This is a genomic window from Neisseria musculi, from assembly GCF_014297595.2.
GTDB classification, from domain to species: domain Bacteria; phylum Pseudomonadota; class Gammaproteobacteria; order Burkholderiales; family Neisseriaceae; genus Neisseria; species Neisseria musculi.
Window position 1 is genome coordinate 566971 of record NZ_CP060414.2, and the last position, 56869, is coordinate 623839.

At 52.8% G+C, this 56869-nt stretch carries 55 protein-coding genes (2 of these 55 running past the window's edge); 36 read left to right on the forward strand and 19 right to left on the reverse strand.

Annotated features, from left to right (window positions below; all coding sequences use genetic code 11):
* The 3 genes in view from H7A79_RS02885 to H7A79_RS02895 are tightly spaced (at most 21 nt apart) and all read left to right on the forward strand, a layout consistent with a single transcriptional unit that may run on beyond the window.
* Positions 1–484, forward strand: the 3' portion of a protein-coding gene (locus tag H7A79_RS02885) for a hypothetical protein (RefSeq protein WP_246407831.1). It extends 59 nt beyond the left edge of the window; 484 of the gene's 543 nt are visible here — the last part of the coding sequence; its start codon lies beyond the left edge, outside the window; its stop codon occupies positions 482–484.
* Between the two features lie 21 nt (positions 485–505).
* A complete protein-coding gene (locus tag H7A79_RS02890; RefSeq protein WP_187000250.1) occupies positions 506–835 on the forward strand; it encodes a helix-turn-helix domain-containing protein in 330 nt (109 codons plus the stop codon).
* Complete coding sequence (locus tag H7A79_RS02895; RefSeq protein ID WP_246408119.1) at positions 751–1713, forward strand: tyrosine-type recombinase/integrase; 963 nt, start codon at positions 751–753, stop codon at positions 1711–1713. The genes H7A79_RS02890 and H7A79_RS02895 overlap by 85 nt, the downstream gene beginning before the upstream one ends.
* Positions 1714–1837: 124 nt before the next feature.
* On the opposite strand, the gene H7A79_RS02900 is transcribed toward H7A79_RS02895, so the two are convergent.
* Positions 1838–2773 carry a serine hydrolase gene (locus H7A79_RS02900; RefSeq protein WP_187000999.1) on the reverse strand — a complete coding sequence of 312 codons (936 nt, stop codon included), beginning with the start codon at positions 2771–2773 and terminating at the stop codon, positions 1838–1840.
* Positions 2774–3150: 377 nt separating this feature from the next.
* On the opposite strand from H7A79_RS02900, the gene clpX reads away from it, so the two are divergent.
* The gene (clpX, locus tag H7A79_RS02905; RefSeq protein WP_135037123.1) at positions 3151–4407 is read left to right on the forward strand and encodes an ATP-dependent Clp protease ATP-binding subunit ClpX; all 1257 of its coding nucleotides are present in this window, start codon (positions 3151–3153) and stop codon (positions 4405–4407) included.
* A 123-nt stretch (positions 4408–4530) separates the two neighbouring features.
* On the opposite strand, the gene leuB is transcribed toward clpX, so the two are convergent.
* Positions 4531–5601: a 3-isopropylmalate dehydrogenase gene (gene leuB / locus H7A79_RS02910; RefSeq protein WP_187001000.1), complete on the reverse strand. Its 1071-nt coding sequence runs from the start codon at positions 5599–5601 to the stop codon at positions 4531–4533.
* 196 nt (positions 5602–5797) lie between these two features.
* On the opposite strand from leuB, the gene H7A79_RS02915 reads away from it, so the two are divergent.
* From H7A79_RS02915 to H7A79_RS02930, 4 genes are all read left to right on the forward strand, one after another.
* Positions 5798–6577, forward strand: a complete 780-nt coding sequence (locus H7A79_RS02915) for a TrmH family RNA methyltransferase (protein WP_187001603.1) — start codon at positions 5798–5800, stop codon at positions 6575–6577.
* Positions 6578–6673: 96 nt separating this feature from the next.
* Positions 6674–7327, forward strand: a complete 654-nt coding sequence (locus H7A79_RS02920) for a YecA family protein (protein ID WP_187001604.1) — start codon at positions 6674–6676, stop codon at positions 7325–7327.
* 185 nt (positions 7328–7512) lie between these two features.
* Complete coding sequence (gene pgeF, locus H7A79_RS02925; RefSeq protein ID WP_187001605.1) at positions 7513–8319, forward strand: peptidoglycan editing factor PgeF; 807 nt, start codon at positions 7513–7515, stop codon at positions 8317–8319.
* Positions 8320–8611: 292 nt separating this feature from the next.
* On the forward strand, positions 8612–10327 hold the full coding sequence (locus H7A79_RS02930; RefSeq protein ID WP_187001001.1) for a proline--tRNA ligase: 1716 nt from the start codon (positions 8612–8614) through the stop codon (positions 10325–10327).
* A 346-nt stretch (positions 10328–10673) separates the two neighbouring features.
* Here the strand turns inward: H7A79_RS02930 and H7A79_RS02935 are convergent, their stop codons facing one another.
* Positions 10674–11414, reverse strand: coding sequence for a toxin-antitoxin system YwqK family antitoxin (locus H7A79_RS02935; RefSeq protein ID WP_187001002.1), 741 nt, complete (start codon positions 11412–11414; stop codon positions 10674–10676).
* Position 11415: 1 nt separating this feature from the next.
* Complete coding sequence (locus tag H7A79_RS02940; protein ID WP_434968550.1) at positions 11416–12705, reverse strand: aldehyde dehydrogenase family protein; 1290 nt, start codon at positions 12703–12705, stop codon at positions 11416–11418.
* 469 nt (positions 12706–13174) lie between these two features.
* On the opposite strand from H7A79_RS02940, the gene H7A79_RS02945 reads away from it, so the two are divergent.
* The 5 genes from H7A79_RS02945 to H7A79_RS02965 all read left to right on the forward strand — a co-directional run bounded on the left by H7A79_RS02945 (position 13175) and on the right by H7A79_RS02965 (position 18210).
* Entirely contained in the window at positions 13175–14659 is a 1485-nt protein-coding gene (locus H7A79_RS02945) for a DegQ family serine endoprotease (protein ID WP_167743116.1), read from the forward strand.
* Positions 14660–14860: 201 nt separating this feature from the next.
* Positions 14861–15946, forward strand: coding sequence for a beta-N-acetylhexosaminidase (gene nagZ, locus H7A79_RS02950; protein ID WP_187001004.1), 1086 nt, complete (start codon positions 14861–14863; stop codon positions 15944–15946).
* 217 nt (positions 15947–16163) lie between these two features.
* A complete protein-coding gene (locus H7A79_RS02955; protein ID WP_187001005.1) occupies positions 16164–16955 on the forward strand; it encodes a polyamine aminopropyltransferase in 792 nt (263 codons plus the stop codon).
* Positions 16956–17164: 209 nt separating this feature from the next.
* Positions 17165–17497, forward strand: a complete 333-nt coding sequence (locus H7A79_RS02960; protein ID WP_135035660.1) for a (2Fe-2S) ferredoxin domain-containing protein — start codon at positions 17165–17167, stop codon at positions 17495–17497.
* Positions 17498–17550: 53 nt separating this feature from the next.
* Positions 17551–18210, forward strand: a complete 660-nt coding sequence (locus tag H7A79_RS02965; protein WP_135035657.1) for an alpha/beta hydrolase — start codon at positions 17551–17553, stop codon at positions 18208–18210.
* Between the two features lie 392 nt (positions 18211–18602).
* Here the strand turns inward: H7A79_RS02965 and H7A79_RS02970 are convergent, their stop codons facing one another.
* Entirely contained in the window at positions 18603–18953 is a 351-nt protein-coding gene (locus H7A79_RS02970; RefSeq protein WP_135035654.1) for an energy transducer TonB, read from the reverse strand.
* 576 nt (positions 18954–19529) lie between these two features.
* Between H7A79_RS02970 and dapF the strand changes: the two genes are divergently transcribed.
* The 6 genes from dapF (at position 19530) to H7A79_RS03000 (ending at position 23671) form a co-directional block, all read left to right on the forward strand.
* The gene (dapF, locus tag H7A79_RS02975) at positions 19530–20378 is read left to right on the forward strand and encodes a diaminopimelate epimerase (RefSeq protein ID WP_187001606.1); all 849 of its coding nucleotides are present in this window, start codon (positions 19530–19532) and stop codon (positions 20376–20378) included.
* The gene (locus tag H7A79_RS02980; protein ID WP_187001006.1) at positions 20378–21049 is read left to right on the forward strand and encodes a DUF484 family protein; all 672 of its coding nucleotides are present in this window, start codon (positions 20378–20380) and stop codon (positions 21047–21049) included. Before dapF ends, H7A79_RS02980 begins: the two co-directional genes overlap by 1 nt.
* Positions 21050–21652, forward strand: a complete 603-nt coding sequence (locus H7A79_RS02985) for a hypothetical protein (protein ID WP_187001007.1) — start codon at positions 21050–21052, stop codon at positions 21650–21652. It abuts the gene before it with no gap.
* A gap of 124 nt (positions 21653–21776) precedes the next feature.
* On the forward strand, positions 21777–22709 hold the full coding sequence (cysK, locus tag H7A79_RS02990) for a cysteine synthase A (RefSeq protein WP_135035645.1): 933 nt from the start codon (positions 21777–21779) through the stop codon (positions 22707–22709).
* A gap of 259 nt (positions 22710–22968) precedes the next feature.
* The gene (locus tag H7A79_RS02995; protein WP_353663639.1) at positions 22969–23037 is read left to right on the forward strand and encodes a lipoprotein; all 69 of its coding nucleotides are present in this window, start codon (positions 22969–22971) and stop codon (positions 23035–23037) included.
* 124 nt (positions 23038–23161) lie between these two features.
* Entirely contained in the window at positions 23162–23671 is a 510-nt protein-coding gene (locus H7A79_RS03000) for a prokaryotic membrane lipolipid attachment site family protein (RefSeq protein ID WP_167743114.1), read from the forward strand.
* Positions 23672–23728: 57 nt separating this feature from the next.
* Here the strand turns inward: H7A79_RS03000 and H7A79_RS03005 are convergent, their stop codons facing one another.
* Positions 23729–24094: a YkvA family protein gene (locus tag H7A79_RS03005; protein WP_135035639.1), complete on the reverse strand. Its 366-nt coding sequence runs from the start codon at positions 24092–24094 to the stop codon at positions 23729–23731.
* 429 nt (positions 24095–24523) lie between these two features.
* A complete protein-coding gene (locus H7A79_RS03010) occupies positions 24524–25504 on the reverse strand; it encodes a malate dehydrogenase (protein ID WP_187001008.1) in 981 nt (326 codons plus the stop codon).
* A 605-nt stretch (positions 25505–26109) separates the two neighbouring features.
* On the opposite strand from H7A79_RS03010, the gene sdhC reads away from it, so the two are divergent.
* The 10 genes from sdhC to lpdA all read left to right on the forward strand — a co-directional run bounded on the left by sdhC (position 26110) and on the right by lpdA (position 37168).
* On the forward strand, positions 26110–26487 hold the full coding sequence (gene sdhC / locus H7A79_RS03015) for a succinate dehydrogenase, cytochrome b556 subunit (RefSeq protein ID WP_135035633.1): 378 nt from the start codon (positions 26110–26112) through the stop codon (positions 26485–26487).
* On the forward strand, positions 26481–26828 hold the full coding sequence (sdhD, locus tag H7A79_RS03020) for a succinate dehydrogenase, hydrophobic membrane anchor protein (RefSeq protein ID WP_135035626.1): 348 nt from the start codon (positions 26481–26483) through the stop codon (positions 26826–26828). Before sdhC ends, sdhD begins: the two co-directional genes overlap by 7 nt.
* Positions 26825–28588 (forward strand): succinate dehydrogenase flavoprotein subunit, encoded by a 1764-nt coding sequence (sdhA, locus tag H7A79_RS03025; RefSeq protein ID WP_135035623.1) that lies wholly within the window; start codon positions 26825–26827, stop codon positions 28586–28588. The genes sdhD and sdhA overlap by 4 nt, the downstream gene beginning before the upstream one ends.
* 23 nt (positions 28589–28611) lie before the next feature.
* Positions 28612–29316 carry a succinate dehydrogenase iron-sulfur subunit gene (locus tag H7A79_RS03030; RefSeq protein WP_187001009.1) on the forward strand — a complete coding sequence of 235 codons (705 nt, stop codon included), beginning with the start codon at positions 28612–28614 and terminating at the stop codon, positions 29314–29316.
* Position 29317: 1 nt separating this feature from the next.
* Positions 29318–29584, forward strand: a complete 267-nt coding sequence (locus H7A79_RS03035) for an FAD assembly factor SdhE (protein ID WP_135035617.1) — start codon at positions 29318–29320, stop codon at positions 29582–29584.
* 74 nt (positions 29585–29658) lie between these two features.
* Complete coding sequence (gene gltA / locus H7A79_RS03040) at positions 29659–30942, forward strand: citrate synthase (protein ID WP_135035614.1); 1284 nt, start codon at positions 29659–29661, stop codon at positions 30940–30942.
* 207 nt (positions 30943–31149) lie between these two features.
* A complete protein-coding gene (locus tag H7A79_RS03045; RefSeq protein WP_187001010.1) occupies positions 31150–33984 on the forward strand; it encodes a 2-oxoglutarate dehydrogenase E1 component in 2835 nt (944 codons plus the stop codon).
* Between the two features lie 64 nt (positions 33985–34048).
* The gene (gene odhB, locus H7A79_RS03050) at positions 34049–35242 is read left to right on the forward strand and encodes a 2-oxoglutarate dehydrogenase complex dihydrolipoyllysine-residue succinyltransferase (protein WP_187001011.1); all 1194 of its coding nucleotides are present in this window, start codon (positions 34049–34051) and stop codon (positions 35240–35242) included.
* Entirely contained in the window at positions 35232–35585 is a 354-nt protein-coding gene (locus H7A79_RS03055; protein WP_187001012.1) for a hypothetical protein, read from the forward strand. Before odhB ends, H7A79_RS03055 begins: the two co-directional genes overlap by 11 nt.
* 152 nt (positions 35586–35737) lie before the next feature.
* A complete protein-coding gene (gene lpdA / locus H7A79_RS03060; RefSeq protein ID WP_135035602.1) occupies positions 35738–37168 on the forward strand; it encodes a dihydrolipoyl dehydrogenase in 1431 nt (476 codons plus the stop codon).
* A 391-nt stretch (positions 37169–37559) separates the two neighbouring features.
* Here the strand turns inward: lpdA and H7A79_RS03065 are convergent, their stop codons facing one another.
* A complete protein-coding gene (locus tag H7A79_RS03065) occupies positions 37560–37715 on the reverse strand; it encodes a hypothetical protein (RefSeq protein WP_187001013.1) in 156 nt (51 codons plus the stop codon).
* Between H7A79_RS03065 and H7A79_RS03070 the strand changes: the two genes are divergently transcribed.
* The 3 genes from H7A79_RS03070 (at position 37708) to H7A79_RS03080 (ending at position 39709) form a co-directional block, all read left to right on the forward strand.
* Positions 37708–38193 (forward strand): Fur family transcriptional regulator, encoded by a 486-nt coding sequence (locus H7A79_RS03070; protein WP_135035599.1) that lies wholly within the window; start codon positions 37708–37710, stop codon positions 38191–38193. The genes H7A79_RS03065 and H7A79_RS03070 overlap by 8 nt on opposite strands.
* A complete protein-coding gene (locus tag H7A79_RS03075) occupies positions 38163–39086 on the forward strand; it encodes a CobW family GTP-binding protein (RefSeq protein WP_187001014.1) in 924 nt (307 codons plus the stop codon). Before H7A79_RS03070 ends, H7A79_RS03075 begins: the two co-directional genes overlap by 31 nt.
* Before the next feature lie 296 nt (positions 39087–39382).
* Positions 39383–39709 (forward strand): YegP family protein, encoded by a 327-nt coding sequence (locus H7A79_RS03080; RefSeq protein ID WP_135035592.1) that lies wholly within the window; start codon positions 39383–39385, stop codon positions 39707–39709.
* A 901-nt stretch (positions 39710–40610) separates the two neighbouring features.
* Here the strand turns inward: H7A79_RS03080 and serB are convergent.
* Together serB and H7A79_RS03090 are read right to left on the reverse strand one after the other, a co-directional pair.
* Positions 40611–41447 (reverse strand): phosphoserine phosphatase SerB, encoded by an 837-nt coding sequence (gene serB / locus H7A79_RS03085; protein WP_187001608.1) that lies wholly within the window; start codon positions 41445–41447, stop codon positions 40611–40613.
* A gap of 104 nt (positions 41448–41551) precedes the next feature.
* Positions 41552–42271, reverse strand: a complete 720-nt coding sequence (locus H7A79_RS03090; protein ID WP_135036795.1) for an SDR family oxidoreductase — start codon at positions 42269–42271, stop codon at positions 41552–41554.
* Between H7A79_RS03090 and H7A79_RS03095 the strand changes: the two genes are divergently transcribed.
* Positions 42270–42458, forward strand: coding sequence for a hypothetical protein (locus tag H7A79_RS03095; protein WP_135036798.1), 189 nt, complete (start codon positions 42270–42272; stop codon positions 42456–42458). The two genes, H7A79_RS03090 and H7A79_RS03095, sit on opposite strands and share 2 nt — an antisense overlap.
* Here the strand turns inward: H7A79_RS03095 and hpnE are convergent.
* From hpnE to zwf, 8 genes are all read right to left on the reverse strand, one after another.
* Positions 42455–43783 carry a hydroxysqualene dehydroxylase HpnE gene (hpnE, locus tag H7A79_RS03100; RefSeq protein ID WP_187001015.1) on the reverse strand — a complete coding sequence of 443 codons (1329 nt, stop codon included), beginning with the start codon at positions 43781–43783 and terminating at the stop codon, positions 42455–42457. The genes H7A79_RS03095 and hpnE overlap by 4 nt on opposite strands.
* Positions 43780–44631 carry a presqualene diphosphate synthase HpnD gene (hpnD, locus tag H7A79_RS03105; RefSeq protein WP_187001016.1) on the reverse strand — a complete coding sequence of 284 codons (852 nt, stop codon included), beginning with the start codon at positions 44629–44631 and terminating at the stop codon, positions 43780–43782. Before hpnD ends, hpnE begins: the two co-directional genes overlap by 4 nt.
* Positions 44632–44794: 163 nt before the next feature.
* On the reverse strand, positions 44795–46015 hold the full coding sequence (locus tag H7A79_RS03110; RefSeq protein WP_187001017.1) for a sugar MFS transporter: 1221 nt from the start codon (positions 46013–46015) through the stop codon (positions 44795–44797).
* 183 nt (positions 46016–46198) lie between these two features.
* On the reverse strand, positions 46199–47860 hold the full coding sequence (gene pgi / locus H7A79_RS03115; protein WP_187001018.1) for a glucose-6-phosphate isomerase: 1662 nt from the start codon (positions 47858–47860) through the stop codon (positions 46199–46201).
* On the reverse strand, positions 47857–48720 hold the full coding sequence (locus H7A79_RS03120) for an SIS domain-containing protein (protein ID WP_135036814.1): 864 nt from the start codon (positions 48718–48720) through the stop codon (positions 47857–47859). The genes pgi and H7A79_RS03120 overlap by 4 nt, the downstream gene beginning before the upstream one ends.
* 158 nt (positions 48721–48878) lie before the next feature.
* Positions 48879–49937, reverse strand: a complete 1059-nt coding sequence (locus H7A79_RS03125; protein WP_187001019.1) for a glucokinase — start codon at positions 49935–49937, stop codon at positions 48879–48881.
* Positions 49918–50616 (reverse strand): 6-phosphogluconolactonase, encoded by a 699-nt coding sequence (pgl, locus tag H7A79_RS03130; RefSeq protein WP_187001020.1) that lies wholly within the window; start codon positions 50614–50616, stop codon positions 49918–49920. Before pgl ends, H7A79_RS03125 begins: the two co-directional genes overlap by 20 nt.
* 389 nt (positions 50617–51005) lie before the next feature.
* Positions 51006–52451: a glucose-6-phosphate dehydrogenase gene (zwf, locus tag H7A79_RS03135; RefSeq protein ID WP_187001021.1), complete on the reverse strand. Its 1446-nt coding sequence runs from the start codon at positions 52449–52451 to the stop codon at positions 51006–51008.
* A gap of 443 nt (positions 52452–52894) precedes the next feature.
* Here zwf and edd point away from each other — a divergent pair, with 443 nt between their 5' ends.
* Both edd and H7A79_RS03145 read left to right on the forward strand, forming a co-directional pair.
* Positions 52895–54724: a phosphogluconate dehydratase gene (gene edd, locus H7A79_RS03140; RefSeq protein ID WP_187001022.1), complete on the forward strand. Its 1830-nt coding sequence runs from the start codon at positions 52895–52897 to the stop codon at positions 54722–54724.
* A gap of 130 nt (positions 54725–54854) precedes the next feature.
* On the forward strand, positions 54855–55475 hold the full coding sequence (locus H7A79_RS03145; RefSeq protein WP_187001023.1) for a bifunctional 4-hydroxy-2-oxoglutarate aldolase/2-dehydro-3-deoxy-phosphogluconate aldolase: 621 nt from the start codon (positions 54855–54857) through the stop codon (positions 55473–55475).
* A 55-nt stretch (positions 55476–55530) separates the two neighbouring features.
* Here H7A79_RS03145 and H7A79_RS03150 read toward each other — a convergent pair whose 3' ends face one another.
* Positions 55531–55764, reverse strand: coding sequence for a transposase (locus H7A79_RS03150; RefSeq protein ID WP_135036826.1), 234 nt, complete (start codon positions 55762–55764; stop codon positions 55531–55533).
* 589 nt (positions 55765–56353) lie between these two features.
* Between H7A79_RS03150 and istA the strand changes: the two genes are divergently transcribed.
* Positions 56354–56869, forward strand: partial view of an IS21 family transposase gene (gene istA / locus H7A79_RS03155; RefSeq protein ID WP_187001024.1) — the 5' portion only. The gene runs 360 nt beyond the window's last position; only the first 516 of its 876 coding nucleotides appear in the window; the start codon lies at positions 56354–56356; the stop codon falls past the right edge of the window.

Genomic DNA, 56869 nt, shown 5'->3' on the forward strand with positions numbered 1-56869 from the left:
CGAAAAAGCAGCCGGTGAATCGTTGGCAGGCTTGGCGGCAATGCTGTTCTGTCTGTTTTCCTTTTCTTTTCAAATTGCCGCCGCAGTCTTTGCTTTTTCGCACCAAGCGTGGCGCCATGTTGCAGATTGCGAATGGCGCACCGCCGGTGCCTGTCTGATTGTTGGGTCATTATGTCGTGTTTTTTATGTGTTGGAGTATCAAAAAAGTGATAACGATAGGGAAAAACACGGGAGAAATCGGATGCTGATTGAAGCTGCCCCCGCCGTCCGCACCGTCAAAGTCTCTGCGGGATACACCCCGCCGCCAAACCGGCTACCCGCATTACCGGCTGTTACCGGTACAGACAGAAGCAGGCAGATTCCACTGCCTGCTTTTTTACGTTTCTGCCGCAGACTATCTGATAATCGAGCCGAAAATCAAACGGCATTTGGCGGTCAGAAAGCTGGCGGAGTTTCTGAAAACCGCCACCTACCCCGTGTATGAAACCGTATATGGAGCATCACTGTGAAAACCTACGATGTAACCGAAGCGGCGGCCTACTGCAAATGCCATCCCGAAACGATACGGGAGCATATCCGCGCAGGCCGTCTGAACGCCTCAAAGCCCGGGCGGAAATACTGCATTACCCAGCCTGCCCTTGACGCTTTTCTGCATGATTCGGAAAATGATGCCGTGCAGGCATCGCTCGGAAACAGGAGTGAAGAACAATGCCGATTTACAAACGCAACAACGGCATATGGTATGCCGATATCTATTCGCCGGACGGTAAGCGCATTAGATGCTCGACTGGAACAAAATGTGAAAAGGAGGCACAAGAGTATCACGATAAACTGAAATACGACCTGTGGCGGGTAAAGCACTTTGCCGAAAAGCCCAAAATACTGTGGGATGAAGCCTGCCTGCGCTGGCTTCAAGAACGGCGCGACAAAAAGAGCCTGATCGACGATGAAACCAAAATCCGCAGGCTTACTGCCTTCAGGGGGCTGTATCTGCACCAACTGAACAAAAGCCTGATTATGGCCGAAATCGCCAAGATTAAAGGCAGCAATGCCACCAAAAACCGCTATCTCTCGTTTGTCCAAGCATTGCTCAACAAATGCGTCAGAGATTGGGGTTATTTGGATTCCGCGCCAAAGTTGGCAAGATATAAAGAGAGCAAACGGCGCGTCCGCTGGCTCAGACCCGATGAAGCGGAAAAGCTGGTTGCGGCACTGCCCGACTATATCGCCGAGATGGCAGTATTCAGCCTGAACACGGGCTTGCGCAAATCCAACGTATTGAATCTCAAATGGAAGCAAATCGACCTGGAACGCAAAGTCGCATGGCTGCATCATGACGAAACCAAATCAGGCCATGCCTTAGGTGTGGCACTGAACGATGCGGCATTATCCGTTTTATTCAAACAACGCGGAAAACATCCCGACTATGTGTTTGTCAACAGGCGCGGGCAGCCGGTGCGCGACATACAGAAGCCGTGGAAAAAGGCGTTGGAAGCGGTCGGCATCGAAGATTTCCGCTGGCACGACCTGCGCCACACATGGGCAAGCTGGCTGGTGCAAAGCGGCGTATCCCTGTATGCCCTAAAGGAGATGGGCGGCTGGGAAAATATAGAGATGGTGCAAAAATATGCCCATCTTGCGCCCGAACACCTGCACAGACATGCCGGCCTGCTTGATGGTGTTTTAGACACAAAATGGACACAGCTCAATTAACGGAGGAATTGAGAGAAGGTTTAATATATTGTTTTTATAATGTTAAATCTATGTGTTTTAAATAATTTTAAGTAATAGCTATCTGAAAAAATTTCAGACGGCCTCTCTTGGTTGGTGGGGGGGCTTAAGAGCGGCGCTGCAGCATCCACGATTCGATTTTACGCGCATCGTTTACACGGCTGAGGGAAGAGGGCGCATTCAGCAAAACGATAGTAACAGGCTGGTTTTGCACATTCGCGCGTACTACCATTGAGCGGCCTGCTTCACGGATATAGCCTGTTTTCTGTAGCTCAATATTCCAACTGCCTTCACGTACCAGCGAATTACTGTTTTTATAGCTGGCTTGGCCGCGGTTGGTATAAACCGAACGGTGGTTAGATGTGCTGTTGCGGCGGATAACCGGATATTTGCTGGCGGCTTGAACCAGCTTGTTTAAATCGTTGGCTGTAGATACATTGCGGAAATCCAATCCGGTAGGTTCGTAAAAACGTGTGTCAACCATGCCCAAACTTTGAGCCTTGCGGTTCATGGCATTCACAAATGCGCTCATGCCGCCAGGGTAGCTGCGGCCAAGTGCATGGGTGGCACGGTTTTCGCTGCTCATCAGGCTCAGGTGTAGCATTTCTGCGCGGGTCAGCGTGGTACCGATGGTTAGGCGGCTGCCGGTGCCTTTGAGTCGGTCGATTTCGGCTTCGGTAATGGTGATGTGCTCACTCATGTTTTGATCGGCATCAAGCACTACAATTGCCGACATTAATTTGGAAATTGAGGCAATGGGCATTACGCGGTTGGGGTTTTTCTGAAACAGCACTTCGCCGGTTCTGTTGTTTACAATCAAAGCAGATTGCGAGGCGAGAAGCGGGCCGGCATAAGCGGCTTGGGCTTCCACTTGTTCGGCGGCATTCATGGAGGCAAAGGCGCCGATCGGGTCGCTGTCTATTGGAAAGTTTTGCTCTAAAAATTGGCCGAGAACATCTAAATCATTAGAGACTGCGGGCACTGAGAAGGCGGCCAGCCCGATGCTCAGGCAGACGGCGGCGATTTTTTTAGTGAAGTTCATTTTAGCGGGTTCCGTAAGTGTTTTGTGGACTCGAAAGCAAACGGTAATACCGTTCTTGGAAAATATATGCGGTGCAGATGGGGGTGGTTTTTTAATCAATCGGTGCTGTTTTGGAATGATTAACGGATTATCATGGAGTAAAGTGTGCTTGTAAAGTAAATAAGGTATATTTTTCATCAGTTTGCGTTATTTTTTACGTTTCCGTTGCATTTTTTATGTAAAAAAGCCGTCTGAAAGATTCAAAAGGCAAATTAAGCGGCGTAATTTGATAAACGGGCGGATAATATTTATACTAAGTTAAGTTACTTTGGGACAGCCTGCTCCGTGATGCTGTCCAATTCATATTTATATTATTATATTAGGCTGAAGAATAAAATATGTCTGAAGAAAAGCGCTATTGCTCGTTTTGCGGTAAGCCCGAGCATGAGGTAAAAAACCTGATTGAAGGCGAACACGCCTATATCTGCAACGAATGTGTGGAAACCTGCGGCATTATGCTGCAAAACCCTAATGATGATTCTATGCAGGAAACGGCAGGAACGGAAAACAAGCTGCCTACTCCTGCTGAGATTGTAGCCAACCTTAACGACCATGTTATCGGGCAGGAACAGGCGAAAAAAGCACTAGCCGTAGCAGTATATAATCATTATAAGCGTCTGCGGCAGCCCCAAAGCAATGGCAAGGTGGAATTGTCGAAAAGTAATATCCTGCTGATAGGCCCCACAGGCTCGGGAAAAACCCTGCTGGCGCAGTCGTTGGCGCGCAAGCTTGATGTACCGTTTGTGATGGCCGATGCCACCACACTTACCGAAGCGGGCTATGTTGGCGAGGATGTCGAGCAGATTATCACCAAGCTTTTGGGTAAGTGCGATTTCGATGTGGAAAAAGCACAGCGCGGCATTGTGTATATCGATGAAATCGACAAAATCTCACGCAAAAGCGACAACCCTTCGATTACCCGTGATGTGTCGGGTGAGGGCGTGCAGCAGGCATTGCTGAAACTGATTGAAGGCACAGTGGCCTCGGTGCCGCCGCAAGGCGGGCGCAAGCACCCGAATCAGGAGTTTATCAATGTCGATACCACCAATATCCTGTTTATCTGCGGCGGCGCGTTTGCCGGTTTGGAGAAAGTAATCCGTCAGCGCACCGAAAAAGGCGGTATCGGTTTCGGCGCGGTAGTGAACAGTAAAGACGAAAATGCTGATATTACAGCGTTGTTTGAAACCGTAGAACCCGAAGATTTAATCAAATTCGGCCTGATTCCCGAGTTAATCGGCCGTTTGCCTGTGATTGCCACGCTGGCAGAGCTGGATGAAGATGCCTTAATCAATATTCTCACCGAACCGAAAAATGCGCTGGTAAAACAATATCAGGCTTTATTTGCGATGGAAGGCGTGGAGTTGGAGATCTTGCCTTCCGCCCTGCGAAGCATTGCCAAGCAGGCAATGGAGCGTAAAACCGGTGCGCGCGGTCTGCGTTCGATTATCGAACGCTGCTTGCTCGACACCATGTATATGCTCCCCGATTTGCAAGATGTGAAAAAAGTGATGGTAAATGAAAATGTGGTTGAAAAAGGCGAAGGCCCCAAGTTATTGAAAGCAGACGGTAGAGAATATTTGGCAACCGCCGCGTAAACTGCAAAACAGTATGATGAAAGTTGGAATTATCTGCAACAGCTCAGGCCGTCTGAAAAATTTTCAGACGGCCTGAGCTGTTGCAAAGGATTGAAGCCTGATTGGGTGTAGGCTGCCGGATTATTATAGTGCTTCCAGCACGGCATTGCCCATTTCAGAGCAGGAAACCTGCCGTGTGCCTTCTTCGTGGATGTCGGCGGTGCGCAGGCCATGCTGCAACACTTTCTGCACGGCGGTTTCGATTTGCTGTGCGCGTGTTTCATCGTTGAGGCTGTAGCGCAGCAGCATGGCGAGCGACAGAATCGTGGCCAGCGGATTGGCTTTGTTTTGGCCGGCAATGTCGGGCGCGGAGCCGTGCGAGGGTTCGTAGAGGCCTTTGCCGGTTTCGTTGAGCGAGGCTGAGGGCAGCATGCCGATGGAGCCGGTGAGCATCGAGGCTTGGTCGGAAAGGATGTCGCCGAAAATATTGCCGGTGGCGATCACGTCAAACTGTTTGGGCGCGCGCACAAGCTGCATGGCAGCGTTATCGACATACATATGGGTGAGTGTTACATCGGGGTAATCTTTGGCGGTTTGGTTGAAAATTTCCCGCCATAGCTCGGTGGTTTCCAGCACGTTGGCTTTATCTACCGAACACAGTTTTCTGCTACGTTTTTGTGCGGCTTCAAAAGCAACTTTGGCAATGCGGCGGATTTCGCTTTCGCTGTATTTCATGGTGTTGAATCCTTCACGTTCGCCGTTTTCGAGCGTGCGGATGCCGCGCGGTTCGCCGAAATAGATGTCGCCGGTGAGTTCGCGCACAATCAGAATATCCAGCCCGGCTACGACTTCGGGTTTCAGGGTGGAAGCGTTGGCGAGCTCTTTGTAAAGCACGGCAGGGCGCAGGTTGGCAAACAGGTTTAAATCTTTGCGGACGGCCAACAGGCCGCGTTCGGGGCGCAGCGCGCGCTCGAGGTTGTCGTATTGCGGGCTGCCCACCGCGCCCAGCAGCACGGCATCGGCGGCACGGCACAGTTTTTGTGTGTATTTGGGGTAGGGGTGTCCGTATTCATCGTAGCCTGCACCGCCGATAGGGGCGTATTGATATTGCACATCGAGGCCGTCTGAAATCAGCCGGTCCAACACGCGCACGGCTTGGGCGGTGATTTCGGAGCCGATGCCGTCTCCGGGCAGAATAACGATTTGTTTGCTCATTTCGGGTTCCTTTGTTGATGATGGGTTGGCTGAACGGGCTTGATTGTACCGTTTTTAGTGGGAAAGATGTTGCCGCCGGCAAGGTTTTTCAGACCGCCGCCGTGCCGAATGCCGTTCAGGGGCGGAACTTCAACCGGGCGGTGCAGACGAGGGCGATAAACCCTCATGCCGTCTGAAAAATATTATAATGCCGCTTATGAAACTGATTACTTCCGCCCGTAACGAACAGCTCAAGCATGTGTCGAAACTGCTTTCACACGGCAAAGCCCGCCGTGCGCACGGCCAAACCGTGTTGGAGGGCGTGCATCTTTTGCAGGCCTGTCTGCAGGCGGGGGTGCGGCCGATTCAGGTTTATGTGCCCGAACACAAACGCTGCGCAGGCGAAGCGGGCGCGCTGCTGGCGAAATTGCCCGAACACTGTGTTACGCCGGTGGCGGCCGGGGTGCTCTCGAGAATCAGCGGGCTGGCCCAAGCCGAGGAAGTGCTGACGCTTATTGATATTCCCGCGCCGCCCGCGCGGCCGCGGCAGGGTGATTGCGTGGTGCTCGATTGTGTGCAGGATCCGGGCAATGTGGGCACCATCATGCGCAGCGCAGCGGCGGCGGGCGTGCAAAAGTTGGTGTTGGGTCAAGGTTGCGCCGATGCGTGGGCACCGAAAGTTTTGCGCGCGGGCATGGGGGCGCACTTTCTGCTCGATGTGTCTGAGTGCGTGGATTTGGCGCAATGGTGCGCGGGCTACGGCGGCAGTATTTGGGCAACTGCTTTATCGGCAACCAACGGGCGCAATCTTTATGATACCGATTTAACCCGCCCCGCCGCGTGGGTGTTCGGCAATGAAGGCGGCGGGGTGTCGGCAGGTTTGCTGGCGCGCGCAACCGGCTGTGTCAATATCCCGATGGCGGGGGCAACCGAATCGCTTAATGTGGCGATGGCGGCAACAATTTGTTTGTTTGAGCAAATGCGCCAGCGGCTTTAACGGTATGCTTTGGCGTCATTTTCAGAAACGGCATATTCAGACGGCCTGTTTTCCCGGCCGTCTGAACAAGCGAACCACCACAAGGAACACGAAACCATGTTTGACGAATCTTCCCGGCAGCGTCTCGCATATCTGCTGGATCACAAAGCGGAAACCGGCGCCACCATGCGCTGCGATGAGGTGCAGGCCTATATGCTGGCTCTGCTCACCGGCCCCGATGAACTGAAAACCGGCGAATGGCTGCCCGAAGTGATGGGCGGCGAGCACCGGTTTACCCCTGCCCAAGAGCAGCAAATCGAATCGCTGGTGTTGGAGATGGTGCTCGATATGCGCATGAAGCTCGACAACAAAATGTTGCCCGATTTATGGCTGTATGACGATGAAGCGGGCAACCCCGATTTCCACACCTGGTGCAACGCCTATCTGTATGCCCTCGATGTGGTGCCGACCGACTGGTTCGAGACTGCGAACGATGAAGAATTCGAAGATTTGTTTTACCCCATCATGGCTTTGGGCGGCATTTACGATGAAGACGAAAACGGCGAAATGGTGCTGCATCTCACCACCCGCGAGCTTACCCAGCTTGAATCCGAGCTGCCCCATGTGCTGCTGGATATTTATCACTACTGGCAGAGTATGAAAAACAAACCGCAAACCGTGCGCCGCGAAGGTGCCAAAACAGGCCGCAACGACCCCTGCCCCTGCGGCAGCGGCAAAAAATACAAAGCCTGCTGCGGCAAAGAGCAGTAAACATCATGCCGAAACTTTTGCAAAAACCGTTTTCATGCTGAATTTACTTATATTTCGTCATGCTTGAGCTTGGCCCAAGCATGACGCAAGCGTTTTTAAGGTGTCGAAAAGAATTTTGCAAAGGCCTCAGGCCGTCTGAAAACCTTTCAGACGGCCTCAACCCACCACCAAGCGGGCTTTCATTTATGAACCGATTCGATTTAAACGCCGCCATCGGCATCAACCACAGCGGTGCGCCGTTTTTCCAAGCCGACTGGCCTGCGCCCGCCAATGTCAAAACCCTGATCACCACCCGTAACGGCGGCGTGAGCGAAGGCGTGTACCGCAGCCTGAATGTGGGTGCGCATGTGGGCGATGCGCCCGAACACGTCCGGCAAAACCGCGAAATAGTCGGGCGGCAAACCGGCGTGCCGGTAGTGTATCTCAACCAAATCCACAGCACGGTGGTGGTAAATGCCGCCGAGCATACCGGCAGCAGCCCGCCCGACGCGGATGCCTCGTTCGACACCACCGGCACCGCAGCCTGCGCCAGCATGACGGCCGACTGCCTGCCCGTGTTGTTCTGCAACCGTGCGGGCACCGTGGTGGCCGCCGCCCACGCGGGTTGGCGCGGATTGGCGGGCGGAGTGCTGCAAAACACCGTTGCCGCCATGAATGTGCCGCCCGTTGAAATCATGGCCTATCTCGGCCCCGCCATCGGCCCCGAAGCCTTCGAGGTGGGGCAGGATGTTTACGATGCCTTCTGCACGCAAAACCCCGCAGCCGGGCAAGCTTTCGAGCCGATAGGCAGCGGCAAATATTTGGCCGACATCTACCGTCTTGCCCGCCAGGCTCTGCAAAACGAAGGCGTGGGTATGGTTTACGGCGGCAACCGCTGCACCGTGCTGGAGCGGGATACCTTTTTCTCTTACCGCCGCGAAGGCCGAACCGGCCGTATGGCCAGCATCATTTGGCTGGAACAACAGCCCGGGGCTCTTGCAAAAACACCGTAAGGCCGTCTGAAAAGGTTGGGCCGTCTGAAAAGGTTGGGCCGTCTGAAAAGGTTGGGCCGTCTGAAAAGGTTGAGGCCGTCTGAAAAGGTTGAGGCCGTCTGAAAAGGTTGGAGCCGTCCGAACAAGCTGAAAAACGGTTTCAGACGGCCTGAAGTTGCCGGCTGGCCGGAACGCTGCCGTGGCGTGCTCCACATCGGGCGGCGGTTCGACCGTCCGGCGTTAAACCACGCCTGCCGAAAACACAGGCATTGCGGTACAATGCCGCTTTTATCCAACCGACTGCCGAAACATTATGAAAGCCAGCCAATTTTTCATTTCCACCTTAAAAGAAGCCCCCGCCGAAGCCGTGCTGCCCAGCCACCGGCTGATGATACGCGCAGGCCTGATCAAAGCCGCTGCTTCGGGCTTGTATACTTGGATGCCGATGGGCTTGCGCGTTTTGCGCAAAGTGGAAAACATCGTGCGCGAAGAAATGAACCGCGCCGGCAGCGTAGAGTTGCTGATGCCCGTGGTGCAGCCTGCCGAATTGTGGCAGGAATCCGGCCGCTGGGAGTTTTACGGCAAAGAGCTTCTGCGCATCAAAGACCGCCACGGGCGCGATTTCTGCATGGGGCCGACCTGTGAAGAAGTGATTACCGATATTGCGCGCAAAGAAATCACCAGCTATAAGCAACTGCCGAAAAACTTCTACCACATTCAAACCAAATTCCGTGATGAAGTGCGCCCCCGTTTCGGCGTGATGCGTGCGCGCGAGTTTTTGATGAAAGATGCTTATTCGTTTCACGCCGATTACGAATCGCTGGTGAACGAAGGCTATCTGCCCATGTATCGCGCTTACTGCCGCATTTTCGACCGCCTGGGTTTGAACTACCGCCCCGTTGCCGCCGACACCGGCAGCATCGGCGGCACCGGTTCGCACGAGTTCCAAGTATTGGCCGAGAGCGGCGAAGATGTGATTGCCTACAGCGATGCTTCCGACTATGCTGCCAATGTGGAGCTGGCGCAAACCCTGGCGCAAACGGGAAAACGCGCCGCCGCCGCAGAAACCCTCACCAAAGTGCACACGCCCAACGTGAAAACCATTGCCGCGTTGGTGGAATTTTTGAACATTCCCATCGAGCGCACGCTGAAATCCATTGTGGTGGAAGGCAAAGAAGAAGGCGAAATCGTACTGCTGCTGCTGCGCGGCGATCACGAGTTTAACGATATCAAGGCCGAAAAACTGCCCGGCATCAAATCGCCGCTCGCCATGGCTTCGCCCGAAGCCGTTCAGACGGCCTTCGGTGCCAACGGCGGTTCGCTCGGCCCGGTGGGCTTCAAAGGCAGGGTTTATGCCGACTATGCCTGCGAGAAACTGGCCGACACCGTTATCGGTGCCAACGAAGACGACCACCACTACACCGGCTTTAACTTCGGCCGCGACTGCCCCGAGCCGGAATTTGTCGATTTGCGCAATGTGGTCGAAGGCGACCCCAGCCCATGCGGGCAAGGCCGTCTGAAACTGGCGCGCGGCATCGAAGTGGGGCATGTGTTCCAACTGCGCGGCAAATACTCCCAAGCCATGAACGCAAGCTTTCTGGACAACAACGGCAAAGCGCAAATCATGGAAATGGGCTGCTACGGCATCGGCATCACCCGCATCGTGGCCGCTGCCATCGAGCAGAACCACGACGAGCGCGGCATCGTTTGGACGGAAGCAATGGCGCCGTTTCAAGTGGTGATTGTGCCGATGAATTATAAAAAATCCGATGCGGTGAAAGCCGCCGCCGACCATCTTTATGCCGAGTTGCTGGCGCAAGGTGCCGATGTATTGTTGGACGACCGCGATGAGCGCGCCGGCGTGCTGCTTAACGATTCCGAGCTGCTGGGCATTCCCCACCGAATCGTTATCGGCGACCGGGGCTTGAAAGAGGGCACGGTGGAATATGCCCGCCGCACCGATAACGAAGCGCAAAACGTGCCGGTGAAAGAAGTTGCGGCCAAAGTGATGGCTGCGCTGAACGCTTAAAATACTGCGCTGCGTTGATGCGTTGATTTTCCCGAGCCGGTGAAAATCAAACTTAAATTAAAGGCCGTCTGAAAAAAGATTTTACCGGATAACGGCGGTAAATATTTTTCAGACGGCCTTTAATATGCTTGAATATGCTTGATGCGGTTTTAAAGTTTAAGCTGCAACGGGCAGGGCAGCATGCCTGAGTTTGTTGGGGGGGGGGCCGGCGCGGCACTTGCCGGCAACGGGCGCAGCCGGTTTGAAATCGGTGTTTCGGCCAAATGCTTTTTCTTGCGGCTGCCCATAAAAAACCGGGCACCGGCCCGGTTTTTATCTGCAAATCATTTTTTGCACGCTTCGGAAGTTATTCGGAAAGCACATAGCCGTCTTCATCCCACACGGTTTTTTTGACCAGGCTGCCGTCCAAATAGACCGCCTCCGATTTTTTTGCGCCGTTCGGGTGCCAATCGAGCATAATGCCGTTGCGGCGGCCGTCGTCCAATACAATTTCCGAAAGCAGCAGTCCGTCTTCGTTCCAGCTTACGATGTTGATCGGCTTGTCGTCCTGCATCACCATTTCGGTTTTCGGCTTGCCGCTGGCGTACCACTGTTTCCAAAAACCGTTTGCTTTATCGTTTTTAAACTGGATTTCGCTCTCTTTGTTGCCGTTTTGGTAATAACGCGCGCCTATGCCTTCGCTCTTGCCCGCAGAATAAGGCATCACGGCAGATTTTTTGCCGCTGGGATACCAGTTGGTCCACACGCCGTCGGGTTTGCCGTTTTTGTAGGTGCCGCTCATTTTTTTCCGGCCGTTGAAATGCCACAGGGTGAGGGTGCCGTTATTGAGTGTGGGCACGAATATTTTGATTTGGGCAGCCGGAACTTGGTAGGGGTCGGAATATTTTTTCATCGAAGGATAATAAAAATCCTGCACTTGCGCAGCGCCGTCTTTGATTTCGTATTGGCGGACATACGCTACTGCCGACATGGCGGCGGTAAGCTGCCCTTGTTGGTTGAAATAAATTTCGTGTGTTTGCGCGCTTGCCGTCAGCGCAATGCCTGACAGCACCCATGCGGTTAATCCGGTATGCCAAAACCGTTTCATATTATTTCTGCCAGTAAGATTTTACGTTTACAAATTCATATAGGCCGAATTCGGATAATTCCCTGCCGTAGCCCGATGCTTTTACGCCGCCGAAGGGCAGGCGCAAATCGCTGCTGGTATGCCGGTTGATGTAAACCGCGCCGGTTTGCAGCTTGGCAGCAAACTGCCATGCTTTTGCGGTGTCTTTCGCATAAATGCTGGCACCGAGTCCGAAAGGGGTGTCGTTGGCCAGCGCAACGGCGTGTTCTTCGCCCAAAGCACGCAGGATAACGGCAACGGGGCCGAAAACTTCTTCATGATATACGCGGCAGTTGTGATTGACGTGATCCAGCACGGTGGCCGGATAGAACCAGCCTTTTTCGCTGCATTCGGGGATTTGGCCGCCGCACAATACGCCGGCGCCGTTTACCAGCGCATCAAGCACTTGGCAGTGGATTTTTTCGCGCAGATCGCGGCGGTGCAGCGGTGCCAGTGTGGTTTGCGGGTTCATGGGATCGCCGGTTTTCAATTTGGCGCATTCTTCGAGAAACAGCGCAATAAATTCATCAGCCACCGCTTCGGTAACGATAATGCGTTTGGCGGCATTACACGATTGCCCTGCATCGCGGAAACGCGAATAGCAGGCATCTTTTGCAGCTTGCGGCAAATCCGCATCGTTCATCACGATAAACGCGTTGCTGCCGCCTAATTCCAGCACGGTTTTTTTCATATACAGGCCGGCCTGCGCCGCCAAGCGGCGGCCGATGGCGGTTGAGCCGGTGAAGGCCAGCGCATCGGTGCGGGCAACGGCATGGCGGACATCGGGCTCCGCCAGCCAGGCTATATCGAGCGGTAAGTCTTTTCCTACCAATTCAAACAAGGCTTCGGTTACCCGGCCCACGCTGGGCGCGGGTTTCACCATGCAGCCGTTGCCTGCGCACAAGGCAGGAACGGCAAAGCGCAACACCTGCCAAACGGGGTAGTTCCACGGCATCACGGCCAGCACGATGCCCAAAGGTTCGAAGCGCACCTGGCTTAAGGCGGCCTGTGTGGCGATGGTTTTATGTGCCAGCAGTTCGGGGGCAAGGTGGGCATAATAGCGGATAAGCTCCACCGATTTATCCAACTCGGCCTCACATTCGCGCAGGCAGCGGCCGACTTCTTCGCAAATCATCACGGCCAGGCGGCTGCGGCCGGCGGCCAGCCTGTCGGCAAAGTCATGCAGCAGGGCGGTGCGCTCGGTTACTTTTAAGGCGGCGAATCTGTGCTGGCGCTGCTGCAGGCGGCGCAGCTCGTATTCAAACTCTTCCATAGGCTGCGCGGGGCGTTCGTATAGGGTTTTGCCGCTGAGGATATGTGTGCTGCGAAACACGGTCTGCTCCGGAAAATACTGCTGCGCCCACTATCGGTTTGCGCTGTGCAGCTTGTTGATATTATGCATTATATCGTGGTGTACCTCATATTTTAAAGGCATTTCCCGAAACAGGTGGAAAATGTATTTCAGCGGTGTTTTACCGATATAACCGGCGATTTGGTTACTTTGAAAACCATCGTGGAAAACCATTGCGGCAGAAAGCTGATTCTGCTTTATTCTGAGGCCGTCTGAAACGCGGATTATGCTGAATAACGGCAGCCAATGTTTTTCAGACGGCCTATGCGGTTCCGGCGTTTCAGGCAGCAGCCCGCAGCATTGCAACTGCCGTGCAGAAGCGGCTGTTTTCGTTTACAATCGCCCATTCAAATCCAACGGAACAGTTTTAAGAGGAAACGCCGTGAACACAATGCCAAAATACATCGCTTTGCTGACGGCTTCGGCCTTGGCTTTGAGCGGTTGCGATAAAATCAGCAGCTTTTTCGGTGAAGAAGGAAAACCGCAGGAAGACTTGGTGAAAAAAGTGGAAACCAAAACCGCAGAGGGCAAGGTAGAAATGCTGCTGCCCGATTTCACCAAACTGGTGGAGCAGGAAGGACAGACGGTGGTGAATATCCAGGCCACCAAGGCAAACCATGCGGAGCGGCGCCGCGATAACGGCATGGATTTGAACCAGTTTCCCGATAACGATCCGTTTTACGAGTTTTTCAAACGCCTCGTGCCCAATATGCCCGAAATGCCCGATCAAGACGATGAGGGGGAATTAAACTTCGGATCGGGCTTCATCATCAGCCCCGATGGTTATATTCTCACCAACACACATGTGGTGGGCGGCATGGCCAATATCAAAGTGGTGTTGAACGACAAGCGCGAATATTCGGCCAAATTAATCGGTTCCGACCAACAGTCTGACGTGGCTCTGCTGAAAATCGATGCCGCCGGCCTGCCGGTGATTAAGGTGGGCAATGCCAAAGATTTGAAACCGGGCGAGTGGGTGGCCGCCATCGGCGCGCCGTTCGGTTTCGACAACAGCGTTACCGCAGGCATCGTGTCGGCCAAAGGCCGCAGCCTGCCCAATGAAAACTACACGCCGTTTATCCAAACCGATGTGGCCATCAACCCCGGCAATTCGGGCGGTCCGCTGTTTAACCTGCGCGGTCAGGTGGTGGGCATCAATTCGCAGATATACAGCCGCAGCGGCGGTTTTATGGGCATTTCGTTTGCCATTCCGATTGATGTGGCCATGAATGTGGCCGACCAGCTGAAAACCGCCGGCAAAGTGCAGCGCGGCCAGCTGGGTGTGATTATTCAAGAAGTTTCTTATGATTTGGCCAAGTCGTTCGGCTTGGACAAGGCTTCCGGCGCCCTGATTGCCCGCGTGCTGCCCGGCAGCCCCGCACAGCGTGCGGGTTTGCAGGTGGGCGACATTGTGCGCAGTGTCAACGGCGAAGAAGTCCGCCAGTCCAGCGATCTGCCGGTAATGGTGGGCGCGATGCCGCCGGGCAGGGAAGTAACGCTCGGCGTGTGGCGCAAAGGCAAAGAAAGCACGGCGAAAGTGCAGCTTGGTGCCAACGGCCAGGACAGCGAAATGAACGGGGAGCAGGCCTCTGATCCGTCATACACGCCGGGAGGGGAAACATTCACTATTGAAAACACCGGCTTAACCCTGCAAACGCGTACAGCCGCCAACGGTAAACGTTTGGTGGTGGTGAGGGCCGAAGGTGCCGCCCAGCGCGCCGGCCTCAAGCGCGGCGATGAAATTCTGGCGGTGAGCCAAATCAATGTGGAAGACGAATCCACATTCCGCAGCGCGCTGGAAAACACGGGAAAAACCGTGCCTTTGCTGGTGCAGCGTAACGGCAGCACGCTGTTTTTGGCGTTAAATCTGCAATAATCCCGTATGTTGGTTTTCAGACGGCCTTCAGAAACGGCAGGCCGTCTGAAATATTTTCCGGCAGCGGTATAGGGATCTATGGAACGGTTTGTTGCGGAGTGGCGGTATTTCCTACCGCATCGGCACCGGGCGGTTTTTACGGTTTGGAGCCGTCTGAAAGTTGCCGTCAGCCCGAACCGATTGATTTTTTATGAGATTAGTATGAGCAAACCCGTTATTCCGCGCGGCCCGGTGATGGCCGATGTACAAGCTTTGCGTCTTGGCAAAGAAGAAAAACAACGTCTGCTCGACCCGGCCGTGGGCGGTGTGATTCTGTTCCGCCGCAATTTTGAAGATATCAAGCAGCTTAAAGCCCTGGTTGCAGAAATCAAAGCCTTGCGTTCGCCCGAGCTGATTATCGCCGTTGATCATGAAGGCGGCCGTGTGCAACGCTTTATCAACGGCTTTACCCGCCTGCCTGCGATGGAAGCACTCGGCGCGGTTTGGGATAACGAAGGTGCAGAAGCAGCCAAAATGCGTGCTCAGCAGGCAGGCTGGGTGCTGGCCGCCGAATTGAGCGCGTGCGGCATCGATTTGTCGTTTACGCCGGTGCTCGATTTGAACTGGGGGCAGTGCGCGGTTATCGGCAACCGCAGTTTCCACTGTGATGCCGAAGTGGTGGCCGAATTGGCGTTGGCGCTGCAAAAAGGTTTGAACCGGGGCGGCATGAAGTCGTGCGGCAAACATTTTCCCGGCCACGGTTTCGTGGAGGGCGACAGCCATTATGTTTTGCCGCAAGACAACCGCACGCTGGCCGAATTGGAGACCGCCGATATGTTGCCGTTTAGAAAAATGAGCGCGGCCGGCATGGCTGCCGTGATGCCCGCCCATGTGGTGTATCCGCAGGTGGACAACCGGCCTGCGGGCTTTTCTGCCAAATGGTTGAAGGATATTCTGCGCCGCAGCATCGGCTTTAACGGGGTGATTTTTTCAGACGACCTCACGATGGAAGGCGCAGTGGGGGCGGGCGGCATCAAAGACCGTGCCCGATTGTCGTTTGAAGCGGGGTGCGACATCGTGCTGGTGTGCAACCGCCCTGATTTGGTTGATGAATTGCGCGAAGGTTTCGTGATTCCTGCCAATCCCGATTTGGCTGCGCGCTGGCAATATATGGCAAACACTTTGGGCGCAGAAGAGGCAGCGGCTGTGATGCAGACACCTGAATTTAAAGCGGCGCAACGGGCTACCGCACAACTGGCCACGCCGAAAGACACCGAAGGCGGCGTGAAAGTGGGAGAGGCGTTTTAAAAAGGCAGCCTGTTCGGCCGGCCGCGTGCCTGAGGCCGTCTGAATCTTTTTTCAGACGGCCTCAGGCAATCATCTGCTATAAACCCTGCTGTCTTCCGAATAATCACAACCTTAGGGATTCATGGCCCATATTTACCGCTTGAGCCGTCTGAAACTCCGTTCCAATATCTGCAGACTGTATTAAAATATCGGCCGTTTCCTATATATTTTACCGCTTATGGCACATCACCCCTACCGCCGCCTGCGCGCGCAGCAGCTTGAGCTGCCGGAGGTGGGTATTTCCGAGTCCGGCAATATCCGCTCGCTGCATTTGGGCAGTGCCACCGTGCAAAGCTCGATGAATCTCGACCATCCTGCCGAGCTGGTGCTTTCATACAGCCGTGCCATGATGGGCTGGCTGCTGTTTGCCGAACAACAGCCCCGGCATATCACCCAAATCGGTTTGGGCGGCGGCTCGTTTGCACGCTGGATAGACGCTTATCTGCCCGATACGTGCCAAACGGCAGTGGACATCAACCCGCAGGTTATCAACGTGGCGCGAAGCCTGTTTGAACTGCCGTTTGAGGGCGGGCGTTTTGAAATCATCGAAGCCGATGGTGCCGAATACATCAAAACCTTGCGCGGGAGCACGGATGTGGTGCTGGTGGACGGTTTCGACAGCGTGCAAATTGTTGATGCGCTGGTAGAAGAGCAGTTTTTTGAAAACTGCCGCCGGGCATTGTCGGCAAACGGTATTTTCGTGACCAACTGGTGGAGCGGCGACCGCCGCTACCACCGTTTTGTCGATTGCCTGCTGGGCGTGTTTGAGGGGCGTGTGTTGGAACTGCCGGCAGAAAGCCACGGCAACGTTGCCGTGATGGCATTCCAAAGCAGCCCGAAAGAGCAAAGTCTCGATAAATTAAAAAAGCGTGCCGACAAACTCGGTGTGCAATACGGTTTGGATTTCAAACAGATGCTTTCCCAACTGAAAGCCAATAATCAAAACAACGGCAAATATTTTTATCTATAGTGAAATCCTTTTATTTCTGTTACAGCATTGCTGTGCCGCAGAACGGAGAGAGCGGTTTTGCAGGCAGAATCAGTTCGATATTGTCTATACTGTCTGCAGTTTGCCCTGTATGCCGCAAATCAAATAAGGTGGATTCACGATGATAAGGCCGTCCGAACAACCGTAAAGGCCGTCTGAAACAGACGGCTTCCAGTAGAAAGAACCCCGTTATGAGTTATTTCCAACGCCATTTGTTTATCTGCGCCAACGCCCGTAACAACCCGTGCAAACAAAGCTGCAACGACAACGGCGAGGCCGGTGCGGCTGTTGATTTTTTAAAAAGCCATGCCAAAAAGATGAATCTGATCGGCCCGGGCAAACTGCGCATCAGCAGCACAAGCTGTTTGGGCCGCTGCGAATCCGGCCCGGTGATGGTAATTTACCCCGAGGCCCGCTGGTACACCTATGTAGATGAAGAAGACCTGCGCGATATTCTCGAACAAGATTTGGCAGGCGGCAGGGCAGTTGCCCGCCTGCTGGTAGATGCTCCGGAAAAAACTTGATGAACTCCGGACTTTTTCAGACGGCCGACATACGATACAGAATATAGAACATTATGCTCAAACCTTTGAACCAGTTATACATCCCCGGCCCTGAAGGCATACTCGAAACCATCTATCTGCCCGCACAAGGCAGCGGGAGGGGAGTGGCCGTTATCAACCACCCGAACCCGCTGCAAGGCGGCACCAACACCAACAAAGTGATACAGACCGTAGCCAAGGCCTTGAGTATGCTCGGTTTCCATTGCTACCTGCCCAATCTGCGGGGCGTAGGCAACAGCGAAGGCAGCCACGACTATGGCCGTGGTGAAGCCGATGACTGCATCGCCGTTATCGACTATGCCCGCAGCCGCCACCCGGAAGCTGTAGAGCTTGCCATCGGCGGTTTCTCATTCGGTGGTTATGTTTCTCTGTTTGCCGCGCAACAGCGCGGGCCTGATCTTCTATTATTGGTTGCGCCTGCCGTCAATCACTATGAAAACCGCGAGCCTGCTGCTGCCGATGCTTCCAAAACCCTGCTGGTTCATGGTGAAGCCGATGAAATCGTAGGCTTGGAGAAAGCCTTCAGATGGGCTGCCCCACAAAATATTCCTGTGGTGGTGTTGCCGGAGTCTTCACACTTTTTCCACGGCAAACTGATTGTTCTGCGCGAAACCCTGTTGCGCTTTGTTCCTGCTGTTTTAAACGGAAAAGGGGAGATTGGTACAGCCAACTGAAAATCGGTTTTGGGCCGGAAAACTGATTCCGGAGGGAAGAACCATCTAGAATGGTTATTAAATATTTGGATAAAAAATATTTTTTTTTAAAGATTCATTCCCGCCTGGGCGGCATGATGGTGGTCGGGTGTTTCAGACGGCCCGGGTGTGTTTGATAGTAAAACGGCAGAGAGCGGGAAGCGGTACAGAGAAGCAGAAGGTATCAATAGTGCGCTAAGACGGAAATCTGTTGCATTGTTTTGTGTTGTTTTGCTATGCAAAGTGTCAAATTATAGTGAGTTTACTGTATTTGATTTGTGCGCATTGTATTGCAGTAACAATTTCAGTAATAAAGGAAAAGGCACTCTTGTTTGAAAGGAGTGCCTGTGGAGAAATGCAGAGCCCGATCACTATTATTGGGCTAAGCCGGCGTGTTGTACCGGAGCGTTTTTGCTGAAGTTGATTTCTTTGATTACGCTGAAGTCAATCGGATCGCCGTTCATGGTAACCGGACGCAGATACTGTGCTTCAATCCAGTTGACCGCTTCGGCATCAATACCGGCCGATCCGCTGCTGCGGATTACTCGGGCATCACTTACATTGCCTTCGGCATTGATGGTAATGCGCATGGCTAAATTTCCGCTAATCGGTGCGGCAGCATCCGAAGTTTTATGATGGAAAGTAACGCCTTGGGCGAAAGCGGCTTGAGCGCCGGCTAAAAGAGCGAATGTAGCCACGGTAGAAAGAGCACGTTGGATTTTCATAGTTTGTCCTTTTTGTAATACGTTTGGTAATGTGTTTGGCCATCTTGCAGCATAAAATATTGGATAAGCGGCCATTTTCGGGAAAAGTGTTAGAAATATAAGTTGGTATATCTTTCTCTTTTCTTGTTATGTATTTTGCATTTATCAAAAAGATAATGCAACAGAAAATGCAAGATAAATGGAAATTTTTTTAGATAATCGGTTGATTCGAAAGCGTGGTGATAGTTTGAATCCAGCAGTATAGATGGGGCTGAAATAAAGATTAAATTAATATATTTATTAAAAATTATTTAGAAAACAAATATTTATTTTGTTGATATTCGCCGGGTACAACTTTTTTGATATGAAAAACCAAATACTACCGTTTATCTGAATAAAAATCCGATTGTCTCTTATATGCAACTGAAAAGTTTGGTTTGCCGCTGCAAATAAGGATTGGGGCAGGAAAGTGTTGTAGGACGGCATTTTGTTTGTGCATCGGCTTTTGAGGTTGTGGAAAAGGCAAAAGCAGATGGTTTGGTGTAGAATCGCCGCCTACGTTTTCAGACGGCTTGAAGCAGGATGGGGAGGGTGATGATGAAAACACTGAGATTTACCAAAATGCACGGCTTGGGCAATGATTTTATGGTGATTGATGGTATCAGCCAGCAGTTCGAGCCGGAAAAAGCACCGTTAACCAAATGGGCAAACCGCCACATAGGTGTAGGGTTCGACCAATTGTTGTTGGTGGAGAGGGCGCATTCTGATGCAGTAGATTTCCGTTACCGTATTTTCAACGCCGATGGCAGCGAAGTGGAGCAATGCGGTAACGGTGCGCGTTGTTTTGCACGCTTTGTGGTAGATAAAGGATTGACAGATAAGCAGGAAATCGTGGTTGAAACTGCCCGCGGCATCATTTTGCCCCGTTTGGCCGAAAACGGTTTGGTAACTGTGAATATGGGCAAGCCGCATTTCATGCCGTCTGAAATTCCGTTTGTGCCGGCGGCGGGAGAGGCTGCCGATGCATTGGTCCATATGATTTTAGTGGGGTTGGAGTCGGTTCCCGTCAGTTGCGTCAGTATGGGAAATCCGCATGCCGTGATTGTGGTGGACAGTGTAAAAACCGCACCGGTTGAGCAATGGGGTGAGGCAATTGAACCGCATGAGCAATTTCCAGAGCGGGTGAATGTGGGCTTTATGGAAGTGGTTGACAGCAGCCATATCCGTTTGCGCGTATATGAACGCGGTGCGGGAGAGACGCAGGCTTGCGGAACCGGCGCGTGTGCTGCGGTGGTAGCGGGGGTTCGGCTCGGTTTATTGGAAGAGGACAGGCAGGTGCGCGTGAGCCTGCCGGGCGGTGATTTATATATTTCTTGGCACAACGGCAGCGATGTGATGATGACCGGGCCGGCGGAAACTGTATTTGAAGGTGAGTTGCAATACTAATGAATAAAGACAATATTTTGAATAAAGACAATATTTTGGCGTTTTTAAGGGAACATCCGGATTTTTTGGCGGAGCATGCCGATGAATTGGGGGTGCGCCTGCGTGATGAGAAAGTCCGCTCGTTTGCCCAGGCGCAGGTGGCGGCTTCAAAGCTGAAAGTCGAAAAGATGGCTGCCCAGCTGAAAACCATGTTGGCCGATTCTGAGGCAAACCGCACAATTATGCTGCGCCAGTTGTCGCTGGATGTGCAATTACTGGGTGCCAATACGGCAGGCAGGCTAATCCAAGTTTTATACCGTTCGTTGCGGGAGGATTTCGGCCTACAGCAGTTTGTGTTGAAAATTGCTGTTGCGCCGAAAAATAAGGCGCGTATCCCTGATGAGGCAGACGTATCCGGCAATGCTAAAGCAAGTGCAGAAATCGTTGCGCTGAAAAAACCGTTGTTAGGCAGCAAAATCAATAAAGAAATGCAAATGCTTCTCCCGCAGGGCGGTGTGGTCGCAGAAAGTTTTCTGCAACTGCCTATCCCGATAGGTGGTGGAACGGGCGCGGTGCTGCTGGCAGCCGATGCAGCCCCTAACCGATTTGCCGAAGGCTTGGCAACGGAATCTGTCGAATATATGGCGGCAGCCGTGGGAGCGGCTTTGTCGCGGATTATGGGTTATCGTTAAATGGCCGGTTGGGATGTATGGATTTCGGTTGTTTATATTGCCGTGTTTTTCACCGCTGCTTTTAAAGCGGGAGAGTTTCAATGGCTGTGGGGAAGCGTGCTGCTCTGGTTTGGGTTCGGCCTTGCCGGCGCACGCCTTCTGCCTGGAATATGGGGTATCATCCACTTGGCTCCGCTTTATCCTCCCCATCTCTATATCATACCGGCCAGCCTGTTTTTCTTTGCAAACCATTGGAAAAAAGTGCCTGAAAAGAAGATGTGGCAGGCCGAAAATGCCAACGGTTTTATCAGCTTGTTTGCAGTAAGCGGTATGCTGATGGGCATCGTGTCTGCTGTGTTGGCGTTAGTGGTGCTCAGCCGCTTTCCGGCGGGCATAACCCCTTATGTTTTGCCTGTGCTGCTGCAGCTTTATGCTTTCGAACCGGCGTATTGGTTCGGAATGCAGGCTGTGATCATGGTGGTTTTTTATCTGCACCGCAAAGTTATTGCGGGCGAGGCGGCAAACCGTTTCAGCCGCCTCCAGCTGCAACTGGGTTTTCTGTTGGCCTTATTGTTTCAGACGGCCTGCACAGTTGTATTGCTGTCAGATATACGTTACGGTTGATTGCGCATGATGCGGCTTACAACCAAAAGTTATAAATTAAGAAAAATACGGTATTGGTTTTTCAGACGGCCTGAATTTAACATGCCGGTTGTAAATATGTCCCCAATTTATCAGGAGCAGAAGAATGAACATTGCACACAGCATTACCGATTTGATCGGCAATACCCCGCTGGTTGAACTGAACCGTCTGACCGAAGGTTTGCCGGGCCGCGTTGTTGCCAAGCTTGAGTTTTTCAATCCCGGCAGCAGCGTGAAAGACCGCATTGCCGCCTCAATGATTGATGCTGCCGAAAAAGCCGGCAAAATCAATAAAGACACGGTTATCGTAGAGGCCACCAGCGGCAACACCGGTATCGGTTTGGCGATGGTATGTGCCGCCCGGGGCTACAAACTGGCGATTACCATGCCCGAGAGCATGAGTAAAGAGCGCCGCATGCTGCTGCGCGCATTCGGTGCCGAGCTGATTCTAACGCCTGCAGCAGAGGGCATGGGGGGCGCGATTGCCAAGGCCCAATCTTTGGTTGATGACAACCCCGGCACGTATTTTATGCCGCGCCAATTCGATAATGAAGCCAATCCGCAAATCCACCGCGAAACCACCGCCGAAGAAATCTGGCGCGATACCGAAGGCAAGGTAGATATTTTCGTGTCGGGAGTGGGTACGGGCGGTACGGTTACCGGCGTGGGGGAAGTATTGAAAGCCCGCAAACCCGAAGTGGAAATCATAGCAGTAGAGCCCGAGGCTTCCCCGGTGTTGAGCGGAGGTGAAAAAGGCCCGCACCCGATACAGGGCATCGGAGCAGGTTTTGTTCCCAGTATTTTAAACACCGGAATCTACGACAGTATTATCAAAGCATCTAACGAAGCTGCATTCGCCACAGCCCGTGCCATGGCTGAAAAAGAAGGTATTTTGGTGGGTATTTCTTCAGGAGCTGCCGTAGCGGCTGCATTGGATTTGGCCAAAAAGCCTGAGAACAAAGACAAACTGATTGTGGTGTTGGTTCCCTCTTACGGCGAGCGTTATTTGTCCACCCCGCTGTTTGCCGATTTGGTTTGAAAACCACAGTAAAAGCCATTTACATTAAAGGCCGTTCAGACGGCCTTTTGTCATTTACCGCCCCTCAATAAAAGTGCGTAAGAAACCGTGGGGAGGCATCATGCATAGGGCAAGCAAAAGAGGATGATAAAATTGTGATGGCGCATTAACACCGCAGCAGAGTAAGTAAATGCATTATGCAACCGATAAACAGGGGCAGTAAAAGCTGTTTGCTATTTTTTATCTAGATTATTTTTAGAATCTGATGACAATGTACCGCATGAAAAAGCATATTCTCCTCCTATTCGTATTGGCTGTATTGGCAGGCTGCAAACTTTGTTGTTGGTAGAAAACGTGCATTAAAGGTTGTTCAGACGGCTTTTTACAGTTTTGCCGGTGATGCCGGATCATGGCAGGAAAAATAATGACCGTTTGTCATTCTTTAATTGGATTATCTTCCAAATCTGATTATAATGTGCCGCATGAAAAAGCATATCCCCCTCCTATTCGTATTGGCTGCATTGGCAGGTTGTGAAACCATTTATCTTCCTTCTTTCAAAGAAATACCGGTTAATCCCACCAATGTTAAAAAAGAGCCCCCGAAAAAGCAAACGGCAAAACTGCCGTACCGTTTGGCTGAAAGCCATTGGACGGATGTATCGAAAATCCGTGATGAAGCCACGCGGCTGAGTTATCAGGTCAGCCAGGGTAAGATTACCAAAGTGCAGGCAGCACAATATCTCAACCGTTTCCGCACCCAACAGGTTGGCAGAAATTCTGTGGACGACAGTATGTATGAGGTTTACCTGCGCTCGGCAGTAGATAGCCAGCGAGGTGCCATCAGCAGCCAGCAATCCAAACTGTATGTGCAAAATGCTTTAAGAGGTTGGCAGCAACGCTGGCCTAATATGAGTAATAAGCCTGCCAATCCCGCATTTACCAACTTTCTGATGGAAGTAATGGATATGCGCCCGTTGGAATAACGATAAAAGCCGTCTGAAAATTTTTCAGACGGCTTTTGGTTCTGCAAAGCCGCTATATTAGCGGGAAAACAGTTTGTCGGTTGCCAGGCGGGCTTTTTCGCGGATTTCATCGGAAATGTGGCTTTTTATTTGCGCATACACTAAGGTAATGACCGCGATGTCATCGCTAAATCCCAAAGGGCCGAGCAGGTCGGGAATGCTGTCTATCGGGCTGAAAAAATACACCAATGCGCCAAGAATAATCATTTTTGTACGTTTGGGTGTGGCAGGGCTTTTAAACAGAAAATAAAGGGTGTAAAGCTGTTTCACCACCGGTGCGCCCAGCCGGCCTGCAAAGCGTGCCAATTTTCTCAGAAAACCCGGTTCATCTAATTTTTTGCGGCGGAACTTTGGAATAAATTCTTCGGGAGATGGGTGGTTCATGTGTAGAATCCTTTATGTGGCAAAGGTTTGTTGGAGTGATTTGCTGTTCTGAACACGGTACTAAATGGTGGAATTTGTGTTGATTGCAAGAGTTGGAGCCGAGACGGTATATGTAAAATATTGAAACCGGTTGTTTAATGTATGGCAAAACAACACAAAACGGTAGGATATTGCCCAGCCTCGGCCGGGAAAAGAATCGGTTTAACAAGCTGTTGAAACATAAAAGAATCATGTTCTTTGCTGTGACCAACCAGCTAAAAGTTGCTGCAATGCGTAGCCGGTACAATACGGGGCTTGCCATAACGCAAGCAAGCAGATAACTTTCTCACACACTTTGCATATAAAGCATGTTTACTGATCTGTATGTGAAGCGAAGGCCGTCTGAAATATTTCAGACGGCCTTTCTGCCTTTTATCAGTGCTTGAAGTATCAAGGCAATAAATGAGCCACACCGGCTTTTTCTTCCTCCAACTCTTTCAGAGTAATGCCGATGCGTTCGCGGCTGAATTCGTCAATCTCCAAACCTTCAACCAGTTTGTATTCGCCGTTTTCGCAGGTTACGGGGAAGCCGAACACGGTGCCTTCGGGGATGCCGTAAGAGCCGTCTGAAGGAATGCCCATGGTTACCCATTTGCCGTTGGTGCCCAATACCCAATCGCGGATGTGGTCGATGGCGGCATTGGCGGCAGAGGCAGCGGAAGAGAGGCCGCGTGCTTCAATGATGGCTGCGCCGCGCTTGCCTACGGTAGGCAGGAAAACATCGGCATTCCATGTTTGATCGTTAATCATGTCTTTAACGCTCTCGCCATTGATGGTGGCAAAGCGGTAATCGGCATACATAGTGGGAGAGTGGTTGCCCCATACGCACAATTTTTCAATGTCTGAAACCGGTTTGCCGGTTTTTTCGGCGATTTGGCTCAAGGCGCGGTTGTGGTCGAGTCTCAGCATGGCGGTAAAGTTTTTAGCGGGAAGGTCGGGCGCGGATTTCATGGCGATATAGGCGTTTGTGTTGGCCGGATTGCCTACAACCAAAACTTTAACGTTTCGGTCTGCCACTTTATTCAAGGCCGCACCTTGTTTGGTAAAGATTTCTGCATTGGCCAGCAGCAAATCGGCGCGCTCCATGCCTTTGCTGCGGGGGCGGGAGCCGACCAAAACCGCAATTTGCGCATCTTTGAACGCAATTTCAGGGTCATCGGTGGTGAACATATCGGCCAGGAGCGGGAATGCGCAATCTTGCAGCTCCATCATCACGCCTTTTACGGCATTTTGCGCCTGCGGCAAATCCAACAATTGCAAAATAACGGGTTGGTCTTTTCCCAGCATTTCGCCGCTGGCGATGCGGAACAATAAAGCATAGCCGATTTGACCGGCGGCACCGGTTACAGCAACACGGACGGGTGATTTCATACCAAAACTCTCCTGAATGATTTGTGAGTGTTAAAACAGCGTTTGGCGTTTGATTTTCAGACGGCCCAAACTGAAGGCCGTCTGAAAAGATTAAAAGTCTAACGCAAAAACACAGATTGGCGGACATGCCGGAAAATATCTTCTATGATTCATGATTAAAAGCAAATACAAGTATATAAATAGTATATTAATTGCTTTCGGCCACGAGGGTATGGCATTCCGTTGTCTGATTCAGCCGGTATCATACCAAAATTATCTAACGGGGCAATAGGATTTTGTAATTGCGTGAAACTATTTTGTTATCAGGTGGATGGGGTACTGCTTCATACCGGGTTGTCAGGGTTTGGGGAAAATGAAGCAATGTTTGAATGCAGGAAAAACAAGAAAGAAATAAAATTTTGCTGGCCAATGTTGCTGTAAAACAGTTATTTGTTAAGCGGGCTGTTAAATTTGATTAAAAAACTGCCTTGCAGGGCTAGCCAACGTTGGGCAAACCATGTAAATTACGCCATGACGTAGTTTCATGTAGCCGACTTCAGTGGATAAAGCTGGCGGCTTGTTTCAGGTTTTGAGTTTTTGAGAAATTCTGTGAAAAGGATATTGAAATGCAGACGAAACAGCGCCCTGTATTCCTAGAAATCCCTAATATCAGGTTGCCGATACCCGGGATTGTTTCCATTCTGCACCGCATCAGCGGGGTCATTCTGTTTGTGAGCCTGCCTGTGTTGTTGTGTTTGTTGGCCGGCACGCTGAGTCGTGAAACCTCATTTGAAACTTACCGCTCCGTGGTGTCCAATCCTTTGGTCAAGCTGATTTTGGTCGGCTTGTTGTGGGCATATCTGCACCACTCTTTGGCCGGAATACGTTTCTTGTTGCTGGATGCACACAAAGGCTTGGAGCTTCAAACTGCCCGTTTGACTGCAAAAACAGCATTCGTAGCAGCTTTGGTATTGACTGTGTTGATAGGAGTATGGTTATGGTAGAGCGCAAACTGGCGGGTGCCCATTACGGCCTGCGTGATTGGGCAATGCAGCGTGCTACGGCTGTTATCATGCTGATTTATACCGTTGCATTGATTATTTTCTTGCTGATGCTGCCCGATGGTTATGAATCGTGGCAGACATTTTTTGCACAAACATGGGTGAAGGTGTTTACCCAAGTTACTTTTGTTGCGCTGTTTCTGCATGCTTGGGTAGGTATCCGCGATTTGTGGATGGACTACATCAAGCCATTCGGCCTGCGGCTGTTCTTACAGGTTGCTACTGTCGTATGGTTGGCCGGCTGTTTGGTTTATTCGGTTAAGGTAATTTGGGGTATCGTATGAGTTTTCCTGTTCGTAAATTTGATGCTGTTATTGTCGGAGGCGGAGGAGCCGGTTTGCGCGCCGCATTGCAATTGTCCAAGTCGGGCTTGAATACAGCTGTTTTATCTAAAGTGTTTCCCACCCGTTCGCATACGGTCGCTGCGCAGGGCGGTATTTCGGCTTCTTTGGGGAATGTGCAGGAAGACCGTTGGGACTGGCATATGTATGATACCGTAAAAGGTTCCGATTGGCTGGGTGACCAAGATGCTATCGAGTTTATGTGCCGCCGTGCCCCGGAGGCCGTTATCGAATTGGAACACATGGGTATGCCGTTTGATAGGGTGGAGAGTGGAAAAATCTATCAGCGCCCGTTTGGAGGCCATACTGCCGAGCATGGTAAACGTGCGGTAGAGCGTGCCTGTGCGGTAGCAGACCGTACGGGTCATGCCATGCTTCATACGCTTTACCAGCAAAATGTACGCGCCAATACCCAGTTTTTTGTGGAATGGACTGCACTGGATTTGATTCGCGATGATAACGGCGATGTGGTCGGCGTAACCGCGATGGAAATGGAAAGCGGCGATGTTTACATTTTTCATGCGAAAGCGGTGTTGTTTGCTACCGGCGGAGCAGGCCGCATCTACGCTTCTTCAACCAATGCCTTCATGAATACCGGAGACGGTTTGGGTATTTGCGCCCGCGCAGGCATTCCGTTGGAGGACATGGAATTTTGGCAATTCCACCCCACAGGTGTGGCAGGAGCGGGAGTGTTGATCACGGAGGGTGTGCGCGGTGAAGGCGGTATCCTGCTGAATGCAGACGGCGAGCGATTTATGGAACGTTATGCGCCGACTGTAAAAGACTTGGCTTCGCGTGATGTGGTATCGCGTGCAATGGCGATGGAAATTTATGAAGGCCGCGGTTGTGGCAAAAATAAAGATCATGTGCTCTTGAAAATCGATCACATAGGCGCCGAAAAAATTATGGAAAAACTGCCGGGAATCCGTGAGATTTCTATCCAGTTTGCCGGTATCGACCCTATTAAAGACCCTATTCCCGTTGTGCCGACCACACACTATATGATGGGCGGTATTCCCACTAACTATTTGGGCGAGGTAGTTGTGCCTAAAGACGGCAATTCCGAGACTGTGGTAAATGGTTTATATGCGGCAGGCGAGTGTGCCTGCGCTTCTGTTCACGGAGCCAACCGTTTGGGTACCAACTCGTTGCTGGACTTGGTGGTGTTCGGCAAATCGGCCGGGGATAGTATGATTGAATACATCAACCGGCAAAAAGGTTGGAAAGAACTGCCCGCTGATGCAGGCCGATTAACCAAACAACGTTTGGATCGTTTAAACAATCAAGTCGGCGGTGAAAATGTAGATGCATTGCGCAATGAACTGCAACGTACCGTTCAACTGCATGCCGGTGTGTTCCGAACAGATGCTATTCTGAAAGAAGGCGTTGCAAAAGTTTTGAAGATCGCAGAACGTGTGAAAAATACCGAAATCAAAGATAAGAGCCAAGTTTGGAATACTGCACGTATTGAAGCATTGGAGTTGGATAATTTAATTGAAGTCGCTAAAGCCACTTTGGTTGCAGCTGAAGCCCGCAAGGAATCCCGAGGGGCGCACGCATCGGACGACCATCCTGACCGTGACGATGAAAACTGGATGAAACACTCCCTGTTTTATACTGCAGACAACAGCTTGGCTTATAAACCGGTTCATACCAAACCGCTGACGGTTGATTATATCGAACCGGCCAAGCGCGTTTACTAAAAAGAATATAAGGAACACAGCACATGGAAAAAGTACGTTTTCAGGTGTACCGCTACAATCCTGATGTAGATGTCAAGCCGTATATGAAAGACTATGAGCTTGAAATTGAGCCTACAGACGTGAAATTGCTGGATGCCCTTGTCAAACTGAAAGCAATGGACGACAGTTTGTCGTTCCGCCGCTCCTGCCGTGAAGGCATCTGCGGTTCAGACGGCATGAATATTAACGGCAAGAACGGTTTGGCCTGTTTGACGGATATCCGCTGTTTGAAACAGCCGATTAAGCTCCGCCCTCTGCCCGGTTTGCCGGTTATCCGCGATTTAATTGTCGATATGACGCAGTTTTTCAAACAATATCACTCTATTAAGCCCTATGTGGTTAATGATACGCCTGCACCTGATCGCGAGCGTCTGCAAACCCAAGAGGAGCGCAAAGAGCTCGATGGCTTATACGAGTGTATTTTGTGTGCCTGCTGTTCGACCGCCTGCCCGTCGTTTTGGTGGAACCCCGATAAATTCGTAGGGCCGTCAGGCTTGTTGAATGCTTACCGCTTTATTGCAGACAGCCGTGATACGATTACCAACGAACGCTTAGATAATTTGAATGATCCCTACCGTTTGTTTCGGTGCCACACAATTATGAATTGTGTTGACGTATGTCCGAAACACTTGAACCCGACTAGGGCTATAGGTAAGATTAAAGAAATCATGTTGAAACGGGCGGTTTAATATGCCTGTTTTCGATGAAGCTGCAAAACGCAAAATCCGTTATCAAACCCGTCGTGGACTGCTCGAGTTGGATATTGTGCTCGGGCGGTTCATGGATAAAGAATTCCAGAATCTCAGCGATGAAGAATTGGCGGTATTGGTGGATATTTTGAGATTGCCTGACCAAGAATTGTTGGCTTTGGTTAATCAAAAAGAAGAAACAACTGATGCCCGTTTTCTTTCTCTTCTGGAAAAAATCAGAGGGGCTGACAGTTATCAGGCCGTCTGAAAACCGCAGGACCGGGTTGCGTAAATCCAATGCGCCGAGTCTGAATCCCAATAGAACAATACAAGGAGTAAGAGATGTCAAAAACAGTAAAATTGCAGACCCAGGGTAAAGATACGCTGGAGTTGCCGGTGTTGGAAGGTACTTTAGGTTCGAGCGTAGTCGATATCCGTACCTTTACTAAAGGTACCGGCATGTTTACATTTGATCCCGGTTTTGTATCTACTGCCAGTTGTGAATCGAAAATCACGTTTATTGATGGCGAGAAAGGCCAGCTTTATTATCGCGGTTATCCCATTGAGCAATTGGCTGAAAGCAGCGACTATTTGGAAACCTGCTATCTGTTGATTTATGGTGAGTTGCCGACAGCAGAGCAAAAAGCCGAGTTTGAAAATACCGTGATGCATCATACTATGGTGCATGAACAACTGACTTGGTTTTTCCGCGGTTTCCGCCGCGATGCCCATCCGATGGCCATGATGGTGGGTGTGGTCGGTGCTTTGTCGGCTTTCTATCAAGACAGCTTGGAAATTTCAGATCCCGAACACCGTAAGATTGCCATCTACCGTTTGGTTTCGAAAATTCCGACAATTGCAGCAATGTGTTACCGCTATTCAAACGGCCTGCCGTTCAATTATCCGCGCAACGACCTTTCTTACACGGCAAACTTCATGCATATGATGTTTGCCACTCCATGCGAGAGTTACATTCCGAATCCCGTATTGGTTCGCGCACTTGACCGCATCTTTATCCTGCATGCCGATCACGAACAGAACGCTTCTACCTCTACCGTACGTTTGGCAGGCTCTTCGGGGGCCAACCCGTTTGCCTGTATCGCAGCCGGCATTGCCAGCCTGTGGGGGCCGGCACACGGCGGTGCAAACGAAGCTGTGTTGAAAATGCTTGACGAAATTGGTGATGTATCGAATGTTGCAGCCTTTATGGAAGGCGTAAAAGAGCGCAAATACCGCTTGATGGGCTTCGGCCACCGCGTATACCGCAATATGGATCCCCGTGCGAGCATTATGCGTGAAACGTGCTATGAAGTTTTGAAAGAGCTGGGTTTGGAAGACGATCCACAATTCAAGCTGGCTATGGAACTGGAGCAAATCGCGCTGAGCGATCCTTATTTTGTGGAGCGCAAACTGTATCCGAATGTAGATTTTTACTCCGGTATTGTATTGTCTGCATTGGGCATTCCGGTTTCTATGTTTACCGTAATTTTTGCATTGGCGCGTACAGTAGGCTGGATTTCCCATTGGCATGAAATGATTAGTGATCCGAATCAGAAAATCGGCCGCCCGCGCCAACTCTATACAGGTGCGGCACGCCGTGATTTTGTTCCTGTTGACAAACGTTAATTAACGGTTTGCCCCCGAAAACCAAATGTTGTCGGTTGGATTTTCAGGGCATGCTTTGCAGTAATTAAATTACTTGATAATCAGCGTTAAAAGCATTCGCAAACTTAAAGTGCAAAGAGTAGAATAAACATGTTTTCAGACGGCTTCGGTTATGTTTTGAAAATAAAAAATTCTACTCTTTATTCTATATAGGCAAAGGGCAATCCCATGATGGAAGACAAGCTCAATTTTTCATATTTATTTGGTTCGAACGCATCTTATATTGAAGAGTTATATGAAAACTTCCTGAATAATCCGAATTCTGTGGATGATAAGTGGAAGCAATATTTTACCGATCTTGCTGCCCAACCCGGGGCGGTAGAGCGCGATGTTCCCCATCGTCCGATTCAGGAATCATTCGCCAATTTGGCTAAACACAGGGCAACAGCCGCTATTGCAGGGGGCTTGGACGAAAGTATGATGAAAAAGCAGGTCGGTGTTTTGCGCATGATGTCTGCTTACCGTATTCAGGGAATAGGTGCGGCACAACTTGATCCGCTCCAACGTATGCCGCCTAGAAACATTGATGCTTTAGATCCCAAATTCCACGGTTTGGATACTGCCGATATGGCGGTGCAGTTCAGTGTGGGGGAGGGAGACTTTGCCGGCAGCGGTAAAATGACCTTGTCTGACATTGTCAGCAAGCTGAAACAGACCTATTGCGGCCATATCGGTATCGAATATATGTATATTGCCAATACCGAAGAGCGGCGCTGGATCCGTAATTATTTTGAAGGCTCCTTATCTACACCAAAATTTAATGCCGATGAGAAACGTTATATTCTCAAGCAGTTAACGGCCGCAGAAACTTTGGAGCGTTATCTCCACACCAAATATGTCGGCCAGAAACGCTTTTCGGTAGAAGGTGGCGAAAGTTCGATTGCGGGTTTGAACTACCTGATTCAAAACGCCGGAAAAGACGGTATAGAAGAAGTGATTATCGGCATGGCACACAGGGGCCGTCTGAATGTGTTGGTGAATACGCTGGGTAAAAAGCCCGGGGATTTATTTGCGGAATTCGAAGGCCGCGCGGCAGCAACACTCCCCAGCGGCGATGTCAAATACCACATGGGTTTCAGCTCGGATATCGCCACACCTAACGGCGCGGTACACGTTACATTGGCATTCAACCCGTCCCATCTCGAAATCGTTAATCCTGTGGTAGAAGGTTCGACACGAGCGAAACAGAGCCGCCGGGGCGAGGGTGGTCAAAACCAAGTGTTGCCGGTGTTGATTCACGGTGATTCTGCCTTTATTGGTTTGGGTGTAAACCAGGCAACGTTCAACCTTTCCAAAACCCGTGGGTACACTACCGGCGGTACCATTCACTTGGTTATCAACAATCAGATCGGCTTTACCACATCAGACACCCGTGATGTGCGATCTACCGTGTATTGCACCGATATCGCCAAAATGGTGGAAGCCCCGGTGTTCCATGTAAACGGAGATGATCCTGAGGCCGTATGCTTTGTGGTACAGGCAGCATTGGATTACCGCAAACAATTCAACAAAGACGTTGTTATCGATTTGGTTTGCTACCGTAAGCTCGGCCACAATGAGGGCGATGATCCCACGCTGACCCAGCCCATGATGTATAAAAAGGTTGCCAAGCATCCCGGCACCCGCGCACTTTATGCCGACAAACTATTGGCAGAAAACGTAATTAACGCAGAAGAAGCCGAAGGGTTTATCCAGGCCTACCGCAACGCTTTGGATAAGGGCGAGCATGTCGAACAAACCCGCCTCACCGATTATGAAAGCAAACACCGTGTAGATTGGTCTAAATACCAAGGCCAAAACTGGCGCGAGCAAGTCGAAAGCGGTTTGTCTGAAGCAGATATCCAACGCCTGACCGACAAGTTTACCGAGGTGCCCGAAGGTTTCGCTTTGCACAATACCGCAAAACGTGTATTGGAGGCGCGTAAATCAATGGCGGCCGGCGAGCAGCCGATAGATTGGGGCATGGCAGAAACATTGGCTTACGCGGCGCTGGTAACCAACGGAACGGGTGTGCGTATTTCCGGGGAGGACTCGGGGCGCGGTACATTCTCACACCGTCATGCGGTTTTGCACGACCAAAACCGTGAAAAAAGCGATGCCGGAGCCTATATTCCGCTGCGCCACATGGCAGAAAACCAGGCAGACTTCTTGGTGATCGACTCCATCTTGAATGAAGAAGCCGTGATGGCCTATGAATACGGCTTTGCCTGCTCGGCGCCCGACAAACTCACTATTTGGGAAGCACAATTCGGCGATTTTGCCAACGGTGCGCAAGTGGTTATCGACCAATTTGTTTCCTCGGGCGAAACCAAATGGGGGCGTTTGTGCGGCTTAACCACCATCCTGCCGCACGGTTATGACGGGCAAGGCCCCGAGCATTCTTCTGCACGTTTGGAACGCTGGCTGCAATTGTGTTCCGAACAGAATATGCAGATTGTGATGCCGTCTGAAGCATCGCAGATATTCCATATTCTGCGCCGCCAAGCCCTGCGTTCATACCGCAAGCCTTTGGTAATCTTCCTGTCCAAACGCCTGTTGCGTTTCAAAGATTCAATGAGCCCGCTGGAAAACTTTGCCGAAGGTTCGACTTTCCGACCCGTTATCGGCGATACGGCAGAACGTGCCGATAACGGCAGCGTGAAACGGGTGATTCTGTGTGCCGGCCAGGTTTATTACGATTTGGCGGCAGGCCGAGCCGAGCGCAGCTTGGAAAAAGATATTGCCATCGTGCGTGTGGAACAGCTTTATCCGTTTCCGTATGAAGAAGTCCAAGCCGAGCTGGCCAAATATCCCAATGCCGAAGATGTGGTGTGGGCGCAGGAAGAGCCGCGCAATCAGGGCGGTTTCCACCAATTGCGCCACCGTATCGAAAAAGTTTTGGGCAGACAGCAGAAACTGGGTTATGCAGGCCGCCCCGCCAGCGCATCCCCCGCGGTCGGCTATATGAGCAAACACGTTGCCCAGCTGAAACAGTTGGTTGAAGATGCAATGGCTTTAAACTAACCATTTAAGGCCGTCTGAAACCGAGCGGATGATTTCAGACGGCCTTACACCACCGGAGAAGAAAATGATTGTTGAAGTAAAAGTACCCGTTTTATCTGAAAGCGTATCCGAAGGCACCTTGATGTCTTGGCATAAAAAAGTGGGCGAATACGTTGAGCGGGATGAAATTCTGATTGATGTCGAAACCGACAAAGTCGTGTTGGAAGTGCCCTCGCCGCAAGCCGGCGTTTTGGTTGAAATCATTGCCCAAGACGGAGAAACCGTTGTAGCCGAGCAACTGTTGGCGAAAATCGACACCGAAGCCAAAGCAGGCGCAGAAGCCCCGGCACCGGTTGCGGAGCAAACTGCCGCACCTGCTGCGCAAGCCTCCGCATCTAACGCGCAGGCCGGCACGGCTATGCCGGCTGCGGCGAAACTGGCTGCCGAAAAAGGTGTGGATATCGGCAGCGTGCAGGGATCCGGCCGGGGTGGGCGCGTGTTGAAAGAAGACGTACAAAAAGCCGTTTCTGCCACCAAGCCTGCAGTTGTTGTGTCTGCGCTCCCCGTTCCCAACGGTACGCGCCCCGAACAGCGTGTGCCGATGAGCCGCCTGCGCGCCCGCGTGGCCGAACGCTTGCTGGCCTCCCAGCAGGAAAATGCGATTCTTACCACGTTCAATGAAGTAAATATGAAGCCGGTTATGGACCTGCGCAACAAATACAAAGAAAAATTCGAGAAAGAACACGGTGTTAAGTTGGGCTTCATGTCGTTTTTCGTGAAAGCCGCCGTGGCTGCATTGAAAAAATATCCGGTTGTGAATGCCTCTGTGGACGGCAGCGATATCGTTTACCACGGTTATTTCGACATCGGCATCGCCATCGGCAGCCCGCGCGGTTTGGTTGTGCCGATTCTGCGTGATGCCGATCAGATGAGCATCGCCGATATTGAAAAAGCCATCATGGATTATGCCGTAAAAGCCAAAGACGGAAAAATCGCACTGGAAGATTTAACCGGCGGCACATTCAGCATTACCAACGGCGGCACATTCGGCTCGATGATGTCCACGCCCATTATCAACCCGCCGCAATCCGCCATTTTGGGTATGCACGCTACCAAAGAGCGTGCTGTGGTAGAAAACGGCCAGGTAGTAGTGCGCCCGATGATGTATCTGGCACTATCTTACGACCACCGCATTATCGATGGCCGTGAAGCGGTGCTGACTTTGGTAACCATCAAAGATCTGCTTGAAGATCCCGCACGGCTGCTGCTTGATCTTTAATCTGCGGCTTTCAGACGGCCTGATGAGGCCGTCTGAAAAATTGTGGAAGGTGGATGTTAAGATAAGGGGAATAATGAAATATCTGCTTTTTTTATCCGCATTGGCCTTAAGTGCCTGTGCGGCAACCCATCAGGAAGAATATTTGGTATCGGCTTATGACAGCAAAGGACATTTGCTCAACAAGCGCGTGCAATTGGGCAGCAATAAAGCAGGCGTGCCGCTTGCGCAGGATACTTTGTGCAAAATACACCCAAGAGCGGTTATCCGCGTACATACCAAGTGGAATAAACGGTTGGCCGAGGATTTCAAACCTTATTCGTGCGGTTTGAAGAAAGAGCTCTGAAAAACGCGCGGTAATTTGCCGACAGCTTTCGGGTTGCCTGCCGGTTTGCGGCGTCAAACCCGATTTTCAGAAATTTCAGGCCATCAGGCCGTCTGAACGAAGCTTATATTTTTCAGACGGCACAACACAGATTAAAGAGAAAAGGATTCAATATGTCTCAATTTGATGTAGTCGTTATCGGTGCCGGCCCTGGCGGTTATATTGCCGCTATCCGTGCCGCTCAACTGGGCTTGAAAACCGCCTGTATCGATGCGGGCGTAAACAAAGCGGGTGATGCGCCGGCTTTGGGCGGCACCTGTTTAAACGTAGGCTGCATTCCTTCCAAAGCTTTGCTGCAGTCTTCAGAACATTTCCATGCCGCACAACATGATTTTGCCGAACACGGCATTACTGTCGGCAATGTGAAATTCAACGCAGCCAAAATGATCGAGCGTAAAGACACCATTGTTACCAAGCTGACGGGCGGAATCAAATTCCTGTTTCACAAAAACAAAGTCGAAAGCCTGTTTGGCAAAGGTTCTTTGAAAGGCCGCAACGGTGATTTGTGGCAGGTTGAAGTGGACAACAAAGGCGAAAAAAGCCTGATAGAAGCCAAAAACGTGATTATCGCTACCGGCTCCGTGCCGAGGCCGCTGCCGTTGGTCGATATCGACAATGTAAACGTGTTGGACAACGAAGGCGCATTGAACCTGACTGCGGTGCCGAAAAAGCTGGGGGTGATCGGCTCGGGCGTAATCGGTTTGGAAATGGGGTCGGTATGGAAGCGTGTCGGCTCCGAAGTAACGATTCTTGAGGCCATGCCCACATTCTTAGCGGCTGCCGACCAGCAAATCGCCAAAGAAGCGTTCAAGATTTTCACCAAAGAACAGGGTTTGGTGATTGAGCTGGGCGTGAAGTTGAACGAAATCAAAAACAGCAAAAAAGGCGTTACCGTTGCCTATGAAGCAGGCGGTCAGGCCAAAGAAGAAACGTTCGACAAACTGATTGTTTCCATCGGGCGCATTCCGAACACCGAAGGCCTGAATGCCGAAGCGGCGGGTTTGGAAAAAGACGGGCGCGGCTTTATTAAGGTGGATGATGAATGCCGCACCAACCTGCCCAACGTTTGGGCGATTGGCGATGTGGTACGCGGCCCGATGCTGGCACACAAAGCCAGTGATGAAGGCGTTGCCGTGGCCGAACGCATTGCAGGCCAAAAGCCGCATTTGGATTTCAACACGATTCCGTTTGTGATTTACACAGATCCTGAAATCGCATGGGTGGGCAAAACCGAAGAGCAGTTGAAAGCAGAAGGCGCAAACTATAAAAAAGGCACTTCGGGCTTTGCCGCCAACGGCCGGGCTTTAGGTTTGGGTAAAGCCAAGGGCATGGTCAAAGTGTTGGCAGATGCCGAAACCGACCGTATTCTCGGCGTGCACATGATAGGCCCGATGGTGAGCGAACTGGTGGCCGAAGGCGTTACCGGCCTTGAATTCAAGGCCAGCAGCGAAGACATTGCCCGCATTGTTCACGCCCATCCGACTTTGTCGGAGGTGTTGCACGAAGCTTCTTTGGCGGTGGACAAACGCGCCCTTCACGGCTGATGCAGCGGTGTCTGCCGATTTTCAGGCATGGCTTGAGGCCGTCTGAAATGCTGCATGCAGGCTGTATTCCGGTTGCCGAAACCATATTTCGCCACGCATCATACTCGGGTTTTACCCGAGTATTTTTATGGCAAAGCACATGCCGGAACAACGCAGAAGAGCCGGGGTGGCAAACCGCAAGCAATATGTGGATTCACCGGCTCCGTTACGGCGTTGCCGCTCCTTACCGTATTGCCTTTATTGCCGGCGGCTTGCTGCTTTGCGCCGGAAATGCACGAATCCGCCACTGATTAACAGGCAGCAAGGGAGCGGCCACCGCCGCTTCAGCGGCTTGCCAAACACTCTCTTTGAGCGGGGGGCGGCCAAGCTGTGTCGGTTTACATTTAGCCCATTACATCGATACCGCAATGAGGTCATCAATTTGCTGTACGGGAATAACGGCAGCCATCTGTTTCAGACGGCCTAAAACCGATTTTGCAAGGGTTTCGGTTATAATATAACCAATCTCTTTAAGGTAAAGGCCGTCTGAAAGCCCGTCTATGACCACGAAACAGAAAATCCTTACCCAAGCCAAGCAAGACGGCGTGCAGGTAACTGCATTGCGCGAACAGGTGTTGGACATCATCTTGCAGCAAACCGGCGTGATTAAAGCCTATAACGTGCTTTCGCAAATGCAGCAGCAGAGTGACGGTGCAGTTGCCCCACCCACTGCTTACCGCGCTTTAGACTTTTGGGCTGAGCAGGGCGTTTTGCACAAAGTAGCAGCCGTAAACGGTTATGTGTTGTGCAGTCATGCCCGGCACGACTGCAGCGCCTGTTGCAGCGAACACGGCGAAGCCGCCCACCAAAGCGCCTTTATTCTGGTGTGCACCGAATGCGGCGCAGTGGATGAGCAAACGCTCAGCCGCGAATGGTCGGCTCTGCGGGCGGGCGTGGCTGCCGGTGGCTTTGCCTTGAAAGAAGAACACGTTGTTTTAACAGGAACCTGCAAAAAATGCCAGCAAACAAAACCAAAGTACACCTAATCTCGGGCTTTTTGGGCACCGGCAAAACCACCGCCATCAAAAGCCTGATGGAGCAAAAAGACCCCGGCGAAAAATGGGTGATTATCGTGAACGAGTTCGGCGAAATCGGCATTGACGGTGCCGTGCTGAGCGATAACGGCATTCCTGTGGCCGAAATTGCCGGCGGCTGCCTGTGTTGCACTGCCGGCGCACAATTGGGCGCGACCGTGCAGAAAATGCTGCGCGATGCCAAACCCGACCGCTTGGTGATAGAAGCCAGCGGCCTGGCACACGCCGCCAGCGTGATTGACGATTTAAAAGTCAAACCGCTGCGGGAGCAACTCGAAATTGCGGCTGTGTTTACCGTGGTCGATCCGCGCCAGTTTGTGAACCCCGATTATGCGCAGCAGGCGCTTTATAAAGACCAAATCGGCGTGTGCGATGTGTTGGTGGCAAGCAAAACCGATTTGTGTACTCCAGAAGAATTGGCGCAGTTCCGTGAGCAAGCCGCCAAGCTGTTTCCGCCCAAAGCCAAAGTGGCGGAAGTGGAAAACGCCCGCATGGAAATCGCCTGGCTTGATATTCCCGTTATCGAAAAACCGCGCTACCGCCTCAAAGGGCTGTCCGACAACACCATGGGTTTTCAGTCGCAAGGCTTTACCTTTCCCGCAGGGAAAAATTTCGATGGTGAGAAACTCACCGATTTCTTTAACGGCTTACCCCGGTTTGCCGAAGGTTTGGTGCGTGCCAAAGGCGTATTTCAGGTGATGGACACTTGGGTGTGGCTCAACTGGGTAGACGGCAAATGGGGTGCCAGCCAGGTTTCATGGCGGCGCGACAGCCGGTTTGAACTGATTGCCAAATCGTTTGATGCCGACTTAATCGAAAAAAAGCTGGGCAACGCGCTGGAATAGGCATTGAATCTGCCTGATGCGGCACCTGAAAAGGCCGTCTGAAGAAAAGCGGCACGCCATGAGTTTATCCTGCTGTGCAGCAGTATTGCCGTGCTTTTAGTGCGCGCATACCGCGTATATTGTCTGCGGCTTGCCGGTTGCGTAACAAAAACATGCAAACCCGCTAAACCATCCCCGGGGCAGAGGCCGGGGATAGCGTATTGACAGGCGGGCAGGGCGATAATTATAGTAGTAAGGCATCCAAAAACATACGTTCCCCCGAAAACCCTTGAATCCAATAGAGAAGGAGACTGCAAATGGCAATTTTTGAGTTGAAAAAAAGCGATTCCGGCGAATTTCATTTTAATTTTGTCGGCGATAACGATAAAACCATTCTGCGCAGCGAGCAATACACCAGTAAGGCTTCGGCGCAAAACGGCATCGAATCCGTGCGCAACAATGCAGGCAACGATGCGCGCTACGAGTTGAAAACCAGCACTTCGGGCAAACTCTATTTCAATCTGAAAGCCGCCAACGGCCAGATTATCGGCACCAGCATGATGTATGCCGATGAAGCCGGCCGTGAGGCTGCCGTTGCCGGCCTGAAAAGCAGTGCCGCACAGGCGGGCGTGGTGGAAGGTTGAGAACCACAAGGGCTGCCCGGCCAACTTTTAAGAGAGTTAATTTTAAGAGCGTTAATAAGCGGCAAGCGCGCAGGCGGATTATCGGCGATTGGAGCGGCGGCGGTTTGACTGATTATTTCAACCTGTTGAAGTAAAACAGACAATTATCAGCAGAATCTCCATATTCCGCCTGCCTGCAACAGCAATGAATCAGGCCGCAGAGAGCGTTCGGCGGGGCTTCCAAACATTTTGATTTCGGTTTTTTCAGACGGCCCTTTCAAGACCGTCTGAACATATTATCCGGGCAAAGCAGGTTTGTCTGTTTTACGCACCAACAATATAAAAACGGCCGCCCGCCCGTTGAACCTTAGAATTCTGCTGCCCAACCGGCCGCCGCCCGACAGCAAACCGCATGTTTACCGGAATCGGATAACTATGCGGTTTTTCTTTCAGGCGGCCGGCACACTTGCCATTGAAAACGGGGTGGCTGCTGTTTCCATATAGGCGGAGCCGATGGTTAAGCCGCATGGGGAACGTTTGCCGGGCACCGGGGCAGTTCTGCAAAGCAGCCGCTTAATCCCGGCTGTTAATTATTTTGGAGCGGCAACACAGATTGGTAAAACGCTTGCGCCATACTCCCGGGTATCTGCAAAAAATAACTGCCTGAGCCAAACAGACGGCTGCCGGGCATTTTTCAGACGGCCTGAACGGTTTTGGCAAAGGGCGGAATACGGGGCGGAGCGGCAATGGTTTTACCGCCGGACGGCTGTAAAACCGATGTAGGGCAGGGTTGGGCAGCAAATTTAAAACAACCGTGTGTCGGTCGGGTGAAAAGCCGGCCTGTGCCTGTGTTGTTCCGTTTCAACCCAAATATGCCCGGGCAAACCGGGAAACGGCGGGGGCGGCGGATTTCGGCAGGCTGTTATCGGAACCAGCCGCGCACGGCTTCGAGGCCGCAGAAATTGATGCAGGCATCGGCGTGTTGCCGCACTTTCGGTTTGGCGCGGTAGGCGATGCCCGTGCCGGCTGCAAGCAGCATGGGGATATCGTTGGCACCATCGCCCACCGCCGCCACCTGATGTTCGGCCAGCCCCAGTTTTTCGCGGTATCCGGCCAATAAATCGGCTTTGGTTTGGGCATCAATGATGCTGCCGGTGAGTTTGCCGGTTAAGCGGCCGTCTGAAATTTCTAAAACATTGGCGTGGTGGTATTCAAACCCCAGCCGCTGTTGCAGGCGGCCGGTAAAAAAAGTGAAGCCGCCCGACACCAGTAAAAACGCCACACCGTGTTTTTTGCACTCGGCCAGCAGGTATCCCGCACCGGGCGAGAGCTGCAGCACTTGCTCATACACCTGCTGCAACACCTGTTCGCCCAAGCCGGTCAATAAGGCAACGCGCCGGCGCAGCGACTGCTCGAAATCCAATTCGCCGCGCATGGCCTGCCCGGTGATCTCCGCCACTTGTGTTTTGAGGCCGGCACCGGCAGCGATTTCGTCTATGCATTCGATGGTAATCAGGGTGGAATCCATATCGCTCACCATCAGCCCCAAATCGGAAAAGGCCGAATCGGGCAGCACGGCATGGTCGATGCGTTGGCGCTCCAGCGCGGCGGCGGCATTTTCAGGCAGCCTGAACGTTGCGGAAACGGGAATGCGTAACACGCTGCCGTTTATTTCGGCCGAAGGCAGTTGCAGGGCGTTTAAAACGCTCAAATCACATTGGGAAAGGACGGGGTGTTGGAGAACGAGTACGTGCGGCATCATGGTTTGGGGCAAGGGTTGGAAAGCAGGATTATAAAAGAAAACGTTGCGGCCGTCTGAAAGCGGGTGTTCAGACGGCCTCAGGTGCGGGCAAGATTATGGTGTTACAAATATACGATTTCGCCGGTGCGGCCTTTGCTCTCTTTGCTGCTCCACCAAACAAACTGCGGCATGATGTCTTCGTAGTTTTTGCGCTCGCTGCGGGCTTCGCCGGGGTGGGTTTTCATGCGCAGCGGCGAATTGACGGCGCCGGGCACCAATACATTGGCGCGCAGGTTGTCGAAGCGCGACCATTCATCGGCGGCCACTTTGCACAAATAGTTCAGCGCGGCTTTGGATGCGCCGAATCCGCCCCAATAGGCTTTGGGCGTTTCGCCGTGGCTCTCGCCCACGAAAACTACCGAAGCATCGGGCGATTCTTTCAGCATCGGAAAAAAGGCGCGGGTCAGGCCCATCGGAGCAACGGTGTTGATGCGGTATTGGTTCACCCATTCGGCCACGGTTTGGAAATCGAGCGGCGAGAGGGCGTAGAAATAGCCGGCGCAATGCACGATGCCGTCAAGACGGTTGCCGGTGGCTTCGGCAACGGTGGCGGCAAAGCGGTCAAACTCGGCTTCTTCGGCGGTGAGCAGGTCGAAGCAGATGGCAAACGGCTCGGGGCTGCCGGCGGCGGCAATGTCGTCATACACTTTTTCGAGCTTTTTCTGGTGGCGCGCGACCAGCACCACAGTAGCGCCGGCAGCGGCATAGGCTTTGGCCACTTGCTCGCCTATGCCCTGCGATGCGCCGGTTACCAAAATGATTTTGTCTTGCAGGGGTTTCATGCGGGATCCTTTTTCGTGGGGTGTTGCAGTATTTTTCAGACGGCCTGTGCCGGTTTGGGCAATCAGGCGTTGCAAAGGGGAGCAGGCTGCCGGCGGGCACACCGGTTATGCGTTCGATTCTTTTGGTGCAGCCGCCGGAATGCGCCCGCACAATCATCCATCAGGCCGTCTGAAAAACCAACATTAAAAAGCATTTTTGACGGCGCAGCAATCGGTGTAACACACATCGGCCGCGCTCAGGCCGGATTGCACGGCTGCCTCTAAGGTGGAAGGATAGCGCGGGTGCAGATAATCGCCTGCGGGATAGATGCGGCGGAGATGCAGCCACGATAAATCGGGCAGGGTGCGGGCAACGGTTGCGGCGGCGGCGGCGCGCTGCTCGGTAATCACACGCACGGCCAGCGGTTCGCCCAGATAGGGGCAGAGCGTTTTTAAATCGGCGTGCACGCGTGCCGCCCATTCTTCGGGTTTCAGACGGCCGATAAGGTCGGAGAGGCTGATAACGGCGGCGGTTTCGTTGGCGGGCAGGCCGAGCGCGCCGCGTTGGACAAACCATTGCGCCGTGCCTTCGGCCAGGCCGGTGAGCGGGGCGGGAAGGTGCACGGTTTCGGCGTAGCGCAGATAAACGGTGGTGATGGCGTGGTGGCGGACGGCGTTGAAAGCCGCCACCACGCTATCGGGCGTTTCAGACGGCATCAGCGCAGCGGCGTGGTAGGGGGCCACGGCGGGTATGGCGGCATCAAAGGCCTGCCCGTTCACCGCTACCCGTCCGTCCGGCAGGCCGGTCAGCCGCGCTGCGCGGGTTTCCAAATGCACGGCTGCGCCGTGTGCGGCAAGAAACGCCAGCGCGGGTTCGGCGATGATGCTGCCCAAATCCTGTTTGGGCAGCAGATAATCGCTGCCTGCTTTGCCCGACCATACGCCGTCTTGCAGCACGTTGCACAGCATACGCAGGCTGGCGTGTTCAAGCGGGGTGTTGAGTGCGCCCCACACTAAGGGCCGCCAAAACTGGATATTGAGTTTGCGCGAAATGTTGCGCTCGAGCAGCCATTGGGCAACCGCCATGTCGGGCAGGGGGGAGGCTTCTTGATATTGCTGCAAGGCATGCATGTCGTTGAGCAGCTTGGTTTTTTCGCCAAAGCGCAGGTTTTTGGCTTTGAGCAGGCCGAAAACGATATGCAGCGGGGCGGGAAGGGAGGCCGTCTGAAACTGCAGGCCGCCGGCCATGTGCCATTGCAGGGGCAACCGCAGAAAGGCGTTTTGCTCGGATACGCCGATTAACTGCATCAGCGCGAGTACGCCGTGATAAGCGCCGAGCATGATGTGTTGGCCGTTGTCGAGAAAGCTGAACCCGGCCTGCCCGCCTGCGAGCATGCGCGCCCGCCCGCCTGCCCGGCGGCCTGCTTCAAACAGGCTGACATCGGCACGGCCGGCCAGCCGCACGGCGGCAGAAAGGCCGGCCCAGCCTGCGCCGATAACGGCGATTTTCGGACGGTGTGCGGTGGGTTTCATGGGTTAAATCCGAACAGCCAGGTTTTCAGGGCAATGCGCTTTTTGCGCGGTGCGGGAATGGCGATTTTGTATTGCAAAACATGGCCGGTACCATCGCGCTCGATTTCGTTCAGCAAAGCAAAGTAAATGCTGGCCATCACCAGGCCGGCTTTTTGGTTTTTGCGCTCTTCGTGCGGCAGCAGTGCCACCGCTTCGCGGTAGGTTTGGCGGGCGCGCGTGATTTGAAATGCCATCAGTTCGGCAAATTCGGGCGTGGGCGTGCCTTGCAGAATGGTTTGTGCCGGCACGTTGAAGCGTTGCAGTTCTTCGGCGGGCAGATAAATGCGGCCGTTGCGCGCGTCTTCGCCCACATCGCGGATGATATTGGTGAGTTGCAGGGCAAGCCCCATTTTGCCGGCGTAATCCAGCGTTTCGGGGCGGGAAAAGCCGAGGATGCGGGTAATCAGCCGCCCCACTACGCCGGCAACGCGGTAGCAGTAAAGCTGCAAATCTTCAAAGCGGCCGTAGCGGGCTTGTTCTAAATCCATCTGCATGCCGTTGATGATTTCTGCCAGCTCGTTATGCGGCAGGGAAAAATCGCGCGCTACGGTTTTCAGGGCTTGGCAGACGGGGTGTTCGGGCGTTTGGCCGTCTGAAAAAACTTTTTCCAAATCGGCACGCCACCAGTGGAGCGTGGTTAGGGCAACGCGGGAATCGGAGCAGCCGTCTGCCACATCATCAAGCTCGCGGCAGTAGGCGTATAAAACCGTCATCGCGTTTTGCTTGGGCTGCGGCAGAAAACGAAAGCCGGCCAAAAAGTTGGATTGGCTTTCGGCGGCTTTTCGGCGGCAATATTCAAGCGGCTGCACGGCGGTTCCTGACGGGTTGCTGAAACAGGGGATTGTATCGGGAAACAGGGGGGAGAACAATTTCAGAAGCGGTGTGCGGCGGTTTGGTTTGCCGGCCGGGGCACAGAAATGCCGTCTGAAATTTCAGACGGCATGTTGGGTTTCAAATCAGCAAGGTTTGCAATCAAGCGGTTTTCTCGTCTGCTTTATGCCCTTTGGCGGCAAAAAACAGAATATACAGATAACACAAAACGGGCACGAAAAACGATACCAACAGGCCGATGTTGTCGGCAAAGAAACCCTGCACCACCGGCACAATCGCGCCGCCTACAATGGCGGTGCAGATAATGCCTGAAGCCGCGCCGGTGAATTTGCCCAAGCCTTTGGTGGCCAGCGAGAAAATGGTGGGGAACATAATCGAGTTGAAAAAGCCGATCAGCAGCAGCGACCACATGGTGATGAAGCCGCCGCCCGCCATAATGGCAATGATGATGAGTGTGGTGGCGGCAACGGCGTTAAATGCCAGATATTTGCTGGGTTGGATTTTGTTCATCATGGCCGAGCCGATAAAGCGGCCGACCATTGCGCCGCCCCAGTAAACCGACAGATAAAACGCGCCGGTGGTGTGGCTTAGCCCTGCGGTTGCTTCCAGCACGTTAATCATCAGCGAACCGATGGCCACTTCGGCACCCACGTAGCAAAAAATGCCCAGTGCGCCCAAAACCATATGTTTGTATTGCCAAACGCTGGTTTTGCCGTCGTGGTTGTGTTCGGTTTCTTCTTCGGCGATTTTGCGCGCATCGGGCAGGTGGAGCATTTTCACCACCACTGCCAGCAGAATCAGAAAGCCGGCCAGCCCCAGATAGGGAATCTGCACCGAAGAGATGCGCTCGGCTTCGCTGGCGGTTGCATCCACGAAAATCAGCATGGCACCCAACGGCGGGGCAATCATGGTGGCCAGCGAGTTGAAGGCCTGAATCAGCGTGAGCGTGGCGGATTCTTTACCGGGCTTGGCCAGCAGGGTTACATAGGGGTTGCCTGCAACCTGAAGCAGCACGATGCCTGAAGCCAAAATGAACAATGCGCCCAAGAAAATCGGGTAAGAGTGGCTGCCGGCAGCAGGGTAAAACAGCAAACAGCCCACTGAGGCGATTAAAAAGCCGCCGATAACGCCGTTTTTATAGCCCAGTTTTTCCACCAGCTTGCCCATCGGAATCGACATCACGGCATAAGCGGCAAAAAAGCAAAACTGAATCAGCATTGCCTGGGTGTAGGAAAGTTTGAAAATTTCTTTTAAGTGGGGGATGAGAATATCGTTCATGCAGGTGATGAAGCCCATCATGAAAAATAGTGTGGTCAACACCGATAAGGCAAAGGTGTTGTTTTGCTGCGTTTGCTCTGACATATCATATCCTTGTTGCTTAAATCATGATTCTGAAAACTTCGGCAATTTTATTGTCGGCCCCTCTCTGAGGGCAGCCGATAATATCAATGCCGGAGAATAATGGATACTGTTATTTTACTACATCTGCATTTACTGCCCGTTGCAGAGGCCGTCTGAAAAAGGGTTTCAGACGGCCGGGCTGGTTCAGCAGCCTTCTGTTTTGCTGCAATTGGTATTGCGGTAAAGGCGGATCAGGCGCTCGGTCGAGCTGTCGTGCGGCTGCACGGCGGTTTTGCCGGTCAGCTCGTTTAAAATGGTTTTGGCAAGCTGTTTGCCCAGCTCCACGCCCCATTGGTCGAAGCTGTTGATGCCCCAAACCACGCCTTGAACGAAGGTTTTGTGTTCGTAGAGCGCAATCAGGCTGCCCATGTTGCGGGGGTTGATTTTAGTCATCAGAATGATGTTGCTGGGGCGGTTGCCCGAAAAGGTTTTGTGCGGCACCAAAGCCTCTGCTTCTTCGGCCGCCAAGCCTTGTGCCGTCAGCTCTGCACGCGCTTCCTCGGGCGTTTTGCCGCGCATAAAGGCCTCGGCCTGCGCAAACACGTTGGCCAATAGGATTTCATGGTGTCCGGGCAGATTGCTGCGTTTTTCGAGCGAGGCAATCAGATCGATGGGGGTGATGTGGGTGCCCTGATGCAGAAGTTGGAAAAAGGCGTGTTGGCCGTTGATGCCGGTTTCGCCCCAGATAATCGGCGCAGTTTCGTGTGCAACAGGCTGACCGTCAAGCGTAACCTGCTTGCCGTTGCTTTCCATATCCAGCTGCTGGATAAACTTGGGCAGGCGGTGCAGGTGTTGGTCGTAAGGGGCGATAACGTGGCTGCCGCCGCCGTAGTAGTTGATATACCAGATGCCGATCAGCGCCAGCAGCACCGGCATATTCTGCTCGAGAGGGGCATTGGCGAAGTGCTGGTCCATCAGGTGGGCGCCGTTGAGCATTTCGATAAAGTTTTCTTCACCCAAAAACAGCATAATCGGCAGGCCGATGGCCGACCACAGGCTGTAGCGGCCGCCCACCCAATCCCAAAATTCAAACATATTGGCGGTGTCGATGCCGAATTCGGATACCGCTTTTATGTTGGTGGAAACGGCGGCAAAATGTTTGGCAATCGCGGCTTCTTCACCGGCATGTTTCAAAAACCATTCGCGGGCGGTTAGGGCGTTGGTGAGCGTTTCTTGGGTGGTGAAGGTTTTGGAGGCAATGATGAACAGCGTGGTTTCGGGGTGCACTTTTTCCAACACATCGCGCAGTTGCGAGCCGTCCACATTGGAAACGAAGTGCATACGCAGGCGCGGATGACCGAAAGGCTTGAGCGCGGTGCACATCATCAGCGGGCCCAAATCGGAGCCGCCGATGCCGATATTGACCACATCGGTAATCACTTGGTTGGTGTAGCCCAGCCATTCTCCGCTGCGCACTTCGTGGGCAAACTCGCCCATGCGGTGCAGCACGTGGTTTACTTTGGGCATCACGTCTTCGCCGTCCACTTCGATGGGCGAGTTGGTGCGGTTGCGCAGGGCAATATGAAGCGCGGCACGGTTTTCGGTTTCGTTGATTTTTTCGCCGTGGAACATTTGTTTGATGCGCTCGGGCAGGCCGGCTTCGCGCGCCAGTTTGAACAGCAGCTCGAGCGTTTCATCGGTGATGCGGTTTTTGGAATAGTCCAGCGTGATGCCGCCCACTTCGAGCCAGTAGCGTTGGGCGCGTTCGGGGTCTTGCTCGAACATTTCGCGCATATGCAGGCCTTTGGTGGCATCGAAATGTTTCCAAAGCTCCCGCCAAGAAGGTAAATCCTGTAAATGTTTCATGATTTTGGATCCTTGTCTTTATCGTATTCCAAATGTTTGCTGTGAATGCTGCGCTTGCTTTTTTGCAGTTGCAGGCTGGCGGTTTCGCCCAACCGCAGAGCCAGGCCGATGGCAAGAATGTCGATAACGGCCAATTGCAGCAGCCGCGAAACCATCGGTGTGTAGAGTTCTACATTTTCTTGGGCGGCAATGCTCAGCACGCAATCGGCAAGCTGCGCCAGCGGCGAGCCCGAACGGGTGATGGCAATCACCGCCGCGCCGTTTTCTTTGGCAATGCTTACTGCATCGAGCAGTTCGATAGAGGAGCCTGAATTGGAAATCACCACCAGCACATCGTGATTGCTCAGCACCGATGCCGCCATCAGCTGGATATGGGTGTCCACATAGGCCACAGTGGAAATGCCGAAACGGAAAAATTTATGCTGCGCATCTTGTGCCACGATACCCGAGTTGCCCACACCGTAAAATTCGATACGGCGGGCATGGGTGAGCAGGGCGATGGCGGCTTCCAACTCGTTTTCTTTCAAAAACCGGCGCGCGCCGAGTATGGAGGCAGCGGCATTGCCCAACACCTTTTCCACCACGCTGGCCATATCGTCGTCGGCATTGAGCTCTTCATGCACATAAGGCATGCCTTCGTGGCCGATGCTGGCCGACAAGGCCAGTTTGAATTCGGGCAGTCCTTTATAGCCCAGGCTGCGGCAGAAACGGATAACGGTGGGCTGGCTTACCGAGGCGCGCTCGGCGATTTCGGCCACGGCCGCGTGTACAAACCATTTGGGCTCGGCCAATGCCGATTCGGCTACTTTGCGCTCTGCGCCTGATAAACCGCTTAATGATTCGCTGATTTTGCTTAACATAGTGTGTTTTCCAAATAAATAATGTTTCCGGATGATTGTTCTTATTGAGGCTTATGGCTTTTCAGACGGCCTGTCGGGTTTGATAAGGCCGTCTGAAACAGCTTGTGTTTTTCTTATGTTGGTTCGATTGTTTGTTTCAATTTGCAGTTGGGCAACTTTTATTCTTTGGCTGCTCCATCGGCCGCCCCGCCCAGTGCCGCTGTGTTGTTGCTGCAGCCCTTGAGATGGTTGGACAATGCCACCGCCGCGCCCTGAAGACCGGGGAATTTGCTCAGTACCACATAAACGGGAATCGCTGCCAGATAGGCATCGAAGCGTCCCTTGTTTTCAAAACGGCTGCGGAACGGCGAATATTTGAAATAGTCGATAAAGCGCGGAATGATCCCGCCGCACAGATACACCCCGCCGCCGGCGCCGAGCGTTAAGGCCAAGTTGGAGGCCACGGTGCCGAGCATGGCGCAGAAAATATCCAAGGCTAGGCGGCACAAAGGCGATGAACCGCTCAAGGCCTGCTCGCTGATTTCGGCAGGAGTGAGTTTTTGCGGCTTCACCCCTTCTTTGGTGGCCAGCGCTTCATAAATCAGCGTCAGGCCGGCGCCGCTTAAAAAGCGTTCGGCAGACACATGGCCGTATTTTTTCTTAGCAAACTGCCAGATCATCACTTCGGCATCGTCAAACGGCGGAAAGCTCACATGCCCGCCCTCGCCGGCCAGGGGCACCCAGCCTGCATTGCTTGGAATCAGGCCGCTCACGCCCAGGCCGGTTCCCGGCCCGATCACGGCTTTGGGCGCATTGGGCTGGGGCCGGGTGCCGCCCACCTGCACCAAATCTTCCGGCAGCACCTGGGTAATCGCCAACGCCTGCGCGGTAAAGTCGTTGAGCATGATCAGGGTTTCCAAACCTAACGACTGGCGGGTGGTTTCGATGGAAAACGCCCAATGGTGGTTGGTCATCTGAACCCAGTCGCCGGTAATCGGATTGGCAATGGCAATGGCGGCGTGGCTGATTTTCGGGTTGCCTGCCCGGCGCAGATATTCTCTTGCCGCATCGATAATGGTGTCGTAATCGTTGCAGGGCAGCACTTCGATTTTTTCAATCTGCTGCGGCGAAGTTTCCAGCGCGAAGCGGGCATTGGTGCCGCCTATATCGGCCACCAGGCGCGGCCATTGTGCAGATGTTTGGGGCGGGGCGGCTTTTTTATGCTGCGTAATAGACATGGCAGTTTACCTTTTCGTGGTTGATGATGTAGCTGACGGGGTAGGCTTTGTTGGGTGCGGCGGCGGCTTGGTCAAACACCGCTTTTTTTTCTGCGCCGCCGATGGCCAGAAACACGGCGGGGGTTTGCGCGATAGCAGCCAGCGTCATGCTCACGCGCTCGTGCGGCGCAGTAACGGGTGTGGTGTGCAGGAGCGGGGTCGGGTTATTTCTGTCCAAACCTTTATCGAGCTGCGGAGCTTGGGGGAACAGCGATGCGGTATGGCCGTCGCCGCCCATGCCCAACACCAGCACATCGGGCTGCCGATAGTGCTGCAAGGCCGTCTGAACCACGGTTTCGGGCTGCAAACCGGTTTCGGTTGTGCCGGCTTCCACCACGGGAATCCATTGTGCGGCGGCGGCTTGGTTTTGCAGCAGGTGCCGGCGCACCAGGCCGGTGTTGCTGTCGGCGTGGGTGGTGGGCACGATGCGCTCGTCTACCAGGGTGATGCCGATATTCTGCCAATCCAGATTTTTTTGCGACAAGGCCTCGAAAAAGGCGATGGGGGAGCGGCCGCCCGAAACGGCCAAAACGGCGCTGCCTTTTTTGTTCAGCGCGTGTTGCAGGGCAGCTTCTGCCGCATCGGCCAATGCGGCAGAAGCCGCGGCTGCGTTTTCGTAAGAATGCCATTGATAAGCCATAAATTTTCTCCTGGTTCGGTTGTTATCCCCGGCTTTCAGACGGCCTGAGCCTGTTTTACGCTGCCGGGCGGCGCCGGTTTTACAGCCGGCGGCAAAAAAACAGTTGCTGCACACTACTATTGCGGGGCGTTTTTTGTTTCCGTTCTAATCCGCTTTATGCGGCGGCAGCGCTGCCGTGCTGTATGCCGGGCGGCCTTGCACAGAAGGAGATGGCCTGCTGCCCGGCTCATTAAAGCGGGAAACGGCCGCAAAGCGGCAACCCTCAGATAATGTAATGCAGGCAGCACGATGCGGGCCGATGCCGTGGCGGTTTTCAAAAGGTGCCGGCCATACGGTTTTGTTTACGGCAGCTTTCATGCCGCGCAGGCTGCCGGCCGTCTGAAAAACATTTACTGCTCTTCGTGCCACTTGTCGCCGTTGCGTGCGAGCAGGTTGCGGGCAGCTTCGGGGCCCCATGAATCGGCGGGGTAGCCGTGCGGCGGGGTGGAGCTGTTTTCCCAGTTTTCCATAATCGGCATCACCCATTCCCAAGCGGCTTCCAACTCGTCGCGGCGGTTGAACAGCGCCAGCTTGCCGTTAATCACGTCCAACAGCAGCCGCTCGTAGGCTTCGGCGCGGCGGCCTTGTATCTCTTTGCCCATGTCCACGCTCAGGGCGGTGAGCTCCACTTTGTTGCCTGCACCCGGGGTTTTGACCTGGGTGTAGAGGCGTACCGACTCGGCGGGCTGCAATTCGATAACCAAACGGTTGGGCGCGGCTTGGCTGTTTTCAAAAATATGCCGGGGCAGGTCGCGGAAGTTCAACACGATTTCGGCCACTTTGCCGGTTAAACGCTTGCCGGTGCGCAGATAAAACGGCACGCCTGCCCAGCGCTCGTTGTTGATTTCGGCCTTGATGGCCACATAGGTTTCAGTGCGGCTGCCGGCGGGCACGTTACGCTCCTGCAGATAGCCGTTCATGCCTTTGCTTTCGGTGTATTGCGCGCGCACCACATCGGTATCTACATCAGCATAAGTGAGTGGCTTGAGCGATTTGATAACTTTCAGTTTTTCATCGCGCACATCATCGGCATCGAGGCTTTTGGGCGCTTCCATCGCGGTCATACACAGCATCTGCATCAGGTGGTTCTGCACCATATCGCGCAAGGCACCGGTGATGTCGTAAAACTCGCCGCGCTCTTCAACGCCCAACTGCTCGGCAATGGTGAGCTGCACGCTTTTCACATATTTGTTGTTCCACAGCGGTTCGAACACAAGATTGGCAAAACGCAGCGCCAGCAGGTTTTGCAGGGCTTCTTTGCCCAGATAGTGATCGATGCGGTAAACCTGCTCTTCTTGGAAATAGCGTGCTACATCGGTGTTGATTTCTTGGGAGGATTTCAAATCGGTACCCAGCGGTTTCTCAAGCACGATGCGTACATTGCTGCCGTTTAAGCCCACGTTGGCCAGCTCGGCGCAGGCAGGGGCAAAAAATTTCGGCGCGGTAGAGAGATAAATGACCACGTTGTCGGTTTCCCGGCGTGCTTTCACGGCTTCGGCCAAGGCTTTGAAATCTTCGGGCCGGGTTACATCTACAGTCAGATAGTGTATGCGCTTGATAAAAGAAGCCCACGCCTCTTCACTGAAATTCTGTTTGATGTGGATTTTGGAATCGGAGTCTACTTTTTCGAGAAAGCCTGCGGTATCCAATTCGCTGCGGCTCACTCCCAAAATACGGCCCGCGGGGTGGAGCAGGCCGGCAACGTGGGCCTGATAGAGGCAGGGCAGCAGTTTGCGCATGGCCAAATCTCCGGTTGCGCCAAACAGCACCAAGTCAAAATTTGTTTGCTTATCCATCGTTTTTTCTTTCATCAAAGTTGATTTGCCTATTCTTGGAAAACCGGCGCTGCCGCCGGCTCCGGTCTGCTCTGTACAAAATGGCAGCCATCATAATACGGATATACGGGCTTGTAATTACATATGGAAACCTGCTGCCACCGCCTGAAACCCAGTAGCAATCCTACACAGCGCTACACGTTTTGTCTATGCTGTTTTAAATAAAAACAGAGCAGGTTAAACCTAACCGCCCGTCCTGAATGCTATTTTGTTACAGAACCGCGAAACAAAATTTGACATAGTTCAAGCATTATTCTGTAACTTAACTACAAACTGTATTATAATCCAATAAAGGCTTTTCAGACGGCCTCTGCCGTTTGCAATCAAACCCAGCCGCACAACAACTTTACACATCTCATTTGAAGAAACACCGCCGACCACTACCACGAAAGGCAGGCCGCATCATGACCGAAATCCATCCCAAACTTGCCGCCGTCACAGAGCGCATCACCGAACGCAGCCGCCCCACGCGGGAAGCTTATTTGATGCGTATCCGCGCACTCAGGCAGCAGGGGCGTGTCGAGCGCGACCAATTGGGCTGCTCCAATCTCGCACACGGCTATGCTGCCATGCCCAAAACCATCAAAATCGAAATGCTCAAACACAATATTCCCAATTTGGGCATGATTACTGCTTATAACGATATGGTTTCCGCCCACCAGCCGTTTGCCGAATTTCCCGCATGGATTAAAGACGAAGCGCAAAAACACGGCGCAACCGCCCAGGTGGCCGGAGGCACGCCCGCCATGTGCGACGGCATCACCCAAGGCTATGAAGGCATGGAGCTTTCACTGTTTTCGCGCGATGTGATTGCCATGAGCACCGCAATCGGCCTGTCGCACCAAATGTTTGACGGCGCACTGTTTTTCGGGGTATGCGACAAAATCGTGCCCGGCTTGGTGATGGGGGCGCTCAGCTGCGGCCATATTCCCGGAATTTTCGTGCCCGCAGGGCCGATGACCAGCGGCATCGGCAACAAAGAAAAAGCCCGCACCCGCCAATTGTTTGCAGAAGGCAAAGTCGGCCGCGATGCGCTGCTCGAAAGCGAAATGGGTTCTTACCACAGCCCCGGCACCTGCACTTTTTACGGCACCGCCAACTCCAATCAGATGATGATGGAAATGATGGGGCTGCACCTGCCCGCCGCCGCCTTTTTCAACCCCTACACTCCGATGCGCGAAGCGCTCACCCGCCACGCTGTCGCCCATTTGGCCGAAAGCATCAAAAACCAAACCGCCAAGCCCATAGGCGAAATGTTGAATGAAAAATCGTTTGTCAATGCCGTTATCGGCCTGATGGCCACCGGCGGCTCCACCAACCACACCATGCACCTGGTGGCAATGGCGCGTACGGCCGGCATCATTCTCAATTGGGACGATTTCGATGAAATCTCTTCGATTGTGCCGCTGCTGATCCGCGTTTATCCCAACGGTCAGGCCGATGTCAATCATTTCGCCGCCACCGGCGGCCTGCCGTTTGTGATTCGCGAGCTGCGCAACAACGGCCTGCTGCACGATGATGTGGAAACCGTGGTCGGATACGGCATGGAAGTCTACACTAAAGAGCCGTTTCTGATTGACGGCAAACTCGAATGGCGTGATGCCGTGGCCGAAAGCCGCAACGAAGATATTCTGCGTCCGTTTTCCCGCCCGTTTTCACCCGATGGCGGCCTGCGCCTGATGAAGGGCAACATCGGCCGCGGCGTGATTAAAGTGTCTGCCGTGAAAGACAGCCAGCGCGTTATCGAAGCCCCCGCCATTGTGTTCAACGACCAAAAAGAAGTGCTGGCCGCATTCGAGCGCGGCGAGTTGGAGCGCGATTTCGTGTGTGTGGTGCGCTTTCAAGGGCCGCGCGCCAACGGTATGCCGGAATTGCACAAACTCACCCCGCCTTTGGCGATTCTGCTGGATCGCGGCTTCAAAGTGGCTTTGGTTACCGATGGGCGCATGTCGGGCGCATCAGGCAAAGTACCGGCCTCTATCCACATGAGCCCCGAAGCCCTACTCGGCGGCGGTATCGGCAAAATCCGCACCGGCGACTTAATCCGCTTCGATTCCGTTACCGGCGAGCTCACCGCATTGGTCGATGAAAAAGAATGGGCTGCGCGCGAAACCCCCGAACACGATTTGAGCAACAACCATTACGGCGTAGGCCGCGAGCTGTTTGCAGGCTTCCGCAGCATCACCGGCAGCGCCGAAACCGGCGCCGTCAGCTTGGGAGGCAGCTTCACCTGAGTTTTGTTGCCTGCCGGCACACACCGCAAGGCCGTCTGAAGCAGCTGACTTATGCGGTTTCTATGCCTTTCAGACGGCCTCTGCCAACATAGGCCGTCTGAAAAAATTTACCATCTTTCGGAGCAATTTCATGAATCCACGCGATATTCTTTCTGCCGGTGCAGTCGTTCCCGTGATGTCCATCGACAACATCGACACAGCCGTTGATCTGGCGAACGCCTTGGTTGAGGGCGGCATTCCCACTCTCGAAATCACCCTGCGCACCGAACACGGCCTCAAAGCCATCGAACTGATTAAAAAAGAAGTAAAAGGCGCCATTGTCGGCGCAGGCACCGTAACCAACCCCGACCAGCTCAAAGCCGTTGAAGACGCAGGCGCACAGTTTGCCATCAGCCCCGGCCTGCATCAATCGCTGGCAAAAGCCGCAGGCAGCAGCGGAATCCCATTGATTCCCGGGGTGGCCACGCCCGGCGAAGTACAACTCGCCCTCGAGTACGGCATCGACACCTTGAAACTGTTTCCCGCCGAAATGGTGGGCGGCAAAGCCATGCTCAAAGCCCTCTACGGCCCCTATGCCCACGTACGCTTCTGCCCCACCGGCGGCATCACTCCCGAAACCGCTCCCGAATATCTCAAACTGCCCAACGTATTGTGCGTAGGCGGCACTTGGCTCACACCCAAAACAGCCGTAGCAAACAAAGATTGGGCAACCATCACCCGTTTGGCTCAAGAAGCATCAACATTGAAATAAACACAGTTATCTTTAAAATCAAAGGCCGTCTGAAAACTTTCAGACAGCCTTTGATTTAATTAATAAAAACTTCGTATCGTAATAGTGTACCCGTAAAACCTTCCCTATCAGGTAAAACTTTCCGTAAATGCTTTTTAATATCTGCCCATGCCTTCTCAATCAGATTAAGCTCCTCGGGCAGACAAGGTGCAGACAGCAAAGCTTTGTACCTCTGTTTCTCCGCCGTTTCCGCCAAAACAGTCACGTGGTGGAAACTTATATTATCCATAATAATGATGGATTTTTCCATTAATTCGGGTAGCAGTATGTGTTCAAACCATGCCTCAAACAGACTGCCCTTTATGGCTCCACAATAGGCCTATGAGCGCAATAAAGCCGCTTTTTTCGTGGATGTATGCGGCAACCAACGAGACACACCTGTGTTTTCTTCTACTGGCTTCTGCTTTGTCGGGTACGCCTTTTCCGAATAGGCCAAGGGGCGGTAGAAAACACTAAATCAGTCCAAAAACCTTATCAAGATTGAATCTTGGTTTGTGGCGTTAGACAGTATCGGACATAAAAAACAGCCCCGAAATGAGCCCCCCAAAAAACTGAACAGCTTAACCAATCGACTCCTAAGGCCTGGATTCTGTATGCCACAATACTCAATCTTTTTCATTCCAATTAATCCTATTATGGTTGTAGTAACGGCTAGATTTGTGCAAATCAGCACCTTCAGCGCGTTGAGAAATTCGGCAGGGTAGGGTGTATCAGGATACAGCGTGTGCAGTTTGAATTGGAGAACGGTGCTACCGGCAGTGCAAAAATGACCACCTGACGGCAGTCAGAAATTGACCACCCTGACTTAAACTCGCAGCTTTAAAACAAAGGCTGCTTTCATGTTGAATCAGGAGACGGTTGCGGCCATCAAAGCGCTCAAACAGCAAGGCAAATCCATTCAAGGCATGACCAAAGAATTGGGATTGTCTAGAAACACCGTTAAAAAGTATCTGCCTCACAAAGACTGCGCACAGCAATATCAAAGAGTCGGATCAAAACCCGGCAAGCCCGATCCCTTTAAAGACTATATCCGCTCCCGCATCGAAGCCGCTGCTCCCGGCCGGATTCCCGCTGCCGTGCCGTATCGGGAAATCCTCGAAACGGGCTTTCAGGGCAAAGTCGGAATCGTCAGTGATTATGCCGCCATCCTCAAACCCAAACCCGATAACGAACCTGCGCTACGCTTTGAAATCAAACCCGGCCGGCAGATGCAGGCGGATTTCACCATTATCCGCAGAGGCGGCAACCCTCCGAAGGCCTTTGCCGCCACATTGGGTTACTCCCGAGCAAGCTGTGTCCGCTTCTATGACAACGGGCGTACCGAAGCACGGACAGACGGTTTGTGCAACAGTTTT

Excerpts from the sequence above, each read along its gene's own strand:
- H7A79_RS02900 (WP_187000999.1), bottom strand. The coding sequence starts at position 2,773 with ATGAACTTCACTAAAAAAATCGCCGCCGTCTGCCTGAGCATCGGGCTG.
- clpX (WP_135037123.1), top strand. The coding sequence starts at position 3,151 with ATGTCTGAAGAAAAGCGCTATTGCTCGTTTTGCGGTAAGCCCGAGCAT.
- leuB (WP_187001000.1), bottom strand. The coding sequence starts at position 5,601 with ATGAGCAAACAAATCGTTATTCTGCCCGGAGACGGCATCGGCTCCGAA.
- H7A79_RS02915 (WP_187001603.1), top strand. The coding sequence starts at position 5,798 with ATGAAACTGATTACTTCCGCCCGTAACGAACAGCTCAAGCATGTGTCG.
- H7A79_RS02920 (WP_187001604.1), top strand. The coding sequence starts at position 6,674 with ATGTTTGACGAATCTTCCCGGCAGCGTCTCGCATATCTGCTGGATCAC.
- pgeF (WP_187001605.1), top strand. The coding sequence starts at position 7,513 with ATGAACCGATTCGATTTAAACGCCGCCATCGGCATCAACCACAGCGGT.
- H7A79_RS02930 (WP_187001001.1), top strand. The coding sequence starts at position 8,612 with ATGAAAGCCAGCCAATTTTTCATTTCCACCTTAAAAGAAGCCCCCGCC.
- H7A79_RS02935 (WP_187001002.1), bottom strand. The coding sequence starts at position 11,414 with ATGAAACGGTTTTGGCATACCGGATTAACCGCATGGGTGCTGTCAGGC.
- H7A79_RS02940 (WP_434968550.1), bottom strand. The coding sequence starts at position 12,705 with ATGGAAGAGTTTGAATACGAGCTGCGCCGCCTGCAGCAGCGCCAGCAC.
- H7A79_RS02945 (WP_167743116.1), top strand. The coding sequence starts at position 13,175 with ATGCCAAAATACATCGCTTTGCTGACGGCTTCGGCCTTGGCTTTGAGC.
- nagZ (WP_187001004.1), top strand. The coding sequence starts at position 14,861 with ATGAGCAAACCCGTTATTCCGCGCGGCCCGGTGATGGCCGATGTACAA.
- H7A79_RS02955 (WP_187001005.1), top strand. The coding sequence starts at position 16,164 with ATGGCACATCACCCCTACCGCCGCCTGCGCGCGCAGCAGCTTGAGCTG.
- H7A79_RS02960 (WP_135035660.1), top strand. The coding sequence starts at position 17,165 with ATGAGTTATTTCCAACGCCATTTGTTTATCTGCGCCAACGCCCGTAAC.
- H7A79_RS02965 (WP_135035657.1), top strand. The coding sequence starts at position 17,551 with ATGCTCAAACCTTTGAACCAGTTATACATCCCCGGCCCTGAAGGCATA.
- H7A79_RS02970 (WP_135035654.1), bottom strand. The coding sequence starts at position 18,953 with ATGAAAATCCAACGTGCTCTTTCTACCGTGGCTACATTCGCTCTTTTA.
- dapF (WP_187001606.1), top strand. The coding sequence starts at position 19,530 with ATGAAAACACTGAGATTTACCAAAATGCACGGCTTGGGCAATGATTTT.
- H7A79_RS02980 (WP_187001006.1), top strand. The coding sequence starts at position 20,378 with ATGAATAAAGACAATATTTTGAATAAAGACAATATTTTGGCGTTTTTA.
- H7A79_RS02985 (WP_187001007.1), top strand. The coding sequence starts at position 21,050 with ATGGCCGGTTGGGATGTATGGATTTCGGTTGTTTATATTGCCGTGTTT.
- cysK (WP_135035645.1), top strand. The coding sequence starts at position 21,777 with ATGAACATTGCACACAGCATTACCGATTTGATCGGCAATACCCCGCTG.
- H7A79_RS03000 (WP_167743114.1), top strand. The coding sequence starts at position 23,162 with ATGTGCCGCATGAAAAAGCATATCCCCCTCCTATTCGTATTGGCTGCA.
- H7A79_RS03005 (WP_135035639.1), bottom strand. The coding sequence starts at position 24,094 with ATGAACCACCCATCTCCCGAAGAATTTATTCCAAAGTTCCGCCGCAAA.
- H7A79_RS03010 (WP_187001008.1), bottom strand. The coding sequence starts at position 25,504 with ATGAAATCACCCGTCCGTGTTGCTGTAACCGGTGCCGCCGGTCAAATC.
- sdhC (WP_135035633.1), top strand. The coding sequence starts at position 26,110 with ATGCAGACGAAACAGCGCCCTGTATTCCTAGAAATCCCTAATATCAGG.
- sdhD (WP_135035626.1), top strand. The coding sequence starts at position 26,481 with ATGGTAGAGCGCAAACTGGCGGGTGCCCATTACGGCCTGCGTGATTGG.
- sdhA (WP_135035623.1), top strand. The coding sequence starts at position 26,825 with ATGAGTTTTCCTGTTCGTAAATTTGATGCTGTTATTGTCGGAGGCGGA.
- H7A79_RS03030 (WP_187001009.1), top strand. The coding sequence starts at position 28,612 with ATGGAAAAAGTACGTTTTCAGGTGTACCGCTACAATCCTGATGTAGAT.
- H7A79_RS03035 (WP_135035617.1), top strand. The coding sequence starts at position 29,318 with ATGCCTGTTTTCGATGAAGCTGCAAAACGCAAAATCCGTTATCAAACC.
- gltA (WP_135035614.1), top strand. The coding sequence starts at position 29,659 with ATGTCAAAAACAGTAAAATTGCAGACCCAGGGTAAAGATACGCTGGAG.
- H7A79_RS03045 (WP_187001010.1), top strand. The coding sequence starts at position 31,150 with ATGATGGAAGACAAGCTCAATTTTTCATATTTATTTGGTTCGAACGCA.
- odhB (WP_187001011.1), top strand. The coding sequence starts at position 34,049 with ATGATTGTTGAAGTAAAAGTACCCGTTTTATCTGAAAGCGTATCCGAA.
- lpdA (WP_135035602.1), top strand. The coding sequence starts at position 35,738 with ATGTCTCAATTTGATGTAGTCGTTATCGGTGCCGGCCCTGGCGGTTAT.
- H7A79_RS03070 (WP_135035599.1), top strand. The coding sequence starts at position 37,708 with ATGACCACGAAACAGAAAATCCTTACCCAAGCCAAGCAAGACGGCGTG.
- H7A79_RS03075 (WP_187001014.1), top strand. The coding sequence starts at position 38,163 with ATGCCAGCAAACAAAACCAAAGTACACCTAATCTCGGGCTTTTTGGGC.
- H7A79_RS03080 (WP_135035592.1), top strand. The coding sequence starts at position 39,383 with ATGGCAATTTTTGAGTTGAAAAAAAGCGATTCCGGCGAATTTCATTTT.
- serB (WP_187001608.1), bottom strand. The coding sequence starts at position 41,447 with ATGCCGCACGTACTCGTTCTCCAACACCCCGTCCTTTCCCAATGTGAT.
- H7A79_RS03095 (WP_135036798.1), top strand. The coding sequence starts at position 42,270 with ATGCGGGATCCTTTTTCGTGGGGTGTTGCAGTATTTTTCAGACGGCCT.
- H7A79_RS03090 (WP_135036795.1), bottom strand. The coding sequence starts at position 42,271 with ATGAAACCCCTGCAAGACAAAATCATTTTGGTAACCGGCGCATCGCAG.
- hpnE (WP_187001015.1), bottom strand. The coding sequence starts at position 43,783 with ATGAAACCCACCGCACACCGTCCGAAAATCGCCGTTATCGGCGCAGGC.
- H7A79_RS03110 (WP_187001017.1), bottom strand. The coding sequence starts at position 46,015 with ATGTCAGAGCAAACGCAGCAAAACAACACCTTTGCCTTATCGGTGTTG.
- pgi (WP_187001018.1), bottom strand. The coding sequence starts at position 47,860 with ATGAAACATTTACAGGATTTACCTTCTTGGCGGGAGCTTTGGAAACAT.
- H7A79_RS03120 (WP_135036814.1), bottom strand. The coding sequence starts at position 48,720 with ATGTTAAGCAAAATCAGCGAATCATTAAGCGGTTTATCAGGCGCAGAG.
- H7A79_RS03125 (WP_187001019.1), bottom strand. The coding sequence starts at position 49,937 with ATGTCTATTACGCAGCATAAAAAAGCCGCCCCGCCCCAAACATCTGCA.
- pgl (WP_187001020.1), bottom strand. The coding sequence starts at position 50,616 with ATGGCTTATCAATGGCATTCTTACGAAAACGCAGCCGCGGCTTCTGCC.
- zwf (WP_187001021.1), bottom strand. The coding sequence starts at position 52,451 with ATGGATAAGCAAACAAATTTTGACTTGGTGCTGTTTGGCGCAACCGGA.
- edd (WP_187001022.1), top strand. The coding sequence starts at position 52,895 with ATGACCGAAATCCATCCCAAACTTGCCGCCGTCACAGAGCGCATCACC.
- H7A79_RS03145 (WP_187001023.1), top strand. The coding sequence starts at position 54,855 with ATGAATCCACGCGATATTCTTTCTGCCGGTGCAGTCGTTCCCGTGATG.
- H7A79_RS03150 (WP_135036826.1), bottom strand. The coding sequence starts at position 55,764 with ATGGAAAAATCCATCATTATTATGGATAATATAAGTTTCCACCACGTG.